Here is a 52,929-nt window from a genome sequence, read left to right on the forward strand (position 1 = left end):
GGCTTCATCCAAGATCAGGATCGGCGCGTTCTTCAGAAAGGCGCGGGCGATGCCGATGCGCTGACGCTGACCTCCGGACAGTTTCACGCCGCGCTCTCCGACCAGCGTGTGGTATCCCTCCGGTAACGCGCGGATGAAAGCATCGCAAAAGGCCTGACGGGCCGCGGCGTAGACCTCCTCGTCGCTGGCCTCGGAGCGGCCGTAGCGGATGTTGTCCAGGATCGAACGGTGGAACAGCGAAATATCCTGCGGCACCACGGCAATAGCCGCACGCAGAGCATCCTGCGGAATTTCGGTCACGCACCGACCGTCGATCAGAATGCGGCCTGTATGAACATCGTCGAGCCGTTGCACCAGGCTCACCAGCGTCGACTTGCCGGCGCCGGATGGGCCGATGATGCCTAGCCTCTGGCCGGCCGGAATGTCGAGGCCTAGATCGCGGAAAAGGAGATCGCCGTTTGCATAGCCGAAGCAGACGTTCTCGAACTTGATGGCTCCGCCTTGTGGCACGAACGGTTTCGCCCGTGGACAATCGGTTACCGAGTGCGGCTTGCCGATGTCCCTCAGGGTCTCCGCGATAAGCCCGAGCTGCTGAGTGGTGCCGAACAAGGCAAAGGCGAGGTCGCGGGAGCCGTGTAGTATGCGGAATGTCAACGTGCTGACCAGCACCACCTCGCCGGGCGTAATCCGATTCTCAGCCCAGAGTTGGAGCGCCCAAGCCAGTATGGTTCCCGCCATCAACCATAGCAGCAGGTCGTGAAGCACCCTGGTTTTCTCCTGATACATCCAGCTCCGCCGCTGGCTTTCGGCTTCCAATCCCAAATGCTCGGCCAAGCGTTCCCGTTCGCGTTGCCGGGCGGAAAATGCCTTCACCGCCCAGATGTTTCCCACCACGTCAACCAGTTCGCCATTCGCGCGCGAACACTGTTCAGCATAATGGCGATGTATGGGTTGGCCGCGCCGCCCGAACAGAATCATGCCCCCACCGACGATCGCGACAAAGACGCACAGGAGCGCAGCCATGTCACCGTGGACAGTTCCCAGCACGATCATAGCGCCCAGGAAATCGGTGCAAGGCGGCACCATATTCCAGGCGAGTACGCTGAACAGCGTCCCCGTGGCGGCAGCGGTTTCGCTGATGCGGTTGCCCAGGGAGCCGGCCATACGATCATTGAAATAGCACATGGAGTGGCCGGAGAGGTGCTGGAACAAATCGAGCCGCACATCCACGCCGGTGCTCACCATGGTCCGGCAGCCGAGCCAGCCGCTCAATCGCCACAGCCCATGCTCGACACCCACGAGAGTGATAAACAGTGCCAGGGGACCCCAGACGGCCAGCCGATTCCTCTCCGGAGCGGACATGGCGTCTACCAGAAACTTCATGCCCACCTGCACACCGATGGCGCAGGCGGCGGCGCCGATCACCAACAGGAACAAACCGGCGAAATGGAACGGCCGGCGCCGAACATAGTGCAGGAGAAAGAATAAGGGACGTCTCAGAAAACGAGGTGTCGCTTCGGACGTATTCGAATTTTTGGTGTCTGGCATCTGTCCCTGATCCCTAAACCGCAAAGCTCATGCGCAATTGCAACGGCAAGGCTTGGCATCATGCTTATGACGTGTCCGCTCTAACCGCCAGTTATCCGACCCGATGCTAAGCGGATCGAAACCTCGGGTGAATAGGGGCTGTCCCGTATATCAGGAGGATATGTAGGCGTTGAACATGCCGACAAACAAGGATTTAGCGCTTGATTCGATGTTGGAGCGGGTTTCGCGTTCTCCGTACTTCGGAACCGCGAACAAACGGACCCGGTCTCATTGGATAGTCTATTTTTCGCGATGCAGCAGAAAAATCCATTTCCAAGGAGGGCTCATGGAAAAAACACCCAAGATGACCGTATTTTCCCACCTACGTTGGAATTGGGTCTGGCAACGCCCTCAACATCTGCTGTCTCGCCTGGCCAAGCATTTTTCCACTGTCTTTATCGAGGAGCCGCTACACTCTGAAGCCGCGCATTGGGAGTTTCATCGCCCGGTTCCGGGGGTGCTTGTTGCCACCCCTTTCACGCCTATTCTCGACCCGGGCTTCAACCATCGCCAGTTCACGGAACTGGAGCCGCTCATGGACGACTTGAGCGAGCGCGAGGAACTGCGCAATGGCCTGGTTTGGCTCTACACACCCATGGCGCTGCCTTTGGCCCGTCGGCTCAAGCCCACGGCGATGGTCTACGACGTCATGGATGAGCTGTCCGCTTTCAAGGGCGCCTCTCCCGATCTATTGGAGTTCGAAGCGGAGGCCTATCGCGCAGTTGACCTGGTATTCACCGGAGGCCCCAGCCTGTATCGCGCCAAGGCGCACCGCCATCCCAACGTACACTGCTTTCCGAGCAGCGTTGATGCGGCCCACTTCGGCAAGGCTCGCGAAGCCGGCCTGGATCATCCCGAGCAAGCGGATCTGCCCCGGCCGCGGCTCGGCTTCTTCGGTGTTATCGACGAGCGCATCGACCTGCCGTTACTGGACGCCATGGCACGGACAAGGCCGGACTGGCAATTGATGATGGTCGGACCCGTCGCCAAGATCGATCCCGCGGAGTTGCCACGGCACCCCAACCTCCATTACTTCGGTCAGCGTTCCTATGAGGAGCTGCCCGCATTCTTGGCTGGATGGGACCTTTGCCTGTTGCCCTTTGCCCGGAACGATTCGACCCGCTTCATCAGTCCGACCAAAACCTTGGAATACATGGCGGCGGAAAAACCGATCGTCGGCACGCCCATCGCCGACGTGGCGGGGCCCTATGGGGAGATCGTCCACCTTGGGGATAGCGTCGACCAATTCGTCACGGCCTGCGACCGGGTGCTGACGGAAGGGGGCGATCGCACCCGGCGCATCGAGGCGATGCGCAAGGTATTGCGGAATACGTCCTGGGATGCTACCGCACGGTCCATGGCCAACGAGATCGGCAAAGTGCTGCACGGACGCCGGCGGGGCTCCGGTCCCGCTTCCCGCCGCTCGATGCGATCGCAGAACGAGCAGTGGGACATTGCCATCATCGGAGCCGGACCGACCGGCCTATCCGCCGCTTATCATGCCCCCGGCGCACTGCTGCTGGAAGCCAACGACAGCATAGGCGGCTGGTGCCGCTCCATCGAGGAGAACGGTTTCACCTTCGATTATGCCGGGCATATCATGTTTTCCAATGATGCGTATGTGCACGAGCTATACCGAAAGCTTTTGGGCGACAACGTGCACTGGCAGGATCGGGAAGCCTGGATCTACAGCAAGGGCGTGTACACCCGCTATCCGTTCCAGGGCGGTCTGTACGGCCTGCCGCCCGAAGTCATCAAGGAGTGTCTCGTCGGTGCCATCGAAGCCCGTTTTGGCCCCCTGAAGGAACGGAAAACTCAGGGCGGTAACCGCAGGGAATCGCTCCGTGACTGGGATTGCCAGGGCGGGGACGTGAAGGATTGCTGCGGCGACGGCATCCTGGAAAGTACCGTCCGCTGGGGTGCTGCGAACACTCGGAAAGGACTGCCGGAAGGCTTCGCAAATTTCGAGGAATTCATCTATAAGGTGTGGGGCGCCGGCATCGCCAAGCATTTCGCTATCCCCTACAACCGCAAGTTATGGGCGGTGGATCTCAAGGCGATGGAAACCTCCTGGCTGGGCGGACGGGTACCGCTGCCTGATCTGGAGGACATGATCGAGGGCGCCTTGAGGCCGGTGCCCAAGCCCATGGGACCGAACGCCCGGTTCGGCTATCCCCTGCGGGGCGGGTTTCAGGCGCTGATGAACGGCTTTATTCCCCACGTGTGCGATCGGCTCCGCCTCAATGCCGGGGTGGTCGCGATCTCTCCTCACCGGCATACCGCAACCTTGACCGATGGCATGCAGATCGAGTACGGCCACTTGATCAGCACGATGCCGCTGCCGGTACTGGTCCGTAGCCTCGGCGAGGAAGCGCCGGTCCATATCCGCCGGGCGAGCGAGGGTTTACGCCACGTCTCGGTACGTTGCGTAAATCTCGGGATCGGCCGGCCCCATCTCACCGAGAAGCATTGGATCTATTACCCAGAGGACACGGTATTTCACCGCATTTTCGTGCAGGGCAACGCCAGCCCCCATTGCAATGCGCCGGGCGGTTTCGGCCTCACCTGCGAGATCACCTATTCGCCCGCGAAACCGCTGCCCTGCGACGGTGACGCCTTGATCGAGCGCTGCATTCGAGACTGTCAGAGGGTTGGCATGTTCACCCCCGACGACCCGATTTGGGCTGCCCACCAAGTGGACCTGCCGCATGCTTACGTCATTTACGATCATGTCCGTGCCGAAAACGTGAAGCTGATCCGGGACTGGCTTGCCGAACACGACATCCTTTTGGCCGGGCGCTACAGCGAATGGGAGTATTACAATTCCGATCACGCCTTCCTCGCCGGAAAGCGGGCCGCCGAGGCGGTGCGGGAGCGGCAGACTAAGCGCGCGCAACACAAGATGAGTTCATCTTCCGAGTCGGTGCTCCTGGCTGCAGCGGCGGCCGCGGAGGGCGCGCTGAAATTCTAGAGCGGCGCGATGACATGTAGAAGGATCGGTATGGATAGCCGCTATCCAAGACCCCAACTGCGGCGCCCCGACTGGATATCGCTGGATGGTCCGTGGCGCTTCCGGTTCGACGATGAACTGGCGTTCCGGATACCGCGCGACGTGCCCGACTGGCCTTTGACCATCGAGGTGCCGTTCGCCCCTGAAAGCCAGCGGAGCGGCATCGCCGACACGGGTTTTCACCGGGCGTGCTGGTATCAGCGGGAGTTCGATCTTCCGGAAAATCGCAGCGGCAGGGTTCTGCTGCACTTCGGCGCGGTCGACTGGCAGGCTCGGGTCTGGGTCAACGACGTCAAGGTGGCCGAACACCAGGGCGGGCATACGCCCTTCGGCGCCGACATCAGCTTCGCACTGGCGCCCGGTCGCAGGCAGCGCATCACGGTGTGGGCCGAGGATGACCCTCATGATCTCGAAAAGCCGCGCGGCAAGCAGGACTGGCGGCTGGAGCCCCACAGCATCTGGTATCCACGTACCACCGGCATCTGGCAGACCGTGTGGCTGGAATTCGTGGGCGACAACTACATCGAAAAAATCCGCTGGACGCCCAGCGTGGAGCGCTGGGACATCACCTTCGATGCTTACGTCACCGGGAGGCACCCCGATGAGACTTATGTCTCCGTATGTCTCCGCTGCGGTGCGCAAATTCTCGCGAACGACACCTATCACGTCATCGGCGGCGAGGTGCATCGACGGATCGGGTTGTCCGATCCCGGCATCGACGACTTCCGCAACGAACTGCTCTGGTCTCCTGAATGGCCTACGCTGATCGATGCCGAAATAAAGCTGCTCTGCGAAGGGCAAGTGGTCGATCAAGTGTATTCCTACACCGCTCTGCGGTCTGTGGGCGCACAGCGGGAGCGCATTTTGCTGAACGGCCGGCCTTATGTTCTGCGCCTGGCCTTGGACCAGGGCTACTGGCCGGATTCGCTGATGACCGCACCCACGAGCGATGCGTTGAAGCGCGATGTGGAGCTGGCCAAGGCCATGGGCTTCAACGGGGTGCGCAAGCATCAGAAGATCGAGGATCCGCGCTACCTGTATTGGGCCGATGTGCTGGGCCTCCTGGTTTTCACCGAAATGCCCAGTGCCTATCGATTTACCCACAAGGCCTTGAATCGGCTGCTGAGAGAATGGACCGAGGTCATCGAGCGCGACATCAGCCATCCCTGCGTGGTGATTTGGGTGCCTTTCAACGAATCCTGGGGCGTTCCCGATCTGCCCGCGTTGCCGGCGCCGCAGGATGCGGTTCAGTCCTTCTATCACCTCACCCGGTCTCTGGATCCGACCCGTCTCGTCATCGGCAATGACGGTTGGGAAAGTTCCGCCACCGACATTATCGGCGTACACGATTACGACGGTAACCCGGACCATATCCGCGCCCGTTACGGACCCGAGGTCAAATTGCAGGAAGTGGTCGACCGGCGCTGGGCCGGAGGGCGCATTCTGACCCTGGATGGGCACCCTCACCGCGGCCAGCCGGTGCTGCTTTCCGAGTTCGGCGGCGTGGCTTACATTCGGCCCGGAGACGAACGCTACGACCGTGGCTGGGGCTATCAACGCTACGACGATCTCGAGGAATACAAGCAGCGCACCTGCGCCATCATCGAGGCGGTGCGCTCAACCGCAATGTTCAGCGGCTTCTGCTACACGCAGTTCGCGGACACATTCCAGGAGGCCAACGGCCTCTTATTCGACGATCGCACTCCGAAGATGCCGGTGGAAGACATAGCCCGCGCGGTGCGCGGAAACAATTATGTACACCCGTGATCTCATGAAAGCGGACGGCCGCACGCTGAGCCTGTACAGCCGTCGGCCCATCGCCTGGAATATCCAGCCCTCGCTGCTGTCCGCCCCGGAAGGGCTCAATCCCCACCTCCGCTGGCATCCCCTGCGAGGCGAATGGGTGGCCTATGCTGCCTATCGGCAAGGGCGCACCTTTCATCCGCCGCCGGAGTACAACCCTTTTGCACCCTCGGACGATCCGGACAATCCCACCGAACTGCCCTGCGGCGACTATGACATCGCCGTGTTCGATAACCGCTTTCCGGCACTGACCGGGAAGGCTCACGATCCGCCCGAAAGCCTGGTCAGCACCCTTCCGGCCAAAGGCCACTGCGAAGTCGTCGTGTTCACCCAGGACCCACAGAGTAGCCTAGGCCGATTGCCCTTGGATCACATCGAGTTGCTTCTGGAAGTCTGGGGGCGCCGCACGGAAGTCCTCGCCATGCGCCGGGATGTGCGTTATGTGTTGCCTTTCGAGAATCGCGGGGCCGAGGTAGGCGTGACCCTGCATCATCCTCACGGTCAGATCTATGCCTATCCCTTCGTGCCGCCGTTTCCCGAGCGCATTCACCAGAACGAAGCCGAGCATTTCGAGAAGACCGGCGGTTCGTTGCTCCAGGAATTGATCGCAGCGGAGGCTAAGAGCGGCGAGCGGGTGCTGTATCTCGGCGAGCACGCGATCGCATTCGTGCCGGCATGGGCGCGCTATCCGTACGAAGTGTGGGTGGCCCCCATTGTCGCGGTTCCGTCGTTCTTGGCTTTGAATTCCGAGCAGCGGGCCGATCTGGCCGCCGCCCTGAAAACGGTTCTGCTCAAATACGACGGGCTTTGGCAGCGGCCATTCCCTTATCTCATGGCTTGGTACCAGGCTCCGGTCGATCGGCGCCAGCATCCGGAGTGCCATCTCCATGCCGAGTTCTATCCGCCCTACCGTACCGCAGACCGGCTGAAATATCTGGCCGGCACCGAGCTCGCCGCCGGCATGTTCGCGAATGACGCATTGCCGGAAGAAAAGGCAAGGGAACTCAAGGCGATAGCGGTGGCTTGGTGAGTAATGAATGATGGGAGCAGACCACCTCAAGTTCTCCGAACTGTACGGTTCCGAACCCGAGCTCGAAGCCGGCGCGCCGGGCCGGGTGAATCTGCTCGGGGAACACACCGATTATAACGACGGCTATGTTCTTCCCACCGCGATTCCGCAGAGGACCCAGGTCGAAATGGCACGGAGCCAAGACGAATGGTGCCGATTTTATTCGGCGAATTTCGACGAACTGGTTCGCTACCGCGCGGGCGGCGCCATTGCCCATGGGTTCACCGGCTATGTCGCAGGTTGCCTTGAAGTACTTCGGGAAGCGGGCTGCGCCATAGCTCCGGTGAACCTCCTGATCCGCTCGGAGGTTCCGATCGGGGCAGGGCTATCCAGCAGCGCGGCCCTGGAAGTCGCGGTGCTGAGGGGATTACGCGGTTTGTTTCAGCTCGATATAGACGACCTCGCCATCGCTCTCCTGGCCCAGCAAGCCGAAATCCGGTTCGCCGGGGTCCGTTGCGGCATCATGGATCAGATGGCGGCGAGCTTCGGCGATGTCTTGCACATGCTGTTTCTGGACACCCGGACGCTGGAGCGCCGCTTGCTGCCCCTGCCGGAGCACGCCGAACTGATCGTGCTGGACAGCGGCGTGCCGCGCCGCCTGGCCGCTAGCGCCTACAACCAGCGGCGCCAGGAATGCGAGGAAGCCGCTCGCCGATTGGGTGTCATGGCCCTCAGGGATATCGGCGACCTTGCGATTACGGAGAGCCTGCCGGAACCTTTGAACCGTCGCGCGCGTCACGTCTTCAGCGAAAATCAGCGCGTGCTCGTGGCGGTGTCCGGCGTATCGGCCGAGGAGTTCGGCGAGCTGATGAATGCGTCCCATGCAAGCCTCCGTGATGACTACGAGGTGTCTGTTCCGGCCCTCGATCTTCTCGTGGAGCTATTGCAAAAACAGCCGGCCGTCTACGGCGCCCGGCTCACCGGCGCAGGTTTCGGCGGTGCCTGCGTGGCGCTGGCGAAGGCGGGGCAAGCCGCCGCGGTGAAGGCGACGGCCCTTGCCGCCTACCGCGCTCAAGGGCATGACGGCCGCGTGCTGGTGTAATCCCGTGCCCCCCGTAGCTCTTAATCGACCGCAATTCATACAACGAGGCTGCTGAATGACGACCGATCACATCGCTCCGGCACTTCTCAAGTCCTTTTGGATGGCAGGATTCGAGGGAGCCAGCCATATCAATTCATCCGGCAAGCGTCTGGACATGGTGCATTCCACGCACCATGACCTCCTGGTGGACAGCGACTATGCCATGCTGCGCGAAGTCGGGATTCAGGTCGTTCGGGAAAGCGTACGCTGGCATCTGATCGAGCGCGGCGGGCGATTCGATTTTTCCTCGCTCGCTCCCATGTTGCGCGCGGCCAACGAGCACGGCGTCCAGGTCAACTGGACCCTTTGCCATTATGGCTGGCCGGACGACCTGGACCTGTTTTCGCCGGCTTTCGTGCATCGCTTTGCCCGCTTTTCCGCCGAAGCTGCGCGCTTCATCGCCGATCACAGCAATGCGGAACCCGTATATTCGCCCATCAATGAAATATCCTTCATCTGCTGGGCGGTTTGTCATAGCGATTTGATGTACCCGTACGCGGTTCACAGCAAGGGCCGGGACAACGAACTGAAGCGCCAGCTCGTTCGGGCCGCCATCGAAGCGATTGAAGCGGTGTGGGAAGTGGATCCTCGTGCGCGCATCATCCATATCGATCCTATCATCCACATCATCGCGCCGCCCGGCCGCCCCGATTTGGAAGACGCGGCGCGGGCGCAGCGCGCTTCCATGTTCGAGGCTTGGGACATGTTGCGCGGCTCCCGCGACGAGGATTTGGGCGGGGACCCGAAGTACCTGGACATCATCGGCGTCAACTATTATCACTCCAATCAGTGGGAGTATCTAACGAATGACCGTCTCCACTGGCACCTCGGCGATCCAAGGCGGATGCCGCTGCACCGCTTGTTGCAAGAGGTGTACGAGCGTTATCAGGTCCCCATGATCATCGGCGAGACCAGCCATGTCGGCGCCGGTCGGGGGCAATGGATACGGGAAATTGCCGAAGAGGTGTGCAGGGCGCGCCAGTTGGGTGTACCGGTGGAAGGCGTCTGTCTGTACCCGATAGTCGACCGCACCGACTGGGAAAACGACCATCACTGGCACAATAGCGGACTATGGGACGTGGAACCCGACGAAGAAGGCGTTTTGCGGCGGGTGATCAATCAGGCGTATCTGGACGATTTTCTGGAGGCGCAACGCCATCTCAACCGGGAAGAATGCAAGTTGCAGCATCCGGAGGCGCAAGCCGGCCTTCGGTGAATGAAGCCGATTCGGCCTGCCGTCTGCGGACGGTTACAGCGGGTATTTTTGCGTATGAGGAGGACGGTTTTTGCCCGTTGCAAGGCTCTTCCAGGCTGAGTGAGGCGCCTCGCAACGGGAGTGTGGCCTGGCTTACTTCTTGAAGCGGCGGTATAAGGAGATTGCTAAATGGACGGCTTGATCAAACAGGCTCTTGCCGAGGTTGGCTCCATAGATGACGACGTCTTTCGAGCTCATGCCTTTGAAGCGCTGCTTGAAATTGCTCACGGCAAATGGTGTCGCGAACAAGCCGAGGGCTAGGCCGATAATGAATGTGCCGGTATTGGACGAAGATTGAGGCGCCGGCAGCGGTTGAGCCGCTGTAGGTTGAGTAACTGCAGGCTGCGCCGACGTAGTAGCCGCTATTTGCGTTGGGCCGTAATTGTCGGGAATGGCGAAGTCGGTCAGACCGGGGATACTGGGAAACGTGCCGCCGCCTTTCCCAACGACCAGCTGTCCTTTCATTCCCTTTTCCATGTGCTGGGCGATGTCGCAGTGCACCAGATAGGTCTTGTCTTCCTTGGGCACGATCAGCGTACCGCTTATTTTGGCTGGGCCGGTTACCTCCAAGTGGAACATGCCCTTGTCGTACAAATACTTGGGCAATCCATGCATCATCCATTGATGGCGAATATTGTCCTCGTTGATGAAGTGCACCGTGAGGCGCGTACAGGGCTTAATGCGCCACTCCTGCTTGTCGAACGCGAACATGGTGCCGGGAAATTTCTTTGAATACTTGTGCCCGGCCCGTACGGTGATCTCTTCGTCCCCGCTGATCTTGTCGCAGCCACCGGGCAGCTTATCCTTGTTTTGGCCCATGACCATGCCGCCATCCATATCCATGAGGTGGCCATCACCGTGATCCATCAATAACTTATGTTCTACGATTTCCTGCTGTTTCGCGGCATGGGCCGACGAAGCGGTCAGAAAAGCGCCGAAGATTATGAGATGCGTAAACTTTGACATGACGTTCGACTGCCTCAATGCTTGCCTTTGGCCTGGGACGCGAGTTGGCTGATTACAGCGAGTACGCGTTCCCGGTACAGATAGAGCACATAACCCGCAATACCGAACAGCAGTCCATTGAAAAGGCTGCCCAGCGGATTGGATGACGTATCGGTGGCGACCACGTCTGGCGCAGATTTAACTCCGGTCGTTCCGGTCACGCTTGCCGCAGCCGCTGTTTGAATGCCTGCAGGCTCAGCCAAGCTGCCCCAGTCATCTGCCCAGTCTTGCCATACGGGTATTTTTCTCTCCCAAAATTCCTTGGTGAAATACGGAGTCAAATCCATGCCGTGAGTTTTCGGCGTGCCGTTTTCCTCTAGATAAGACTTGTACACGATGAGACTGATGCTGCCGCCTTCGCCCATGCCGTCGGTGGTGAAGGATCTTTCGACATGGTCGTGGAACATCCATATACCGGACCCGAAGCTGTGCAAGCCGTCATCCGTCGTATTGATCGACAGGTCCAGCCGCTGGGCCGGCGCCATCATGTAAACATCACGGGTCACCTGAGCGCTGGGGTTCTGTTCGACCCCGTCATAATGAGTTTCGGTCGCCTTGTGGCCATGCGTATGAAGCGCAAGCGTCTCGGTATGGCCGTTCAAAATGCGCAGCTTGATCTTCTCGTTCGGGTTAACCGTAATGAGCGACTCCCGAAGCGTGTACGGGAAGGAGCGTCCGTTCAGTAGAAAATAGTCGTCAGTCGCGTCCGTGATGTCATACTCCTGGTTCATCGCTCTCGCGATCAGGCGGGGATCGTTGGCTGCCTGCGGAAGTTTATGCAGATCTTTGTCGACCGACTGATAGTGCAGGTCGTATTCCTGGCTGAATTTTTCCAATACCGCTACGGAGGGATGGCGAACTTGGCCGGCGCCCACGTTAAAGGTTTGAACCCAGTTGTTCGGCCGGTTCTCTTCCACTATAAACATGCCCGCGAGCCCCATCGGAATATGCGTATGAGGTTGGACGTGGCAGTGATAATACATAGTGCCGGGCTGACGTGGCCGGATCACGTAGGTCTTGCTTTGGCCCGGCATGATATCCATTTGGCTGGTTTGGCCAACGCCATCGTTGCCTTCGCCGCCGTGGTCCATGAAGGGGTGGTCGACGCCGTGAAGGTGTATCGAGTGAGGGAAGTAGTGGGTATTCTCAACGACCAGCCAGACCACGTCGCCCTGCTCGACGCGTATCGGCGTGGAGGGCATGCGCAGCATCGGATTTGCTTCCACGCTTGCGAAGCTACGCGTCGACATATCGCGGGTTTTCGGAGCGAAGACCCAGAAGCTGGGTTGTATGCCGGGTGCGATATCGAAGGTGGGTACTACGCCGGCGAAATCCGGCGAGTGCCCGTTTACTTCCATGATTTCGACTTTAATGATGATATGGTCGGGGTCACCGTCGCCATCCATGTCATTGGTTTTCGTGATCGCATCCGCAGCTAAGCTGGACGTATCCATGATCGTTTGCATGGATATGTTGTTGGTTCCCTTCACGAACGCCGCGATGTCTGCCGGATTATCCGCGTTGCAGACCCTCGATTCTTGAATGTTTACGCCTTCGATGACTTGAGCTTTGCGCCATTCGCTAGGAACCCCGCTGTTGCAGAAAGGTTCTGCTTGGCCGAGTTGGACTTTGGCGCTGGGCGGTGGAGAAGTAACGGCTCCGGCACCGGTGGATAAGCTCAACAGGGCCGAACCAAACAAGAATACGAGGGAGCGTGTCTGCATTTTGAGTACCGTTGGGAACAGAGATTCGAAGACTTGACTAAGACTGGCGACGGATGGCGCTTAGTCAATCGATCCGACCTAAAAGTTCCTAAGAGGTCTTTTTCAACATCCGATCTACGGCGCCTTTGAACGACGCATTGGAAAGATAAAAGATATAGCCGGCCGCAATCAAAATGACGGCAATGACCAAGTAAGTGCTGGTCGAAGGCCCGGATGCGGAGGCTCCGACACTAAAGGGTACGTGGGCGTCCACCTTTTGCCCTTCATTGACCAGGGTCACATGGGCCAAGTACTTACCAGGCTCGGTGAAGTTGATTGTGGTGTTGGCGGTGCCGGTCGGATAGGTCGACGGCTCCTTGTAAAAGACGCGGGTTCCTTGCGGTTCCTTGGTGATTTCAAATTCAACCGTCATGTTTCGCAACGCCTTCCCTTCGTAATCGAATACCAGGGTGGCTGAACCAACTTCGGGAATGGAATCGCAGTATTCGGTTGTTCCAGTCAACTGCGGTTGGTAAGCGGTGAAATGGACCCAGTGCGGGCCGACCGGAATGCGGCAAGCATCCAAATCGACGCCGGAGGCTCCTCCGTGCGCCCAGCTCGATACGGGGATCACGGCGGAAACGAGCAGGCTCAGAGCGAGCAAGCACTCTTTGAAGCAAATTAGTTTACGCATATCTCTTCCCTCACTTGATGGATTATCGGATTTTTGTATTACGTTGTTGAAGCGGGCCTAATGGAAGGCTCGTAGTTTCTCGACTTCCCCTCGCCTCCGAATGAGCTAAAGGAATAGGTAAATATACATAAGCAGGGTGCCATGCACAATGTTTCGGTCCAACGCACGCCGCGTTGTCTGCTTCTTACCGTTTGGATTGGCGCTAATCCGGTACAGCAGAACGAATTGGTATTAAAGACAGATATTCGCGAATTTAGTTTTGAGACAAGTCAATAATTCACCGCTGGAAAACCTTTCAACCGCTTTTCGATACGGAACGATTCTTAGTTGAAAGCTAAGCCAGAGCGAGGGGAGTTTCTAATCGTTGCCATGCCCTCGAGCATTGGCCAGCAAGAGATCAAGCTGGCCGACACGCTCCAGGGCAGCGAGGTCGTCATAACCCCCTACATGAGTTTCGCCGATGTAAATCTGGGGTACCGTGCGGCGTTTTGTCCTTTCCATCATTTCGATGCGGAGTTCCGGCTCCAGGTCGACCCTGATCTTTTGGATATTCTCGACGCCTTTTTTCAAAAGCAAGCGCTCCGCCATGACACAATAGGGGCAGAAGGCTGAGCTGTACATGATTACATTAGCCATCCAATATTTTCCTCGAATGTGCGGCCAGCGTTCAGAGCCGTCCCATATTCCATCGATGTTCGAAATTTGGTTTCTTCGTCATCAAGGCAGCCGAGTTCACCAAAAAAACCCGGTTGATACTATCCGCGACAGGACCGTTTTCTGCTCGCTTTTCCGAATGAGTCTTGCAGATCATGCGCCGACGTGCGTCACACTCGATTCATCGGCGAACTCGTACTTTATCGCGGGCTCGAGTTTGATATATTAGAGAATTCTAACATGAGGCTGCTATGACTACACATCGTTTAGTAAGAATTTTCGCAGGATTTTTTGTTTTGCTATCGTTGGCGCTTGGCGCGGAAGCCAGCCCGATATTCGTAAACAAGAACTGGCTTTGGTTTACAGCATTTGTCGGAGCCAACTTGTTTCAGAGCGGATTTACCAAAATATGTCCTTTGGAAACCATTTTAAAGAGACTTGGATTCAAAGAGTCCTGAAAACGGGGAACCCTTCCTCCTAGCGGAGCTGTCTAATTTTATTCGAGGACGTCGACTTCCAGGCGATGCGGTCGTGTGATCGCGTGGGACGCTCCATGACGAGGGGAACCGTAGCCGACGCCGTGAAGTTGCTTTATGAAGGGGCATCTGTGCGGGAATCGCATCGGAGGCATCGATTATCGGCGTTGGTCGGGCTGCAATTTCAGCTCGGATGTTTGTTCGGATTGTCATGGACGGAGCGTCGCGATGGACAGCATCTGGTTTTCGATCGCTCGGAGAGTGCTCAACAGTGTCATTCTGGCTGCTCTGGCGGCGTGCGCCGCTCAAGAGCCGAAACAGCTTTACGCAAATGCCAAACAAACCACCGCAACGGTCAAAGAGATCGATTTGCAAAGCCGTCAGGTCTTTTTGACGGACGCAAACGGAAACGGATTCGCCGTACACATCGACCCGAAAGTTGAAAATCTCGCCAAAATGAAAGTCGGCGATCAGGTGACCATCGGTTATTACGAGGCGCTTGCGGCCGAGATCAAAGATCCCGGCGAGGGTGCAAAGGATGTCAAAGTTGGAGAAGGAAGCTCGATAACACAGTCCGGAGAGCGTCCGGGCGGATCGGTAGGGCGCTCGGTCAGGGCGACGGTGAAAGTCTTGTCCGTCGATCACGATGCGAACAGAGTGACGATTTCGAGCCCGAGCGGTCGCGTGCACACGGTTGAGGTGCGAAATCCTCAGCTCCGAAAGTACATAAAGAACCTAGGGGCAGGGGATGAAGTGGAACTCACCTACACTGAAGCGGTCACGATAACCGTGGAGCCCGTTGAAGACTGATTTTCACAACCCCGCCCTCAAACCCGATCGATCTTTTTCGACGCTCCAAAACTGACATCGTCCTAATTACGCTTTATTCTGTAGAGCATATTCTTCGGTCCGGGAGCAGGCCGACGGAGATATCGCTCGTCGATGCCGTTTTTCTCGAATTGCAAATTTCGTCACCAAAGTTGCTGGTAATAAAATGAAAAAGACATTACAGAAATTCTTTGGCTATTTTCTTATCGGTGTATTGGGTGTACTTCCCATCGTTATCATCCTACAGATCGTAATCGCGGTCGAAGGATTGCTTCGAGACTTCGTGTTGAGCATCTTCGGGCGTTACGAGAACTTCTTTATCCCCATAGGCTTGTTTACGACGGCCATTTTGGTCCTGACGTATTTCGGTTATTTGCTCAAGCAGGATAAAGCGCATGTGTGGTACTACCTGGAGGGTCTGCTTAACCGTATTCCGCTGCTCGGCACGATATACCGGGTTACCAAAAAAATACTGAACCTGTTTCGGGGCGATGAGAAGGAAAAGCTGCGCGACGTGGTTTACATCGAATATCCTAAGGAAGGCATTTGGGTGCCGGCCTATGTAACCAACCGGGTCGACGATTACCTGGTGCTGTATGTTCCGACCTCGCCGAATCCGACCTCGGGCTTTACCGTAATCGTCCACGAATCGAAGGTCAGAGTGTCCGAGATGAGCATCGAGGAGGCGTCGAGTTTCGTCATCAGTCTCGGCGTGGACATTCCCAGACCCAACGAAGCATCCCGCCTCGAACTGAACGCCGATAAGGCGTCGCAATGATCGCCGTTTCCGGTTGATCGGGTATTCGATTCATGGCCGACTTCCGAGGAGAAAAACGTATGGCTTCCGCTACCGCCCGTTTGAAAGAGCTTCTTGCCTCGCCTGGTATCCGCATTATGCCGGGCTGCCACGATGCCATATCGGCCAAATTGATCCAGGAGTCCGGTTTCGAGATGGGCTTTATGAGTGGTTTTGCCGTGTCCGGGGCGCGCCTCGGTCTGCCCGATACCGGCTTGATTTCCTACGGGGAACTGGTGGAACAGGGCCGGAATATTTGTGCCGCCGTCTCTATTCCGATGTTCGGCGATGGGGATACTGGCTTCGGCAATGCACTCAACGTAAAGCGCACCGTGCAAGGCTACGCTCGGGCGGGATTTGCTTGCATCATGATCGAGGATCAGCTGGCTCCGAAACGTTGCGGTCACACCCAGGGAAAGGCGGTGGTGAGCCGGGACGAAGCCGCAATGCGAATCCGTGCGGCGGTTGACGCACGCAATGCCGGCGACGACATACTCATCATGGCGCGAACCGACGCGCGGGCCGTGTTAGGTTTGGAGGAAGCCATCGCACGCTGTCGATTATTCCGGGAGTTGGGCGCCGATATCACTTTTCTGGAAGCTCCGGAAAGCGTCGAGGAAATGCATCGCTACTGCGCCGAAGTTGACGGGCCCAAGATGGCCAACATGATCGAATACGGCAAGACTCCGGTCTTGCCGCCCCAACAGCTGGAGGCGATCGGCTATAAGATCGCGGTATATCCTCTAACCTTGCTGAATGCCGGCATCCGCGCCATGCGTGAGGCTTTGAGCAGCCTCAGGCAGGGGCGGATGCCGGAGAACATCATGGAATTCGAGGAGTTGAAAGCGGCTGTCGGATTTCCTCAGTATTACGAGGAGGAGCACCGTTATCAGTATTGAAGCGAAGTTCAGGCACGCCGCTCGATGCGATACGCCGGTCAAGACCGGATTTCCAGCAATCATCTTCGGATGGTGAGCGCGCTCGGATGTCGGACGAAGATCGAATAATCGCCGCGTCGACGCGATAGCCAACCCCGTGCTTCAACGTTCCGGCGCAGATAGGTCTCCAAGGGAGGGAATAGGTTGAGGTTTTCTCTCGGGATGCGGACTTCGAATCGATCGGAAAATTTCAAGCGGAAATAACGCTTGCTTTCGACGATAGCGGACGGTGCGCCTGTCAAACGCTGCCAGCCGCGTAGCGTCGGCCGCACAATCAGCGCTTCCACTGGCTTCGGCCGGTAATCCGGCATTCCCCAAATGCCGCGTTTAGCCAGTTCTGCTCCACTCTCGGCCTGAGTCAAGGCTTCGGCATATTTGAGATTGGGCGGATGAATGTCTACAAAAGCCAAGCCCGCTTCTATCAACGCCAGGTTGATGTGTTCGCCGTTGTCGGCGAAGACATGGGCCAATAGCCGCCGGTACTTGTCCCTAAGCTCCATATCATGCTCCAGGCGCACCGTTCGGCCCGTCAAGCGCCGTTGGAGCCAGAGCTTTGCCTCTTCGCCTCCCGCTTCACCGATCTTCCTGGGGCTGTCCACTTCCGGTGTATTGATTCCAAGCAGCCGGACTTTCTCCCCATTGTCGAGCAAGACGGTGTCGCCGTCGAATACCGCTTTTACCGCGTGAACCGCTGGTGCCGCCTCGATATTTGTAGGTTCGGCACCTTCGGCGGCATGATCGGAGTAATGAACGCGCCCTTTCTCGTCCTTCCAGCGGAAAACTTCATCGCTTTGCGCCGGGCCGCAGAGAATCGGCAAAAAGGCCGCGATGATCAGGAAGAGCGATCGAAGGCGGATCGGTGGTGATTTTTTCATCGGTATGACGATCGGATCCATGGCCGCATTTGAGCGACAAGCCTTGAATGGTCGGAAAATGAGATCGACTTGCTTGTGTGTATTGCCAGAGCGGGGATATTCTCCACGTCAGGATCGTTGGCGGCGCGAGTGTAACATCCTGAGAATCGGTCCAGGAAGTATGGGGCATCAAGGCTATTACGACCATGCAGCGGCGATTTTCCGATCTTAAGAACAAGACCTTCGATTTGCTGGTCGTCGGTGGCGGCATTTATGGCGCCTGGACGGCTTATGATGCCGCCTTGCGCGGATTGTCAACGGCTTTGATCGACCGGGGGGATTGGGCCGGAGGTACGTCTTCGGCATCGACCAAGCTGATCCACGGCGGGCTGCGTTACGTCGCGCAGGGGCATTTCGGACTGGTTCGGAAATCGTTGAACGAGCGGCAGCGGCTGATGCGGCTTTGTCCGCACGGGGTCGAAGCGCTACGTTTCGGTATCCCGGTTTATCGCAAAGATCGCTTGGCATCCTGGCGGCTTCGTCTGGGGCTGTCGATCTACGATCTGCTGGGCAGTATCGCCGGCTCGGAAGCACGCCACGAGCGTTTGAGCGCCGAGGCATTTGCACGTCGTTTCCCGTGGCTCCGGGTTACTGATTTGGATAGCGGGTGGGTTTACGGAGATGCGCAGACGGACGATGCCCGTTTCGTGCTGGAATTGGTGGATGGAGCCTTGGCAGCCGGTGCCGTGGCGGTCAACTATTGCGGTGCCATAGCTTACGAAGAGCGGCACGGGCGAGTGACGGGCGTCATCGTCAAGGATCAAGTGACAGGGGAGCAGACGCCGGTGCATGCCCGCTGTGTGGTCAACGCCACCGGTGCATGGGTGAAAGATGCGCCCGGTTTTTCGCCCAAGGCCTGTCGTCTGTGTAAAGGCGTTCATCTTATCTTGCCTCGTTTGCCCGGTAGGGATGCCTTGCTGTTCTTTTCGGAAACGGACGGCCGTGTGATCTTTTTGGTGCCGTGGTATGGCCTAACGCTGCTAGGCACTACCGATACGGATTATGCGGGCAATCCCGAGGATGTCGACGTGGAGCGGGAGGATGTCGATTATTTGCTGCGATCGGCAAACCGTGTGCTCGGCTCCGTGCAGTGGCGCGAAGAGGATATACTCGGCGGCTTTGCCGGTCTCCGGGTGCTGAAGGGCAAACAGGGGCTCGCGCCATCGGCGCTGAGTCGCAAGTGGACTTTGAGAGAGTTGAATAATGGCGTGCTGGTCTCGGTGGGCGGCAAGTTTACCTCGGCGCGTTACGACGCCGCGGCGATCGTCGATAAAGTTTGCCGAAAGCTGGGTGTTCGACGCCCTTGCATGACAGCGGGTCTGGCTTTCCCTTGGGCTCCCGACCAAAACTATTCGGAATGGCTTCGGAACTCGGTGGAGCGGGGCCGGAATTTAGGGCTCGGAGCCGAAGAGATTCGCTGGTTGGGTTTCCGCCATGGCACGCGGATCGAGGAGATTTTCCAATCTATCGAGCGGAACAACGCCCTGGGTTCGCGTGCTCTGTCGGACTTGCCATTCATTGTCGCCGATCTTTTTCATTGCGCCCGTAATGAAATGATCGTTCACTTGGACGATCTCCTGCGGCGTCGTTCGCCCTTGCTCGTTCTACATCGCTTTTCTCCCGACGAGATGGAAGCCATTGCAGCCGACATCGCTCCGATCCTGGAATGGGACAAAGCACGTCAAAGACTTGAAATCGGGAAATGCCTGGATAGTTTTCCTAGATTCCGGAAGCGGGTTTAACACCGAAATCCGTTGCGCACGCATCCGGCCGGTACGGAGCAGTCCACTCTCCGGCGACTTGCCCGGCCGATCTCCGGTTACGCTCCTTTTGTAACAATCAACCGATCTGGAGGCGAATTTCCGTGGCCGGGCGGAATCCTCCCGCCGGGAGGCTCTATTTTTTCAACTCTCCGAACGCATTCCATGTCCCGGCCAAGCGGGCCGGCGCGCCTTCGCGGATGTTGCCGCATGACCTGCCGCCGTGGGAAGCCGTTTATCAACAGACCCAGCGTTGGCTCGCGGCGGGCTGCTTCGAGGCGATCGTGCACGATCGCCTCGAAATTTTGCGTCTGGCGCAGGGGCGAAAATCGCAGCCGAAAGCCGCGATTTTGGATGGGCGAACGCTGCGACCCAATTGTGAGAGTGGGTCGCGTGCCGGTTACGATGACTATAAACGCAAGAAGGGCAGCAAGGTCCACATGGCCGTCGATACCTTGGGCCATCTGTTGGCGCTCCTGGTGACTCCGGCCAATGAGCCGGAACGGGCGCAGGTGGCGGAACTGGCGCGCTCTGTTCAACAAGTCACGGGACAAGGTGTGGAAGTGGCGTTTGTCGACCAGGGCGACGCCGGTGACGAGGCAGCCGAGGTCGCCCGCCAGCACGGCATTCGGCTGGAAGTGGTCAAGCTGCCTGAGGTCAAAAGAGGCTTTGTGCTGTTGCCCCGGCGCTGGGTGGTGGAGCGGAGTTTCGGTTGGATCGCCCGTTTTCGGCGTTTGGCTCGCGATTACGAGCGGTTAGCCGAAACCTTGGCGGGCCTGCACTTCGTGGTGTTCGCCATCCTCATGCTCGTCAAGGCCTCGCTACTCCTGCAAAGTGCATAACACGCTCTAATAAAGCGTGAACCGTCAATCGAATCCCTGCTCCGACCGACCGCCATCCTCGATCTGATCGAAGCGCAGACCGGCCGATCCTTCCCCGGTGCCGACTTCGCTGCGGAACGCGGTCCATACCCAGGTCGACCCATCGATCCAACGCGTCATATGGCGCCGACGCGTAATATGCACGCCTTCACGGGGGACCTCCTCGTCGTAGAGCCATTGCGTGCTCAACGCCTTGAGCACCTCGCTACGGGCGAACTGTGGTTTTGCCGTGGAATTCGGCTGAAGTACGGCCCCGGGCCGGAGTTGCGAAACCGCGTTGTCGGTGTTATTCGGTTGCACGGGCAGCAGCGGTATCCAGTTGTCCGGCACGGTCGTCGACAGCCGATAGCGCGGCAGTGCGGTGGAGGGGGGCGGAGCGCTGTTGGCCTGCGCCGGATCGCTTGCCAGCTTGAGCGGCGTTTCGATGGCGCTTTCGATGCTACGCTCGATGCCCCACCCCATGTTGGCCATTTCGTCGCGCATGAACAGCACGTCTTCCAGGGGCGCGCCGTCGATGGTCCGGCCAAGCGTGGGCGGAAGAAAGAACAGATTGGGGACGGGAGCGCCGATCCGCTCGCCGGTCGGTAACTCAGCCCCGAGGCTTTCGCCCGCACGGCGCAGGATCGACACCTGCCACAGGGAAAAGAAGGGCTGCGGCAGTTCCGGATCGCCGATGGGACGCAGCAGGCTGCGGACGCCGAAGGTGTCGGTCACCACCAGCGAGTCGATGCGGGTGACGCTGCCCACCGGCAAGTTCAGCGGCACGACAAACCAATCATTGCCGTAGGTGCTGGCATACTCGATCATGAGCATTTGCGCCACATCCGCCGGTCCGGCCGACACCAGACCGTAGGCGATTTTCGCGTCCTCCAGTTCCCAGAAACGCGGAGCGGGCGCGCCGTGAAAGCTCACCGGCGCGGGCATCGTGGTTTCCGTGAGCGCGATCGGATACACGTCGCCGGTGGTGTCGACACCGGCTGTTTTATTGATGTCGAAGCTGCTCCAGTCGAGTCGGCCGCCATCGAATTCGCTGGCGGAGAAGGTCAGCGCGTCCTGCGGATCGGCGGACAAACGGGTGGCGACCGACACGGCATACTCGAGGCGCGACGGCATCCAGGCGTCCTGGGACGGTGCCCCAGGCTCGGTGAAAAGCCCGTCGTACCAGGCCAGCCAAGCCGATGCGACCTGCTGCACCGGGGCACGGTCGGCTGCCGCGATGTTAAGCGCCGCATCGAAAACGATCTGGGACGAGTCCGGCTGGCGGAACGCGGACGCGAGCCGGCGCGCGTCGGGCGCTCGTCCGACCATGGTCTGGACGAAGCGCCGGCCGGCGTCGTCGGCCGACAGCGTGAGAGGCGGTTGCAGTACGTAGTGGGCGAGGAATGCCGGGCGGTATTTCTTCGCCGTCGCGTTGCGTTCCAGCATGCGCAGGAAGTGGAGCCCGGCTTCCACAGCCAGCGTGAGCATGCGGGAGTCGTCGGCGCCGGCGGGACGCATGCGCCGGCGTTCCACCACGGCCTCGAGCGGTTCGAGCGTCGGGTCGTACGGAGGCGCCTTGTTATTCTCGGGCAACTCCCCGAAATAGCACCGCGTGAGCAGCGCGCCCGTTGCCCGCACCCGCGCCTGCACCGGCGACCCGGTATCCTCGCCCTGGAATTCGCCGATCTGCCATTGCCGCGTCATGAGCCATAGCGGATCGAACAGGCGGGCGTTGGAACTGGAACCGATGTCCGCGTTGGAACACTGCGGTTCGAGCCGCGTCCAGCTGGTAATCGAGGACGTCGTCGGCACGCCGGCCAGCGTTGTTTTTACGTTCGGATCGACTTCGGTCGGCATCGGATACTCGAGCACCGTCAAGGTTTTCTGGACGGTCGTGACCGACCCGAAATTGTCGGACGCCTGCACGGTGATGACGGTGTCCCCTTTGGTCGCCACGGAAACCCCCGCGGTCCAGCGAGCCGCATTGCCAATGACGGGACTCGCGGCCACGAACGCGCCGTTTCCGATCCGATACTGGACTTGGGGGACGCCGTAGATCTCGGGTTTAGCCTCCGATGCGGATCCTTCGAGCTGGAAAACATAGGGGAACTGCGTCACCACGACGGGCGACTGGAACGAATCGACCGTCAGTTCCGGCACCACGTTTTCGAGCACGACGTTGAGGACGGCTTGTCCGTCGACCGTCTCGTATTCCGGTTCCGGCCAACCCTTGGTCTGTATCACTCCGCTGGCAGTGACGATGATCTGAAACGCCTGGCCCGGGCGGATGTTGTTTGGGATCAGTCCCTGCCAACTCCAATTCTCGCGACCGTTGGGCTTCACTGTAGGTCCCCCGGCGCCGAGCTGGATACTAACCCAGGAGACGGAACCGCTACCGGCGCCTCCAACCGAACCGGACAACTGTATGCTCCGTCCGACCGTGCTGTACTGGGCCGGGCTGGCTACGAAAACGAAAAGTCCTGCCATTACGTCGTTTCCTCTATCTATTTCGTTGGTGGCGGCGGTTGAATTAGGCCGTGAGCGGCGCGAAGTCGGTCGAGACCGCGTCGTCCGCGACATTGAAGGGCACGTAGATGCCCGGCAGATACTGCGCGGCCGCGCCGAGCAGGCGCGTGTCGACGGCGCGCAGCTTGGCCAGATCGAGCGTCTCGGCGAGCACGCAGCGCAAGGTTTCGGTGGTCCAGTCCTGGCCCGGAACCGGGGGCACGGCGATCAGCACGTTCTGCGGCGGGAAGGCATTGGGCGGATCGAACTGAAAGGTGAGGGCGGTCGTTTCCTCCTTGTTCGGCACCACCTCCACCCATTCGTCGATGAACAGGCCGGACAAGGGCAGGGCGGCATCGATTGCCGTCATGGGTTGCACCACCAGCGACAGCTTGCTCGGAGGCAGTTCTTTCCCGGCCCCCGGCAGGCCTACCCAGCGCTCTTCCGCGTTGAAAGGCAATTGCGCGACATTAAGGTTCAGGCGGGCGCCGGTCGCGAAGACTTCCGCCGTCTGCAGGCACAGGCCGAGAGGCGCCAGGGCGTCGCGCACCCGCGAGGCGCGCATGAACCAGCCGTGGACGGCGAGCGGATCGCCGCCTTGTTGCTGGGTGCCGGCCGCGAGTGCGGCATTGAGTTCGGCGGCGCCGGCAGCGTCGCAGGTAAAGCTTGGGAGCGACACGAACTCGGCGCCATAGACGGCGCGTCCGCGTTCGAGCAGTTGGTCGCAGCGCGCGCGGGGGTCGGTTGCTGCAACCCGGGTTCGAAGCGCGGCGCCCTGTTCCAAGCGCGGTCCGCTGACCTTCAGCATCGCGGCCGCCTGCCGGGCCAAGGCGCTGCGAATCTCGGGCGTGTCGCCGACCGCGACGCCGGGGACGGCCGGCTCGACGCTGAAATGGCCGAGGTTCAGTATCGCCGTCCGGAAATCCTCGGCGAGGGTCTCCGCGCCCTTGGACACCAGGCTTGCGAGCGTCTTGTGGGCGGCATTCAGGCCGTTCTCGTATCGCACGACACGTGCTTCCAGGTCCGCCAGATCGAGCGTGGACTGATGCGGGCGGTCGGGCGGGCTCAGGTCCTCGGGACGCAGTCCGCGTGCGCCCTGGAGCAAGCGCCGAATGGCGCGTGCCTGCTCCAGCACGTCGAACAGCGTCGTCTCTCCGGCGGCGAGATCGGCCGGCCGCTCGTGCTGCAGCCGCACCCCGGCGTCGTTGCCGAAGCCGTTCGCCAGGCGTCTTGCATGATAAAGCACGCGCTGCTCGGCGAGGCAGGGCGACGCGTCGGCCGTGGCCGACTGGCCCCCGGGCTGTACGCTGTACACGAAGTCTAGGGTAGACATCGGCACATCGCTCAACGGGAAAACGGCGGTTTCCGTCACCGCGCCGGTGGTGTCGTCGAGCCGCTCGACGGTGCACCGCACCTTGCGCGCATCGCCCAGCAACAGCCTGATCCAGGCATTGAGCCAGCGCTCGTTGACAGTGCGTGTGGTCGAGTTGGTCCAGCCGCCGCCGGCATTCGACACGCCGCTGAACAGCACCAGCACGCGATGGGTCAGCGAGGTGCCGGTGCGAGGGATGCGGGCCACTTCCAGTTCCGGTACCGGCGCATCCCCCAGGGCGATGGCCGACAGCGTGCTGGCCAGGCGCGGGGTGTTGCCGCGAGCGATCTGGTACGCCGCCTCGGCGACGAGTGCATCGCCAAGACCGTCGATCGCATCGCCGAGCGCTTCGATCTCACGTTCGACCCGGAACCTTTCGTCGTCGCTCCCCACGTTCCTGATCTCAAAGGCGATGCTATTCCGGTATGCCTTCCATGCTCGGAACAGCTCTAGTCCGTCCACCACGTTGTTGGCCGCGTTGGCTTTGAAGATCTCGTTCGGCCAGGCGTCGGTTTCCCGCTTGCGGACTGCCAACGGTGAGATTTTTCGCAGCGGCGCGATGAAATGATCGAGCCCGGCTTCATGCAGGCGACGTTCGAGCCGATAGCCCAGGAGCGCGCCCAGCGGCTGTCCCTGGCGCACGCCTTCGAGCAGCCGCGAGGCATCGCGCACCCGCCGCGACGACAGATCGATGGCAAACGATCCATCCGGCTGCGGGACTCCGTCGGGGCCGAGATGCGCATTGCGCAGCAAGGCCGCCGCGGACGCGTGGGTTAGCGAGGGGGCATGAATGAAGCCGCTGTCATTGGCCAGCGGATACAGCGGCGCCTGCTCCTCCGGTGCCTGCTCCCCCGGCGGCAACAGCTCGGCGGGAATCGGCTCCGCCCGATGCGCCGGCCGGAGATTTTCCACCCAGCCGTAGGCGCCCACGTAAACACCCGGCGATCCGCCGGGGGTCATCGCTTTCAGGCGCTTGGTGGCGAACGAGGTGATCCAGGCGTCGAGCCGATGCGAGGAGAGATCGAGCGTGGACTGCATCAGATAGTGTAGCGACTCGGTGTCCAGCATCTGCAGATGGGCCAGGCCGGCGCGGAATTCGCCGAGCGCCGCGACGGCCGGATGGTTGCCGCCGGCGCGCGCCTGCAGCCAGTCTTCGAGATACCGGCCGATCGTCTGGTCGGCGGGAAGGCCCGGAACGCCATGGATTTCGAGCTGGCGCTTCCAGTGCAGCGTGTCCGCCGGCTTCTGCACCGTGTAGCCGATGATGGACCCGTCGACCAGATCGACCAGTTCGGAATCGCGCAGCAGGTCGAGCGTCGCGTATTGTTTGTCCGGCACGGTTGCCGCCATGCGCGCGGCGGCTTCCGCGATTTCGCGGAGCAGTGCGTGACGCAGCAGCGCATACAAAAGACTCGGACTCGGCGGCGGATCGAGCGTGATCAATGCCTCGATGCTCGTGGTTTCGAGCAGCGCCCTGATGTAATTGGGCTCGAGGCGCTGCCACGGCGAAATTTCTCCCGCGTGCACCAGGGGAGCGGTCACCGGCGCGGGTGCCGTGTCCAGGAAACAGCGCGCGAGGCGGGGAAGCTTCTGCACCGTCAGCTTCAAGCGATCGATCAGCTTGGCCGAAATCTCGCCTTGCGCTACCGCAAGCGGGCTGAAGTCCCGACCGGCCAGCGCGTACAGGTGCTCGAGATAATGCCGGCCGAGCACTCTGCGGGTGAGATGTCCGTGCGAAACGCCATCGGTTCGCATGACGTCGGCGAGGTCGCTGTCCGGATCGGCCTTCCCGGGCGTTTCCTGCCGGAGTCCGATGCGTGCGACCAGGTGCACGACGGGGCGCCATACTTCGTTGCGCATGGCGAGCAGCAGCTCTTTGAGCCGGGATTCCAGGGCGGCGGAAGCTTCGCCCGCCTCCGGCGTCCATAAGTCCAGCGACGTCACCGGCAGGATGCCATAGGGCTGGGTTCCGCAGCGCAGGGACGGGAAGGGACCGCCGCTGCGCACGTAGTTCAGGAAGTGGTTGCGCGCCCAATCGAGCGCTTCGGCCGTGAAGCCGGTTTCCGCGCCCATCATGTTGCTGAGGAAATAGCCCCAGCCGACCTGCCATAGCGCGGCATTCATGCTGCGCAGGTCGCGTTCGTGGTCCTGGCCGGCCTGGCCCACGCGTCCCAGGGTGGTTGCGATCCGTTCCGACGGCAGCCCGAGTACCGTCCCGACGAGCCGCGCGTTCGGCGTGTTTTCGGGATTCGCGACGACCTCGTTGGCGAAGCTTCGGCGGTGGCCGGGATCATCCGTGCTGTAGCCGGCGCGCCTATCGTCGGTGTTGTTCGTGGGGGTTCCGAAGCGCAGGAACTCGAGCCCGTCGGTGTAATGGTGCGCATCGAGAAGATCGGCCAGCCGGTTGGCCGTATCGGCTGTGTCCGGCGAGTCGGCGACGCCGAATACCATGAGACTGTCGATGCCGGTTTCCAGAACGGCCGCCGGCACGGTCATGGTGAGCGCCATTCCGGCCGACTGGGCCTTGTCGAAGTCCACCAGCCACATCATGTCCTCATCCAGGGCGAGCGTGTCGCCGGCACCGGCCGACATGTCGGTTTTATCGTCGGACACATTCGGGTTAAGGCCGACCGCGAGCTCTCGCTGAATGTCGTTTCCGGTGGCCGTCAACGCGACCGTTCCTCCCGAGTGCAGTACGGCGGTCCAGCGGTCCGGCAGCAGCCGGGCCACCGGCGCATGCTCGCCCCGTACCGGGGGCAGGGGCGGGAATACCGGCGGCTCCTTGGGGCGCTGGGCGAGGTTGGTGGGCTGCAGTACCCGGGCTATCCACGCGGCGCGCTCCGCATCGACGCGGCTGGCCAGGGTATGCCAGGCGTCGGCGCGGGCGGTTTCGTCTCCCGCCGCCCAATCCTGCTGCCAATACTGCATTCCCAAGGCCTGTTCTTCCGCCGTGAGGTCCGGCTGGTGGGTGTCGATATGAATCTTGTCGGGATAGACGCGCACCCGCAGTGTGGCTGAGCCGTCGGGCAGTTCGAAGAAACGCGTCTCCAGTCGCACCGGCAGCAGCACCAGGGGAACATTGCCGGGACAGAGCCTTTGGGGCGTAATCTCGGGGTTTACCGAGGGAAGCGCGAAACTGGTATCGAATAGCGGTTTATTCATCGGTGTGAGTCCGTGGGTCAGGCCGGCATGATGAGCCGTTTGGCGTGAATGGCGATGCGTACCGGAAGCCGGCGCGTGGCGGCGGCGGTTTGCGCGGCGTGCGCGGGCGGAGCGGCATCGAGGCCGAGATCGCCGAGGCTGAGATGGCTGCTGTCTCGCGTTCGATCCGCATCGATGCCGAAGCGCGGTTCGGTGGGATGCTCCTGAATGACTACGTAGTAGCCTGGATCGCCGCCGGCCTCGTCCGGAGAGACATCAAAACCTAAAATGAACACATCCGGCTGCGTGAAGCCGCTGAAGATGGGCAGCAGCTCGGGCGCCGCCGGGTCGGGCTGGAACGCCAGGGGGTCGGGGGGCGACCCCGGATGCATCGCGCGAACCATGAAGACCGACGCGTTGGGATAGCGCTGCAGCAGGCTGCTGCGCAGCAGCATGACGAACGGATTGGCGTCTGGAGGCGCGCCGAAGGCGAGATCGCCCAGCGGCCTCATTTTCCCGGTCGCCGAATCGATGACGCTCCAGGTGTGCAGGGCGGTGATATCCGGGTGCCCGATGCTCCAGAACCGGTCGAAATAGGTGCCGCGCTGATCGGTCGGGTAACCCCGCCACAGCAGCTCGCGGGCCATTTCATGATTGAGCCCGACCAGATAGGCCTCGATGAACCGCCGATTCGTCTCCAGGCCGACAACCGTCTCCGGCCTGACCTTGTCGATTCCCGGCAGCAGCAGTTCCTGCGACAGGTCGCGCAGCGTTTCGTACATGGGCTGCGGGAAGTGCGGCGCCATCATGACTGTATCCACCCCGTCGGTCTCCGCCGGCGCGAGCACGTTGTCTCCGGTCGACATGATCGCCTTGACCAGGGCCGGCAGCGTTTCCCGCGGGATGGTCTGTGCGAGCACCGGGATAGTGATGGCCTGCATCGGGAGCCGTAGTTCGGCAGAGGCGGTGCGTGGGGCGGGGAAGCGATTCAGATGTTCCTGCGCCGCCTTGCGGAAAAAGCCGGGAACCTCGGTCCGGTCCTGCTTCAGCAGCGGCGTGCCCGGCGACAGCACGGGGGTGTTTTCGGGCGAGACGAAGAATGCGCCGAAGTACGATCCGTTCTTCTGGGGTTGGGCCCCCTCGAGCCCGAGATACTCGACCGGCAGGCTCCCCGGTATCGGGCAAAAGTCCTGCTGCGGCGGCTGCGGCGGCTGGATCGGAGGGGTGTCCCCCGGCATATTGTTGAGGCGGGCCACCCAGGTGTCTTTGGCGTTGCGCTGGTAATTCTGGGCAGCGACGCGGCGGGTCAGCGGGCCGCGCTGGCGTCCGATGCGGCGCATCGCCGGGCGGTTTGCCGCTACCGGCAATGCGGAACGGGCCTGTTCGGCGAGCAGCGACGGTTCCGCCGTCGCGGCCGCGCTTGCGGCCAGCCCCGAAACATCCTGTTGCCGGGAGACTCGCAAGCGGGCGAAGGCGGGCGCCGTGATGCGCAGCATTCTTTCCTCGGTGAACTTGGAGAGATGGCGAGCGTGCAGGCTCTCGCCCACGGCGAGGCTCAGCTGGATCTGGCGCAAACGCTGGTTGGCGACCGCCGATTCGGCGGCCTGTTCCCACGCCGAGGCCATCAGCGCTTCCTGGTGCTCCTGAACGACGCGGGTTCCGAAGGCGGCGGCGATACGCCAGCGCGGATCGACATTGAGCTGATCGAGCCAGGTTGCGCCCGCTGGATCGACCGTTGCGTCCTTGGTGTACCAGCGGCCGTAGATGGGGGGGGCGAGCACGGGGTCGGAGTCCGGTCCGGTGATGCTGCCGTTGACGGTCTTGGCGAGATTGTCCCTGAACGGCTGCGGAACGGGGGCCGGGGCCGGCGAGCCGCCGGGCGGCGAGATCGGCAGCAGCGCGCCTTCGAGTTCCACCTCCGTCGCGCCCGACTCGGGAAAGGGCTGGCTGATGTCGATCCTGCGCTTGCCGAGACCGTCCGGCACATCGGCCTTCAGATTCCTGGCGATCGACTCGAAATCGCCCGGCTGGCCCGAACGGAATTCCCAATGGTAATAAACGGGCAGCCGGGTCGGTCCGTACTCGGTCGGCGGTTCGGGCGGTATCGACCAGGCCGGCGCCGGCGTCTCGTATTCCGTTTTCTCGATGGGTATGCCTAGCCCGGCTTTCCGGCCCAGTTCGAAAGCGGGAACCACGCAGGCGATGTAGTCGTTGTCGGGCGCCAGGATGCGCGGACACAGCAGCCTCGAAAGCGACAGCTCCGGCGAACCTTGCAAGGCCCCCCGAATGGCATCTTTGCTGCCGTCGTCCGCGGCCACCTGGGCATGCGCCCAGGCCCAGGATTCGTTCAGGTCCGGGAGTTCGACCCATGGCCGCGCCGGTGCGGCGATCGTCAAAACGGGCAGCGGCGCGTCGGCCGCACTGTTCAAACTCACGCCGGCTTGTTTCCGTACCACCACGAGGCACAGCCATGGCCGCAGCCGGTTGTCGGCGAGGGCTTTTGCCGGCGTGAACAGCCATGGAAAGTCCGGGCGGTCGAACTCGATCGACGGAAAGCAGTTCGGCTCGAAGTCGTTCGAACCCGGCCGGGGGTCGGTGCGAACGACCTGGTTGGCGTCGATCCCGATCACGTCCGCCGGGCCGCGCAACTTTACCGAAACCGGAACCGTCTTGGCATCCAGCGTGAGCATCACATTGACACTGGCGATCCCGGTTTTCTGTTCGGCGTCGATGGCGGAGGCGGCGCCCTGCCGCACCCAGGGCAGGAAATACAGGTTTGCGTTGGACACGGTGACTTGGCTCCTTTACAAGGCTTCGAGTTCGTGGGCGGGGACCATCAGCCAGCGGACGCCGCCGCGGTTCAGGTCGGCGAGCGCGGCGCGGCAGTCGCTCCAGGAATTCACCCCGGGATCCAAGGGCGCCGGCGCGCCGTCGCTCGCCCGGATGATCCGCCAGCGGGGAGCGGAGAGAGTGGCCGCGGGCGTCACGGCGGTATTGCGGAACCGCGCGCGGCCGACATGCCGCACCGGCGCCCGCGCTGCGGCCCCGCTCGAGCGCTGGGCCTGGAATGCGGCCAGCGGCATCGTATAGAGCTGCGTGGCCGGGAGTGCGGCAAAGGAAGCCGCAATGCCGGCGGTTTCCGCTGCCGACGATGGATTCACGGTGATCGGTTCGTAATTCAGTCCCGATGCCGCGACGGCGTTCTCATCGAACGTCGCATCGGTGTCGCCTACCACGAATCCCGCGTCCATCTCCTCGAACGAAGGTGCGGCCAGCTTCTCGTCGTCGCTCATCGTGAAATAGCGCGCCGGCGCGAACGCCCCGGTCACCGGTGTGCCGGCCTTTCCGTTCAGCGAGGCGGCGGCCGTGAACCGGCGGCGCCCGGCGATCGGCGCGCCGCCGTAGGTATCGATGTCCCGATGGGTGTTCAGCGGCACGACCTGCTGCTGTACGACCAGTTGGCCCAAGGGGTCGAGCACCAGGCCCGCATTCGCCGGCAGGCTGCGCAGGGCCACGCCGTGGACGACGCCGGGTGCCCGCCGCGTGCTCCAGTTCGCCGGGTCGGTGAGCGCCTTCTCCAGTTCGGTCTCCAGAGATATTGCCGCTATCGACCGCGAGGCCGAGCCGTCGGCGAGGGTGAACGCGAAGCGCACCGTAAAGCTGAACCACAGGATCTTGAACTTCGCCTTGGCGGCAATCCGCAACGGCAGCGGGCCTTCCAGGGTGCCGTCGAGCGCGACCTTGAACAGATTGCGCGACTTGTACTTCAACTGCACCAGGGCATGGAAATCCACGATGAAGTGCGGCGGGACGATCGTCACCAGGGCGTCGAAGCCGAGGTCCCCTGTGACGGTGAAACCGGCACCTTTGGCATAAAGCGAGGCGCGCGCGCCGAATTGCACGGTATTGGGGGTGATCGCGAAATAAGCATCGCAGATCAGCCGGGGATTCTCCCCCGAGGACAAGGCGATGGCGACCCGGTCTAGCGTCGGGAAGCCGGCCGGCGCGGCAAACCGGGGATTCAGCCCACCCACCGCCAGCACGAAATGGGACCCCGCCAGCCCGCCGGCCAGCGCGCCCGCAGCGCGGCCGAGCCGGTGATCGGGAACTTGTGCACCAGCCTGGAATCGACCAGCACCGCGTCGGCTTCCAGCGTGCCGGCGTCGAAGTCCAGCACGCCCAGCGCGTCCATGTTCAGACGGATCAGGTCGTTGTCGGCCGACGGCAGCAATGCGCTGGCGCGCCCGAGCACCAGCAGCCGCTCGCGCGCGCCGAGCTCCCGGATCAGCGCCAGGTCCATCTGTACCAGGGCGGGCGTGAACCAGGTGATGCGCGCCATCAGGCCGAGCAGGTAACTGCCCGGTTTGGCCGGGAACGCGGCCGACAGGGCCTGGATCAGCGCCGGCGCATTGGCCACGGGATCGCGCGGGAACAGCAGCGTGCGCAGCATATCGGTTTTCAGCCCGGCCCTGAGCACCTCGTGATCGAAGGTGCGGTTGATGCCCACCATGCCGCCGATGCTTTGCAGCACGAAGCCGAAGCCCAGGGGAACCGGCTTGAAGCCGTCGGCGGTGATGAAGATGAGCATCGAGTAGCCGGGGCGGCCGTCGGGCAGCCGGGTCGCGATGAGCCCGAAGGCGTTCAGCGTGATTTCATCGTGCAGCGAGAGCTGCATGGCGCCGGCGTAGAGTTGCCGCGCGGGGTCGTGGAACAGGAAGCCGCCGCCGGTGAGGACGCCTTGGGCGTCGATCGAGAGGCCTACGCCCGAGGGCGGCTTGAAGCCCAGCTCGAGATCCGCCACGCCGAGATTGCCGCCGGCCTCCGGGAAGCGCAGGGCGCTCCCGATGCCGACGCGGTCCAGCACCGCTTTCACCGGGCCGATCGAAGCCGCGATGCTGGCCGAGACCTCGGCGCTCACGCCATCGTCGTTCGCCCGGAGGCCGAGGTTGACGGTGGTCAGCGTCACGCCGGCCACCGACAGCCCTACCGGGATGGCGGCCTCCAGCCCGGCGCTGCCGCGCAGGGTGAGGCCCTTGTCGCTGGACCAGGCCAGGCCGAGGTCGAATTCGGCGCGCAGGCCGTCGGACGGCAGAAGCTCTGCGAGGAAACCGTCGCCGTCGCCGGGTGAAATCACCAAGGCAGATTTGGTTACATCTGCCGACAGTGCCAGAGTCCGACGCGCCTCCGACAGCGAGGTTTCGACGGCGAGCCGCGCGCCTCCGACTTCGAGCCGCGAGCCCGTGGGTGACCCGAAGACGAATCCGGGAGCCTCCGCCGTTTCCAAGACGGCGCTCACACTGCCAACAACTTCAGTCGTCGACGCGTCCGCGAGCAGCGTGAAGCCGTGGCGGCCAACGGCGAAAACGTCGATGCCGGCCGTGATATCCAGCTCGACGATGAACGGGCCGATGGATCTCGTTGCCGTCAGAGTGCCGAAAGGACTGACGACGAACCCCAGATCACCGCGATCGGCCGACGAGATCGAGAGGACGACGCCGGTTTCCGACTCGAGGCCTTTCAACAATGGGTCGTTCAGGTATGCGATGAGTGCATGACTGATATATGGCGCTGAATCCGCCAACAGCGTGTCGTCGCCGGGATTGACGCCGTATCGGCATGAAACTCCCAATTGGCTCAACAGACCGACGACTTTTGGAAACAGCGCATCGGCCATCGCGTCCGCGTCCGCCCCCGTCAACAAGGGAGTCCCATACTCCGCGCGCAATACCCCAACGGGGTCGCGAAGCAACGAAGCGATCCGGCTCGGATGCAAGCGTTCGATTCGATACGGATTCCGAATCACTTCCGTACCTTCCATTTGAGCGGCGCTAAAAGCTTGGTCAACCTCGAGCTCGATCAATGTGAGCAGCGCGGCGATTTCGTGAATGACCGGATGGCGCGTCTTCAACCATGTCGATACAAGCCACTCGATCAGATCGCCGCTGACTCCGGGGAGCTGGGACAGCGGTCCGCCTGTCGCATCGAGCTGCCGCAGCGCTTGAAAAGCGCGTCCGGAAGACTGGAGTACGCCGAGGATGTCGTCCAGAGAAGGCGCCTCTTGGGACGCGAGTGCCTCGATCTGTTTCTTGACATCAACGATGGCGCTAACGGCCGCGCTCACCGCGGTGTTATCGTCGCCAGGCGGAACACCGAGTATGGCGAACAACTCGTTGAGTGCGCCCGGAACTTCTACGGCGCGTTGCAGCGGGCTCAGGATGTTGCCGGTTTCCTCGGCGAGGAGTCGAAACAGGTCGGCACTCATGGAGTCACCTGTAAATAGTTGGGGTCGGCAGGATGAGCGCTATCGATAGTTTCCATGTTGACCGCGTAGTCGACGAACAACTGTTCTCCCCCGGGGCTACGGAATCGCACCCGATGATTCACGATGAATGGCCCGGTTTGCGGGGCGGGCGGGATGGGAAAGCTCAGATCCCCCATGTTGTTCACGCCGATGATATGCCGGATGACGGCCGGATCGAGGTTGTGTTGGCGGTAATTGTCTCGTGCGAGACGGAAGACATGTGCCGTTTCCTTGAGCTCGTCCTTCGTCGGTGCCCCCGGTTTTTGCCACGGCGGTGGCGGCGGGAGCGGTTGAAGGGTCTTCGGCACTCCGCCGTTGGTCATGGTGAGATAGTCGAACTGATAGCTGAAGTCCGGCGATTGTATGAACCAATCCTCTTGAGGGGGACCGCTTGGATTCGGCCATGCGGGATTCGCAGGTATGAGTCTCACCGAGCTTGCTCTATCAAGATAGAGTCGGCGGCCATACCACTCTCCCATTTTCTGGCCGGAAGCCGGTACGTTCCAGCCTATGTAATACTCCGTGACGTGCGGAGGAACCATCACGGGCCCCAGGTGGTACGGGGCGTACTGGTATCCTCCACGCTGCTGCCCGATGGTGTCTCCAGTTTGCTTCTTGAATGAGCTGGCAACCAACTGGGCAATTACGACATTCGCGTGTTGTGTGCCCGTGTCTTCGAATCGCTTGGTTGCCTTGTAGTGCAGGCGGGAGGCGAAGGCGGTGTGCACGTCGCCCGATAGCAGAACGACTTTTGCGCTGGCCCCCTGACTGAATCCGACCTTGTCGGACAAGGCCTTGGCCAGTCGATCGAACGCGACCGACGGGAGGTCCCACGCCTCATGGATATCGGGGAAGTGCTTAATATTGTTGGAAACCTCATGTAAATCAGTCGCTGCGCGGATGGGCTGGACTGGCGGCGCATTGGTCGTTAGAACGACGATCAGCATGCGTCCATCCAGAGCTGGCGTTTTTACAATCTGCGCTGCGAATTGCGCGGGCGCCAGGAGATCGGGGGCTTCGCCGCCTCCCCAGGGATAGGTTCTGAAGGTTCGCGTGTCCGTGACGATGATCTGATGAGCAGTACCCTCGATGGTGTAGTTGTAGCTCAGCGAACCGGGATGATGATCGACTCGGTGATTCTTTTCGACTTCTGTGCCGGTCGGCACGTTGACCAGGGAACAGATAGCATCCGATTTTTCTTTGCTTACGTAGTCTGCTGGCGTCGTGGGCGAGTTCAGCAGGGCCAAGAGCCTGGTGCCCGGAAGGCTTGCGTCGGTTTCCAGGAATTGCTCCGGCACATTTCCCCAATGCTGGCACAGAGAGTACGCCACAAGCGCGTTCTGAACGATGCGTCTACCTATGTCCGTGGCGTATAGATGGTACGCCGTGTACTCGGTCATGTTCCAATCGTCGGTTACTTCATGATCGTCGAAGATCATGTAGCTGGGGATATTCGCGAGGACGCGACGGACATTGGGCAAGGTGGCCCGGAACTTGATCAATTGTTGAATGTCGTTTTCGATACCACGCTTAAACCCACGGTAATCGTTTTTATTGTCCAAAGTTACAAAGGCGGAGCTGATCTTGACCACGTCGTCTTTGGTGGGCATCACGTCCTGAGGGGGCCAGAGCACATCGGACCACGCAAACAGGTACATGCATAGATATTCGCCCAGCGACATCAGGTGGCAGCTGAGGTCTTCCGATGAGAACTTCGCCTTTCCGTCTTCCATCTCAAGTATGCCGCGCCTCGAGAAAGGGGGGAGTCCGGACGCCAGCATCGGCGTCTGTATCGGCACCAGCGGCAGCAGTTCATCCCACATCAGGAACTTGGCGGCGTCGGTCAGCATCATCAGCAGGCTGGCCGCAACGTCGTCGGCGTAGATTTGATCGCCGGTCATCAGGAGTTGTTGCGGGCGCTGTAAAGGTGAATTCACCTTCTCCTCGATCAGCGTATCCGCGATCGCCAAGGCATCCAGCCCGTCGCCGGACGGTTTTCGGCATGAGCCGTGGAGGATGCGCAGCGAGTAGATATTGGCCGGCGGCAGGCAGAACGACGGCCTGTCGTACGGGGTGTTCGGGTAGGTCAGCAGTGCCTTGTGCGTCCCGGTAGCGGTCGTGAAAGTGGTCGCGGCAGCGATCGAGTCATCGATTAGCGATGGGGTATTGGTGTCTGTGGGATACTCGAATACCGCGTCATACATGTAGACGGCATTCTCCACCAGCTCGCTTTCCCCAGCCTTACGCCGAGCGGTGACGGCGACGATGTGCAGGTTTGGACCAACGGCGATCGTTTCTCGCTTTCCGTCGAAGACACGTTTGCCGGTACTGTCCAGTACCATGAGGGTCACCGTCGCCTTCTTCTGAAGCGAGAACCAGACCGTAACGGAGTCCGGCGTGACCTTTCGCAGGATTGGCCCCGCAAGGACGTTTGGTTTTTCCGACAACGTTTTCGAGTTCAGATACTGCCAAGTCATGATCCGATTTCCCGTGATCCCGTTGAACTGTCGATAAAGCAAGGTGTGGTGCTGACTACAGCGCGCACGTATTCAGAACGCTCTGAATTTCGAGCAGTGGAAACGACATGGCGAATGTTTGCCCAAGCCACAAGCATCCCGTCCGCGAACGACACCTTGCGCAAAAAGCGTGCAAATCCATCGTGAGCACTGTCCGATGATTCGAAAACCTTGTCGTGGTGCATCATTTCGATAGCCTTGTTCGCTTATCCCGGCGACCGTCTCAGTACCGGTACTCATCGGGTTTGTAGAAGAAGTACTCCGCCTTGTAGGGCACCAGCGCCTTCTGCCCCACGTCCGTCGGTTCGGCACACCCGGTCGAGGGTGCCACGCCTCCAACGGTGTTCAGCCGCTGGATGAAAGTTGTCGGCGTGAGCGCGTGGCCTCCGGTGGGGCCGTCCTGGGCGCCGACCACCTGGACCAGAAGCCAGGGAATTGCATCGGGCGCGACGAAGGCAGGGTCGGAAGAGGAGGCGATTCCCTGGCCCCAGACGGTGCTCGTGTCCCGCGAGTGTTGCCAAGTGACGCGAGAGGTCTCTTTCTCGAACGGGTTGGGGCTGAGGAAGTGGGTGATGACCTGCTGGTTATAGCGGTTGAACAGGGTGGCCTGCGGCCCGAAGAAAGTCCAGGCGAAGCCGGAATCCGAAGGGAGGCAGATGTAGTTCTGGGTGCCGGAGGCGTGCGCTTTGAGGAAAGGCTCGTTGCCTTCCGGCACCTGAATGTCGGCAGGCACGGATGGCGGCGTGACAAAATCGGCGTAGGCTGATGCCGGTAGCGAAACCGGACCGGCCAGAGCAGAGGCACAGGCGATGGGCAAGATACGACGCGCGGTCTGATTCCGTGCAGTATTTCCGATTTTCATGGCATTCCCCTGTCGCGCTTCGGGCGCGGGTTATAGAGTGATCGTTTCTATGGCAGTTTTCAGAATCGAAAACCGCCGTTTTCAGGTTTCTTATCCTTGCACCGGCTTATCGCGGCCGAAACCGGTGTCATCCATGCACCGTCCGGATCTCAGGCTTGAACGGCGAGTCCTCAAAGCAAAAGAGATCAATCCGATCGTTCTGTGAACTATTGCCGCGAATACCGCCGCGCGGCGTGATAGCATCGCTTACGGCACTTTCTGGTTCCGCGCAGTCTGGAGCATCGTTGCCGGGCCGGGACAAGGCGGCAAACACAATAGCTTTCAGCCTCATACACTGCTCTTCGACGGGTCCCTCTAGGGTAAGCGGCGAGAGCTTTCGACGGTTCTGGCGATTGCATCTTGCACGTCGAAAGCATATCAGCGGCTAAATCCGGGTGCCGTTTAGGCACCGTGGAATTCTCGTGCAATTTCCGTAAACATCGCGCAACACTCCACAGATTTTGTTTTGGGTAACGGACCGCAATGACGCGCCAACATCACCTTTTCTTTCCTCCGTTTCAGCTGGATTTGGTCAATGAGAAACTGTTTTGCGGCGCGCAACACATACCCTTGCGACCGAAGGCGCTCGCCGTGCTGCGTTATCTGGCGGAACACGCGCAAAGCTTGGTCACCAAGGAAGAGTTGCTCGAAGCCGTGTGGCGTCGATCCTATGTGAGTGAAGGACTGTTGCGGGGGTATATTCGCGAGCTCCGCGCCGTGCTCGGGGATGAGGCTCAGGCGCCGCGCTTCATCGAGACGGCCAGCCGGCGAGGCTATCGGTTCATCGCCCCGGTCACCAGTGCTTCAGCGGTCTCCTCGGGAGGGGATCAGCGTGAGCCCGCCTTTCGCGCAACCTCGGACGGGCAACTATGGGTGGGGCGGGAGGCGCAACTGAGGCGTTTGCAGGAGTTATGGCTGACGGCCCAAGGCGGCCGGCGGCAGATCGTTTTCCTGACCGGGGAGGCAGGCTCGGGCAAAACGACTTTCATTGAAATGTTTCTTGAGACGCTGGCGCGGGATGAGCACAGGCTAATGTGGGGGCAGTGCATTGAGCACTATGGGGCGGGAGAGGCATTTCTGCCGCTGCTGGAGGCCTTGGGCCGTGAGGGCGATGCAAGTCGCTTAAAAGCCGCGTTGAGTGCCTGCGCCCCCACCTGGCTGTCGCAGTTGCCGAGGCTGCTCGCTGCGGAGGAACGAGAGGAGGTGCAGCGGCAAGTGCTGGGGGCGACGCGGGAGCGTATGCTGCGGGAGGGTTGCGAACTGCTGGAGGCCCTGTCGGCGGAAGCGCCGCTCGTGCTGGTTCTGGAAGACATGCACTGGAGCGATTATGCCACCCTGGATCTGCTCGCCGCGCTGGGACGACGCCGGGAGCGGGCGGCGCTGTTGGTGATCGTCAGCTACAGGGCAAGCGATGCGGCGCTTCGCGACCATCCCTTGCAACGGGTGCGGCAGGAGTTACAGGCGCGTCGGCTGTGTGCCGAACTGCCGATCGACGCCTTCTCCCGGAAAGAACTGCGCGCTTATCTCGTCCGGCGGTTTTCGCAAGCCCCGTTTCTCGAAGAGATCGCCCGAATCATTCATCGACGTACCGGCGGCCACCCTTTGTTCGTGGTGAATCTTATCGATTACCTGCTCGCCGACGGACGTCTTCGGCAAGCCGAGGGAGAATGGAGCATCGAAGGCGGTGTTGAGGACCTAGAGCGCGGCGTACCGGATGACATCCGAGAGCTAATCGAGCATCAGCTGGAACGACTGTCCACCCGAGAGCAGCAGGCGCTCGGTGTAGCGAGTGCGGCCGGAATGGAATGCTCGGCGGCCCTTCTTGCGGCGGCATTGGAAGAAGATCCGCTGGCTGTCGAGGCCTGCTGCGAAGCGTTGGTGCGGCGTAGTCCGATGTGGGCGGCGAGCGGAATAGCCGAGTGGCCGGATGGAACTGTGGCGGGAAACTACGCGTTTCGCCATGCTTTGTTTGCGGAAGTGCTGTACCAGCGGCTGACTCCGGCTTACCGGATTGCATTGCATCGGTGCCTGGGGAAACGACTGGAACTTGCCTTCGGGGAACGGTCGGGAGAAATCGCGGCCGAGTTGGCCAGGCACTTCGAGGAGGGGAGGGATTTTTCGAAGGCTCTGGGTTATCTTCGCCTCGCCGCCGAACAGTCCTCGCGGCGTTTCGCCAACCGCGAAGCCTTGAATTACCTCGGCCGTGCATTGGCGCTAGTGGACCGGCAACCGGCCGAAGCCCGGATCGACAGCCGTCTGTCACTCATGGAGCAGCGCGCCCTGGTCCATCGCGTGCTCTCCGATTGGCCTTGCATGGTGGAAGACCTGGAGGGGCTGGTGGCGCTGGCCGGCGCCGAAGGTCGGCGGGAGCAGGAGGTCGGGGGCTTGATAGCATTGACCTTGGCGCTGTTTCATTCCGATCCCTTGCGCTGTATCGCCACGGCTGATCTGGCGGTCGAGCGGAGTCGCGATCTTGCCGCCGACCGGCTAAGAACCTACGCGGTAGCCAACCAGGCGCTTTTTCGCCTCGCGTTTGGCTTATGCCGAGAGGAAGACAGGGTGGCGGTCGTCCATGGCGCGGAAGTCGCCCGCTCGGCGCAGGATGCCATGCCCTTAGCTTTATATTGCACGCTGCAAACCGTCATGGATCTCGATCAGGCCGATTACCCCGGTGCCCTGAGGTCCGCGCAAGAGGTCCTGCGCCTGGGCAGCGCAATGGGCGACGGCTTCAATTACATGTCCGGCCAGTACTATTCCGCCTGGGCGTTGCTCCATCTCGGAAGATGGGGCGAAGTGAGGCGCATCCAGGCGGCAGGGCTGACGGCGGCGGAGCAAAACGACAGTCCAATGCCGCGGTCGCTATTCCACCTGGTTGCAGCGGCCTTGTCTCTGGAGGCGCTGGACTATCGCAGCGCTCTGACGTTGTGCCGAAGTGCCACCCCGCGCCCTTCGGACGCTTATGCCGTGCCGCTCTTTGTGCTTTTGAGGAGCCGTGCGCATCTCGCCCTGGGCCGGTATCACGAAGCGATTTGTTGTCTTGAGTACCTTGCCCAAATGACCGAAGCTGGCGAGTTGCTCAGTTTGCGCAATCGGATGATGCTCCGTGAGAGCCTGGGCGAATACTGGCTGGCCATGGGGAAGCCCGCGCAGGCCTACACCGAGGCGGAGCGATTGCTCGAACTTGCCGCCACCCCCGGCGATCGCCACTTTTTGGCTCTGGGGCACCGGCTTTTGGCTCGGATCGCGATCGCGGAGCAGGATCGGAATGAGGCGGAATGCCAGCTATCGCAAGCCCTAGCCGTCATCGAAGGCGCCGTGGTTCCGTTGGCGGCCTGGCGGGTCTATTTCACGGCGGCGGAGCTAAATGAAGGGCAAGAGCGGACGGCCGAGGCTAGCGTGTACTGGAACCGCGGCGCGGCGGTCGTCCGTGCACTGGCCGATTCTCTCGAAGAAACGGATCCCCTGCGCCGGTCGTTGCTGACCGCCTTGCCCGTTCAAGAAGGGGCATAATCCGGCCGGCTTCATTTGTCCGATCAGGTATCTGTCTTCACGCGGTCAGTTGCCGGTGGTCGGAACTTTGCGCCGTTTGATGTGTGAGCCTAGCCAAGGATTGTCCCATGCGGACGATACTGTCGGGCACGAGCGATTCTTCCCATTCGACCACGTTATCGCCGAATAGAACGATTATCGTAGATCCCATATTGAAGCGCCCCATTTCCTGGCCGCGGGAAAGGACCGGCGGGTTCTCCGGATAATGCCAGGTTCGTACGGTCGTGCTAGTCGGCGGGGTAACGACGCCATGCCAAACCGTTTCGATGCTGGCGACAAAGATGGCTCCTACGAGGACCAATGCCATAGGCCCGACCTCGGTGTCGAACAGCGCGATAACGCGTTCGTTGCGCGCGAACAGATTCGGGACATTGGCCGTGGTGGCCGCGTTGACGCTGAACAGTTTTCCGGGAACATGGGTCATCTCCTTGAGCGTCCCGTCGAGGGGCATGTGCAGGCGATGATAGTCCCGCGGCGAGAGGTAGATTGTCGCAAACCGGCCGTTGGCGAACAACTCTGCTTGTTCCGCGTGTCCGCCGAGCAACTCGGCCACACTGAAATCTTTTTCCTTGGCCTGGATGATGCGTCCCTCGGTAATCGCTCCGATTTGGCTGACGGTGCCGTCCGCCGGACAGACTACGGCGTCGGGTTCGGGCGCGATGGGGCGGGTCTCCGGTTTGAGCGCGCGGGTGAAGAACTCGTTGAAGCAGCCGTAAGCAGTCGGATCCGGCTCGGCAGCTTGCGCCATATCGACGCCGTACAGCTTGATGAATGAGCGAATCATTGCATCTTTGAAGGCGCTGTTCCGGCACCGGGTTATCGAACCCATCAGCCGCGACAGCATGTGCTGGGGCAGCACATGCTGGCCGAGCGCGAAGAGTTTTTCCGAGGTAGACATAGTGGGATCAATTGGTGCTTGGGGCGAAGGAATCAATAACCCCGCTCGGCAAAAACCTTTTGAGCAGCGGTTACGGCCACTCCGGCGGTAATCGGGGCTTTGGTTTCGGCAAGCACGGCTTCGAGCGCACTCAGGCAAACCAAAACATTCTTCGGCGATGCGCTGAACCCCATGAGTCCGATGCGCCAAATCTTGCCCGCCAGCGCTCCAAGTCCCGCTCCGATTTCGAGGCCGTAACGGTTGAGCAGGGTCGAGCGGACATAAACATCATCGGCACCTTCCGGAATCGTGACCGCGTTGAGCTGGGGCAAGCGAGCCGCTGTCGGCACGATGAAGCGCAGTCCCATCGCCTCGAGACCGGCCTTCAGCGCGGTATGCATGTCCTGGTGCCGTTGCCAGGCATTCTCTAACCCTTCCTCCTGCAGAAGCACCAGAGCTTCATGCAGGCCGTACAGCGCATTGATCGGCGCGGTGTGGTGATAGGCGCGCTTCGTGCCGCCGCCCCAGTAATTCATCACCAGGCTGAGATCCAGGAACCAGCTTTGCACTTTGGTCTTGCGATTCTTGATGACCTCGATCGCCCGTTGATTGAAACTGACCGGCGAAAGACCAGGCGTGCAGGATAGGCACTTCTGCGAGCCGGAGTAGATGGCGTCGACGTTCCATTCGTCCACTTTTAGCGGAGAACCGCCGAGCGAGGTCACGGCATCCACGATGACCAGGCAGCCATGCTCATGGGCGAGCCGGGCAAGCGTCTCCACGTCCGAGCACGCGCCGGTGGACGTTTCGGCCTGAACGAAGGCTACGATCTTGGCTTCCGGGTGGGCCTTGAGGGCATCGGCTACTTTGTTCGGGTCGACGGGCATGCCCCATTCGTCCTCGACTAGGACGGCCTTGCCGCCGCAACGTTCCACGTTTTCCTTCATCCGACCGCCGAAAACGCCATTTTGGCATACGATCACCGTATCGCCCGGTTCCACGAGGTTGACGAAGCAGGTTTCCATGCCGGCCGAGCCGGGGGCGGAAACCGGCAGAGTCAATTCGCTACTGGTCTTGAAGGCGTAGTGCAGCAAGGCCTTCATTTCATCCATCATGTCGATGAAGCGGGGGTCCAGGTGGCCGATCGTCGGTCGCGCCATGGCCTCCAAAATTCTCGGGTGGACGTCGGACGGGCCAGGGCCCATAAGGGTGCGGACGGGAGGGTGGAAAGATCGGATGCTCATTTTTCGATGTTTTATTTTATATGTACGTGAGTGAATTGATGATGCTCGTCGAGATAAAGAGTGAGGTCGGCGCGGTTCGGCATTTCATCCAGCGTATGCCGCGTGAGACGCTCGTAATGCATGATGAAGCGCCGTAACGCGGCGACGTCCATCAAACGGTGCCGGTTGCTGGGATCGGTATTTTCGGCCAGTTTTTTCTCTTGCAGGCTGCGCCATTCGAAGACGCTGTCCATTCCGGGGACTTTGAGCATGACCAGCCTGTTTAATTCCCCAAAGAGAATCGCGTAGGCGCCTTTGAGCTGATCGTTGACGTAGCGGCGCCACGCGCCATCGGAGTCTTCGCTTTTCTCCAGCTCGTTTACCGGCGAGTCGAGCGCATCGTCCGATTGTGGCCGCGTGCCTACACACCAGCCTTCGAAAATAACGATATCGGGTCGGCCTCGGACAACCGGCCATTCAACCACCGGTTTGCGGTCGTCGCGTGCCTTGTCGAAAGCGGGCAGGGGAGTCAGCGTATCCGCTCCGGCCGTTTTCAAGGCGCGAAGAGTTTGGAGCCCGAGGTCGACGTCATGAGTGCCGGGTACGCCGCGGGTCAGCAAGAGCGGATGAACTTCGCGGGCCAAGCGCTCGCGCTCGGCCCGCGTTTTATAGATGTCGTCTATGGAGAATCCGGCGACGCGGAAACCGTAGGTTTCGGTCAAGATCAGCTGGAGAAAGTCGCATAGTGTGGATTTTCCAGATCCCTGGGCTCCGTTGACGCCCAGTACCAGCGTGTCCGTCGATTTTTGCCGGCGCACCCACGCTCCAAGCGGAAGATAAACCGAGGCGAGTCTTGCAGTCAGGCTCTCGTCGATACGGTGAGCGCGCACCCGCTCGGTAAAGACCGGCCGGATGCGCTCCCAAAGTTCGTCGTACTCGGCTGGCGCGAGTATTCCGGCAGGCCAGAACGAGTTCGTTTCGGCGGCGGACACGACGTTCAGGCCACCTTGTCCCGCGGCGTTTGTCCGGCAAAGAAGGCCGTGACGTTGTCGATGACCCGCATGCCCATGGCCTCGCGGGTTTCAAGCGTGGCGCTGCCCAAGTGCGGCAACAAGGCGACGTTGTCCAGCTCGAGGAACCCTTTGTTCAAATTCGGCTCTCCTTCGAACACGTCCAGGCCGGCGCCCTTGATGGTTTTTTTCTTCAAGGCATCGATCAAAGCTGCGTTGTCGACCACGTCGCCGCGAGCGGTGTTAATGAGGTAAGCCGCGGGCTTCATCAATGCGAGGCGTTCGGCGTTGATGAGGTGGCGGTTTTCCTTGCTTCCGGGGCAATGCAGGGCAACGAAATCGGCCCGGCGCAGCACCTCTTCGATGGTGCTGCATTGTTCGGCGTCAAAAGACTTGACGACTTCAGGGGCGGGCGGATAAGGATCGAAAAAGATGATCGGCATGTCGAAACCGAAATGCGCTTTCTTCGCCATCGCTCGGGCAATGCGCCCGAAACCGATCAGGCCGAGGGTCTTGCCGGTGACCTTGGTGCCCATCATGTGCGTGGGGTGCCAGCCGGTCCATTCGCCGCTGCGCACATGGCGCTCGCCCTCGCCGCCGCGCCGGGCGGCCATCAGCATCAGCAACATGGCGATGTCGGCGGTGCAGTCGGTGAGGACGTCGGGGGTGTTGGTGACGGTGATGCCGCGCACCTTGGCCGCCTCAATGTCGATATGGTTGAAACCCACGCCGAAGTTGCCGAGGATCTTGCAACGCAAAGGTTCGGCACTCAACACATCGGCCGTGATCGGGTCGGTCACCGTCGGCATGACCACATCGTAATTGCGCAGGGCATCTTTCAATTCCTCCGCGGTCATCGGATGGTTGTCGGTGTTGAAAGTGACGTCGAACAGTTCTTGAAGCTTGGTTTCGCAAGCTTCGGGCCAGCGGCGGGTGACTAAGGCTTTGGGTTTGCTCATGGTGCAGGCTCCAAATTACGTAAGGTGGGCAATACCCACCTTACTCGGATTTCGTGCCCTCTGCCCTGGAAGACGTTGCGCGAGTCAGCCGGATCATTCCGGCCTGTCTCAAGCTGTTGCGGCTCCCCCAGGGCGAGCGAGGTTGAGGCGAAGGCCCGATCAGCGCGGCTTGACGGCCGGCGCCGTTTCGCGCCAGTACTCGCAGGCCGCTGCGATACCGCTGCCCGGCGTCACTTGGATGCCGGTGTCGCGCATGGCCATTTCGGCGCCCGCGATTGCGCTGCACAGCATCAGTTCGTTGAGATCGCCCAGGTGACCGATGCGGAACACTTTGCCCATGACCTCGCTCAAGCCGGCGCCGAGGGAAAGATTGTAGCGGTGATACGCATAATGCATGACGTCGCGGGCATCGTAGCCTTGCGGAACGACGATGGCGGAAACGGTGTTCGAGTACCATTTCGGATCACGGGCACACAACTCCAGTCCCCAGGCTTTAACCGCGCGACGCACCCCTTCGGCAAGCCGGTGGTGGCGGGCAAAGACGTTTTGGAGCCCTTCTTCGAGCAGCAGGTCGATGGATTTGCGCAGACCGTAGAGCAATGGGATCGACGGTGTATACGGGAAATAACCGCCGGCGTTGTGCGTCATCTGATCCTGAATGTCCAAAAAACAGCGACGGCTCTTGGCGCTTTGGCGCGCATCCAGGGCTTTCTGGCTGAAGCATAGCAAGGCCAGACCAGCGGGCAGCATGAAGCCTTTCTGTGAACCGGCAAGACCGATATCTATGCCCCATTCGTCCATACGGAAGTCGATGCTGGCGATCGAACTGACCCCGTCCACGAAAAACATGGCCGAATGCCCGGCCGCATCCAAGGCTTTGCGTACGCCCGCCAGATCGTTGGTGACGCCAGTGGCGGTTTCGTTATGGCAAATCAGGAGGGCCTTAATGTCCTGATTTGTATCCGCTTTGAGCCGCGCTTCCAAGCGATCCAAAGGTATGCCTTCACCCCAGGGGATTTCCTCATGCTCTACATCGAAGCCGAGGCGGCGTGCCATATCGATCCACAAGTGGCTGAACTGGCCGAAGCGATAAGCCAGAACTTTATCGCCGGGAGATAAGGTGTTGGTCAGGGCGATTTCCCAGCCGGCCGTACCGGTGGCGGGAAAAATGAAGCATTGGCCTTTTTCGGTTTGGAAGATTTTTTTGAGATCTTCCAATAATGGCTTAACCAGCTCCGGAAAATCGGGGCGCCGGTGATCTTCCATCGGCACATGCATGGCGCTCAGGATAGAGTCCGGAATATTGGTGGGACCGGGAACGTAAAGATGAGTTCGACCTGGCATTAATTTCACCTTATGGAACGTGGTTACCTTGGAACGGCGCGAAAACGCGCTGGAGCTCAAAACCGGCTATGGACTGCAGAAGACCGCCCAAAAACAGCCCGTAATCATGCCACAGGGGAGAAGCTGTCTTCAAGGTAAGCCCCGTTTGCCGAGATGGGGGCTATGGTGCTCGGCTCATTCAATAACGATTAGTGATTCGAGTGGACTTGCGGAAAACCCTTCTTCACACCGGAATAGAAGTGAGGGTTGAACCAGGATCGAGTGAGCCGGGGACTCGGTTCGTCTCGGGGACTGATCGCGATCCAATCGGACCCGAATGCCGGAGCGGGAAAAGGCCCGCTCCGAGCGTTTTCGACGAGAATCGGACCTTATTCGTCGCCGCTAAAAACACCTAGCAGGTGCAGGAGACTGGTAAACAGATTGAAGATCGACACATACAGGGTCACTGTGGCGAGAATGTAGTTACGCTCGCCGCCGTGCACGATTTCGCTGGTCTGGTAAAGAATGAGACCGGCCATCAAAACAATGAACATTGCCGACACGGCGATCTGGAGTCCCGGCATATGAAAGAAGAGCGCAGCCAGTGCGGCGAGGAACGCGACCAGGATGCCGGCGGTAAGCATGCCGCCCAGGAAACTGAAGTCCTTCCTCGTGGTCAGGGCGTAGGCCGACAGCCCAAGGAAAATCGCTCCGGTGCCCCCAAGGGCGGTCATCACCAGTTGCGGGCCATTACCGATCTGGGTCAGATATATATTGAGAATCGGCCCGAGGGTCAGCCCCATGAAGCCGGTAAGGGCAAATACGAAGACAAGCCCGAGGGCGCTGTTCTGAAACTTGGAAACCAGGAACAGCAAGCCGAAGTATCCGATTAACGTCACAATCACTCCGGGGTGGGGTAGCTCCAGAGCCATCGACAAGCCCGCCGTGAATGCGCTGAAGGTCAGCGTCATGGCCAGCAAAGCATAAGTGTTGCGTAGGACTTTGTTGGTTTCCAATACGCCGGCGGAAGCGCGAGCGTAGGCCGGATTGATTTGATTCATAATGATCTCCTTTGCTTAGGACATAATCGGGCAATTGGACCAGGAAATGGTACAGTAGTTTTTCTTGCGCGTGTAATGGTTTGAGCTAGACGGGGTTTTTCATGCGGGAGCCATTTCGAGACCGACTTTTCCGCCTCATCTCAGATCTCGTTCTTTGTCATTCGCCAAGCGGCAAGGAACAGGAAATAGACGCGTTCATCCTATCGTGGCTCGAGTCTATCGGCGTCGAGGCGAGCCAAGATGATGCCGGCAATATCATCGCGAGCGTTCGGGGAACGAACTCTGCTCGCGTCCTCGCCATTACCGCACACAAGGACGAGATCGGCGGCATCGTGAAGCGTGTGAGAGAAGACGGCAAGGTGGAGGTCCGGAAGCTCGGCGGTACTTTCCCATGGGTCTATGGGGAAGGGGTTGTGGATTTACTCGGCGACAGCTTAACGATTCCGGCGATCCTGAGTTTCGGTTCCCGGCATGTATGCCATGAATCGCCTCAAAAGGCATACGAGGAAGACAAGCCGCCGAAATGGGATACCGTTTGGCTGGATGCCAAACTGAGCAAATCGGAACTCACAGAAGCGGGGGTGCGTCCGGGAACGCGGATGGTTATCGGCAAACATCGGAAAGCGCCATTCCGGATGGGGGATTATGTCGCCAGTTACGCCTTGGACAACAAGGCCGCCGTTGCAATTCTTTTACTGCTGGCCGAGACCGTGAAGAGCCCAGTATCGGATTTGGATCTGGTTTTTTCCGCGCAGGAGGAGGTGGGAGCCATCGGAGCGCTCTATTACACCCGGCAGAAACGAGTCGACGAGCTGATTGCCGTCGAGATTGCCCCGAAATCGGCGGAGTATCCCATCGAAAGCGACGAAGAGCCCGTACTTTTGTCTCAGGATGGCTATGGCATGTATGATGAGACGTTGAATCGACGTCTTGCTGAGGCCGCGCGTAAGACGGGCGTGTCCGTGCAATACGCGGTGTTGAGCCAATTCGGCAGCGATGCGTCGGTGGCGATGAAAACTGGGCACGTGGCGAAAGGCGCATGCCTCGGGTTTCCCGCAGATAACACTCATGGATACGAAATCGCTCATTTAGGAGCGCTGGAAGCCTGTTATCAATTATTGCAAACCTACTTATCCTGAGATTGTCTAATGCCCACCTTGGGTTCAAAGGTTGATTTTTGAATATTCGTTGCCATATAACAGGCATATCCGATTCTTGACTACAGACGTGGGTTATCGATGAAGAAACGTACTGGATTGGTTTTGAGCGTATTGATCGGGCTGTCCTTGGCGCTGTCCGGAATGGGCGACGCTTACGCCAAGCGCATGGGCGGCGGTAAGTCGTTCGGCAGCCGGCCGTCCTACAGCACGCCCTATAAACGCTCTACCGATATGACGCAATCCGCTTCTCCGGCTCAGCAACAAGCTTACCAATCGCCGGCCCAAAAGAACCAGGCGGCGCGCGAAGCGATGTCGCGACGGGGCGGGCTCATGGGAATGCTGGGCGGCCTGGCCTTGGGCGGTTTATTGGGCGCTCTCCTGTTCGGCGGGGCTTTCGAGCATCTCAACTTCCTGGACATTCTGGTGTTTGCGCTGATCGCATTCATGCTGTTCAAGTTTTTCGCCGCTCGGAGGCGAACCGAATCGAGCGAACCGGCAGCGGCAGGAGGATATTATTCGGGGACGGACTCGGCTCGGAATCCGGAATCCGATCACGCTTACCGGCGTCAGGCCGATTCCGGACAGGCGAGCAATTCGGGGTTCGATACGGACGTTCTGTTCGGAAAAGGGCGAGGTGCTTCGTCTTCAGGGCAAACTGCCGGCACGGCCGGACAACCCAATTCGGTTCCGACGGATTTCGATTCGGCCGGTTTTCTTTCCGGCGCAAGAGCGGCCTACGAGACGATGCAGAAAGCGTGGGACGAGGGAGACTTGGCGCAGTTAAGGGCTTTGACCACCGACAAGGTATTCGGCGAGCTTCAGGATCAATTGAGAGCTCGCGGAACCGAGAGCAACAGGACGGAACTGCTCAAGGTCGACGTGGAACTTCTCGAGGTGCGTGACCTCGGCTCAGACCGCGAGGCAACCGTACTGTTTGATGTGATCATACGTGAGTCTCCCGAGGAAAGACCTACGCAAGTGCGCGAAGTTTGGCACTTCGTACGTCCGAAACACAGCCGTCAACCGACCTGGTTTCTGGATGGAATTCAGCAGTTGGAAGACTGAGCAGAGTTGGGTTAAAGCGGGGGGAAGATAAAGCTTTGTCTTCCCTCCGGTCAGCTCATGAATAAAGCCAAATTTTGGCTCATGGCGTTCGCCATCGTAACGATGGCAAGCCTCGGCCTGTATCGATGGGGTTTCGAACGAACCGCCCCGGATGCGGAGTTCGTCACGATCAAGGGCGAGCACATTCAGATGCGGGAGCTCCGCGGTCATCCGGTGTTGGTGACATTCTGGGCCAGCGACTGCCGGGCGTGCATCGAGGAAATGCCCGAACTGGCCGAGTTATATCAACAGCTTTCCGCGCGAGGTTTCAAATTGATCTCGGTCGCTATGCCTTATGACGTTCCAAGCCGGGTTTTAAGCTTGGCCGAGGCGAAACAGCTGCCTTATCCCGTGGCCCTTGATCCACTCGGGCATCTGGCGGAAACATTCGATCAGGTCCGATTGGTTCCCAATAGCTTCTTGATTTCTCCTGACGGCCGGATTGTTATGCACCAACTGGGACGAATCGATGCCCGGAATCTCCGTGAGCGAGTCGAGCGGATGCTTGGAGAAGTGTAAACGATGTGGCTGAAAGCCTTTCATCTCATCTTCATGGTGACTTGGTTCGCCGGTTTGTTTTATCTTCCCCGGTTGTTCGTCTACCACACGATGAGTGCCGATGCCGTCAGCGTCGAGCGGTTCAAGATCATGGAACGTAAACTCTACTTTGGGATCATGACTCCCGGAATGATTTTGACGCTCGTGTTCGGCTTATGGATGCTCCACGACTATGCTTGGGAAGACTACGGTGACAGCGGCTGGCTTCGCGTTAAACTGTTCCTGATCGGATTGTTGGTGGGTTATCACGCTTTGTGCGGAAAATGGCTGCGTGATCTGAAATATGACCGTAATGGTCACAGCCATATTTTTTTCCGCTGGATGAATGAAGTGCCGGTCTTGTTCTTATTCGCGATCGTGCTTCTGGCGACGCTCAAGCCGTTCTGATCTCCCCTGTCCGCTTGTCGAAACAACTATTTTGCCGATTCTTGTCGAGGATAATTACATGCCAACTTACGACTATCAGTGCGAAGCCTGCAAACATGAGTTCACCGCCATGCACAAAATCAGCGAGGCACCACCGAAGTGCCCTGATTGCGGCGGCGACGTCCGGAAAAAATTATCGGCTCCCGCGGTACACGGCAGTGGTGCTCGGAAAGAGTCTGCCATCAGTCCGGGACATGGTTGTGGGGCAGGGGCATGTGGATGTAAACACTAATGGGAGAGCAAAACCGGATTGCACGCCTTTCCAGGGACGGAAAGCGAAGCTTGCTACTCAATTGCTTCCGTACGGAAACCTTCCTGACTCCAGCATAAGACCGTTTCGCCATTTCCCCACTCGGGCAGGACGAAGCGCCGACATCGCTTATTCTCGATCTCGAACTCATGAACAGCGGGGCGGTGGGTGTGGCCGTGAATCAATCGATCCACGCCATAACGGCTCATGGTTTCTCTCACTGCTTCCGGGTTGACGTCCATGATCTCCGCCGTTTTGCCGCGCTTATCAAGCCCGCTCTTGAAGCGGTACCAGCGCGCATACATGCGGCGCAGCCAAAGCGGCTTCGATAGCGCCGCTTGTTTCCATGCGTCGGTGCGGATGCGTTCTCGAGCCCTCTGATACTGAACATCGTCGGTGCACAGGAGATCTCCGTGGGTAATCAACGTGGACACCCCGAAGAGATCGATGACCTCGTAATCGGCAAGCAAGCGGATGCCGGTTTCCCGAGCGAAGCTTTCGCCGAGCAGAAAATCGCGGTTACCGTGCTGGAAGTACACTTTGATGCCGGAGTCCGTAAGCTGCCTGAACGCGGACTTGACCTCCCGGTTAGGGGAGAAGTTGTCGTCGTCACCGAGATAGGCGTCGAAAAGGTCTCCGAGGACGTACAGCCGCTCGGCATCTGATGCGCGGCGTTTCAGAAACCGCAAGAAACGCTGTGTAATTTCCGGTCGTGTAACGCTGAGATGCAGATCGGAGATGAACAGCGTTTCGTTTTTCAAGGAAGATGGCTTCGTCTGTCTATTGACCGACGATGGTCGCTTTCTCGATGATGATGGGTGTTTGCGGCACATCCGATGCCATCGGGCCGCCGGAGCCCGTCGGAATTTTTGCCATCTTGTCGACGACGTCCATGCCTTCGGTGACCTCACCGAATACGGAATAACCCCATCCTTGCGGTGTGGCGCTCTTGTAATCCAAGAACGCATTGTCGACAAAATTGATGAAGAATTGAGACGTGGCGGAATGGGGATCCGGAGTACGGGCCATGGCTATCGTTCCGCGCTTGTTTTTAAGTCCATTATCGGCCTCGTTCTTGATTGCCGGGCGCGTGGGTTTCTGCTTGAAATCCTCGGTGTAACCACCGCCTTGAGCCATGAAGTTCGGTATGACTCTGTGGAAGATGGTACCGTCATAATGCCCCTCTTTGACATACGTCAAAAAGTTCTCGACCGTGGCGGGGGCTTTAGCTGAATCCAGCGTTAGAACGACATCCCCGAGATTGGTCTCCAACCGGACTTGAGGGGCGGGTTGATTCATTTTTGGTTTCTCCGCTGCAATGGATGATAAGGCAAAGCCGAAAAGACAAACGAAAACGATCTTGGCGAGCTTCATAGTATATCGCGTTGATGGTTAGGGTTCTTTCGCGGCGCTAATTTCCGGGTCTTGTTTATAAATTGGATCGAGCGAGCTGTCAGCCTCAAGGGAGGCGATTTCCTTAATGATACCGTCATTCAACCCGTAAACCCATCCGTGGAGATCCGGACGATCGCCGGCTCGCCACGCTCGCTGAATGACCGAGGTCTGCGCCAGGTTGTGAACCTGTTCGATGACATTGAGTTCGACCAGTCGGTTGTGACGCGCGTCCTCCGAATTTTCAGCATCGATGTTCTCTCGGTGCAGACGATGGATGTCCTTGATGTATTTGAGCCACTTGTTCATGAACAAGTGGTCGGGATGCGGTTTTCCCATCGCTGCTTTGATGCTGCCACAGCCGTAATGCCCGCAAACGATGATGTGCTTCACCTTTAGAAAATCGACGGCATATTCGAGCGCGGCCAGGAAATTCATATCCATGATCGCCACTTGGTTGGCTATGTTCCGATGAACGAAAATTTCACCGGGCTCGGTTTGTGTCACCTGGTCGGCATGCACGCGGCTGTCGGAACACCCGATCCAGAACACGTCCGGATTCCGTGGCTGCCGTAGTTTGTCGAAAAATTCCGGATCGTGAGCGGCTTTCTCCTGAGCCCAAGCCTTATTTTCAAGCAGCAGCCTTTCGAGCGGTTTCATAATTTTCTCCGGTTACAGTTTGCTGTTTATCGGTGGTAGAGGCGCGCTGCGTCGCGATGCCGTGCGTGCCGTTGAGGTTTTTCAATTCCACGGTGATATTGTCGTCCGAGGCGGCGGCCACGAAGTCGTGGATGGTTTCGAGGATGTCCTGATCGATGAATTGCGCCCGCGTGGCATCGATGATGACATACCCGTTTTCGCCCACCCG

Annotated in this window: 39 protein-coding genes and 2 pseudogenes (1 of these 41 running past the window's edge); 17 read left to right on the forward strand and 24 right to left on the reverse strand. The window is 60.1% G+C overall.

The features are described 5' to 3' along the window. A protein-coding gene (locus JOD69_RS09740) for an ABC transporter ATP-binding protein (protein ID WP_086135537.1) crosses the window boundary here: on the reverse strand, positions 1 to 1,548 show its 5' portion. Its footprint begins 270 nt before the window's first position; the window shows 1,548 of its 1,818 coding nt (coding positions 1-1,548); the start codon lies at positions 1,546 to 1,548; its stop codon lies off the left edge, out of view. Between the two features lie 325 nt (positions 1,549 to 1,873). Between JOD69_RS09740 and JOD69_RS09745 the strand changes: the two genes are divergently transcribed. The 5 genes from JOD69_RS09745 to JOD69_RS09765 are packed head-to-tail and all read left to right on the forward strand — an operon-like array spanning position 1,874 to position 9,766. After that, positions 1,874 to 4,558 carry an FAD-dependent oxidoreductase gene (locus tag JOD69_RS09745; protein WP_086135536.1) on the forward strand — a complete coding sequence of 895 codons (2,685 nt, stop codon included), beginning with the start codon at positions 1,874 to 1,876 and terminating at the stop codon, positions 4,556 to 4,558. A 9-nt stretch (positions 4,559 to 4,567) separates the two neighbouring features. Further along, positions 4,568 to 6,364: a glycoside hydrolase family 2 TIM barrel-domain containing protein gene (locus JOD69_RS09750; RefSeq protein WP_245245535.1), complete on the forward strand. Its 1,797-nt coding sequence runs from the start codon at positions 4,568 to 4,570 to the stop codon at positions 6,362 to 6,364. After that, positions 6,351 to 7,430 carry a galactose-1-phosphate uridylyltransferase gene (gene galT, locus JOD69_RS09755; RefSeq protein ID WP_077731590.1) on the forward strand — a complete coding sequence of 360 codons (1,080 nt, stop codon included), beginning with the start codon at positions 6,351 to 6,353 and terminating at the stop codon, positions 7,428 to 7,430. Before JOD69_RS09750 ends, galT begins: the two co-directional genes overlap by 14 nt. Positions 7,431 to 7,437: 7 nt before the next feature. Next, positions 7,438 to 8,511, forward strand: coding sequence for a galactokinase (galK, locus tag JOD69_RS09760; protein WP_240502590.1), 1,074 nt, complete (start codon positions 7,438 to 7,440; stop codon positions 8,509 to 8,511). Positions 8,512 to 8,566: 55 nt separating this feature from the next. Beyond that, positions 8,567 to 9,766, forward strand: a complete 1,200-nt coding sequence (locus JOD69_RS09765) for a hypothetical protein (protein ID WP_077731589.1) — start codon at positions 8,567 to 8,569, stop codon at positions 9,764 to 9,766. Between the two features lie 132 nt (positions 9,767 to 9,898). On the opposite strand, the gene JOD69_RS09770 is transcribed toward JOD69_RS09765, so the two are convergent. The 4 genes from JOD69_RS09770 to grxC all read right to left on the reverse strand — a co-directional run bounded on the left by JOD69_RS09770 (position 9,899) and on the right by grxC (position 13,843). Then, on the reverse strand, positions 9,899 to 10,771 hold the full coding sequence (locus JOD69_RS09770) for a cupredoxin domain-containing protein (RefSeq protein ID WP_240502589.1): 873 nt from the start codon (positions 10,769 to 10,771) through the stop codon (positions 9,899 to 9,901). Between the two features lie 14 nt (positions 10,772 to 10,785). Next, complete coding sequence (locus tag JOD69_RS09775) at positions 10,786 to 12,534, reverse strand: multicopper oxidase domain-containing protein (protein ID WP_086135534.1); 1,749 nt, start codon at positions 12,532 to 12,534, stop codon at positions 10,786 to 10,788. Between the two features lie 88 nt (positions 12,535 to 12,622). Continuing rightward, complete coding sequence (locus tag JOD69_RS09780; protein WP_077731587.1) at positions 12,623 to 13,207, reverse strand: hypothetical protein; 585 nt, start codon at positions 13,205 to 13,207, stop codon at positions 12,623 to 12,625. 357 nt (positions 13,208 to 13,564) lie between these two features. Beyond that, entirely contained in the window at positions 13,565 to 13,843 is a 279-nt protein-coding gene (grxC, locus tag JOD69_RS09785; RefSeq protein ID WP_077731586.1) for a glutaredoxin 3, read from the reverse strand. 269 nt (positions 13,844 to 14,112) lie between these two features. Here grxC and JOD69_RS09790 point away from each other — a divergent pair, with 269 nt between their 5' ends. The 4 genes from JOD69_RS09790 (at position 14,113) to JOD69_RS09805 (ending at position 16,860) form a co-directional block, all read left to right on the forward strand. Next, positions 14,113 to 14,319: a DUF2892 domain-containing protein gene (locus tag JOD69_RS09790; RefSeq protein WP_077731585.1), complete on the forward strand. Its 207-nt coding sequence runs from the start codon at positions 14,113 to 14,115 to the stop codon at positions 14,317 to 14,319. Positions 14,320 to 14,565: 246 nt separating this feature from the next. Beyond that, entirely contained in the window at positions 14,566 to 15,147 is a 582-nt protein-coding gene (locus JOD69_RS09795; protein WP_139841169.1) for a hypothetical protein, read from the forward strand. A 184-nt stretch (positions 15,148 to 15,331) separates the two neighbouring features. Continuing rightward, a complete protein-coding gene (locus JOD69_RS09800; RefSeq protein WP_077731583.1) occupies positions 15,332 to 15,943 on the forward strand; it encodes a DUF502 domain-containing protein in 612 nt (203 codons plus the stop codon). 59 nt (positions 15,944 to 16,002) lie between these two features. Next, positions 16,003 to 16,860 carry an isocitrate lyase/PEP mutase family protein gene (locus JOD69_RS09805; RefSeq protein ID WP_077731582.1) on the forward strand — a complete coding sequence of 286 codons (858 nt, stop codon included), beginning with the start codon at positions 16,003 to 16,005 and terminating at the stop codon, positions 16,858 to 16,860. A gap of 59 nt (positions 16,861 to 16,919) precedes the next feature. Here the strand turns inward: JOD69_RS09805 and JOD69_RS09810 are convergent, their stop codons facing one another. Continuing rightward, a complete protein-coding gene (locus JOD69_RS09810; protein WP_168183910.1) occupies positions 16,920 to 17,774 on the reverse strand; it encodes a thermonuclease family protein in 855 nt (284 codons plus the stop codon). Between the two features lie 185 nt (positions 17,775 to 17,959). Here JOD69_RS09810 and JOD69_RS09815 point away from each other — a divergent pair, with 185 nt between their 5' ends. After that, the gene (locus JOD69_RS09815) at positions 17,960 to 19,555 is read left to right on the forward strand and encodes a glycerol-3-phosphate dehydrogenase/oxidase (RefSeq protein WP_086135531.1); all 1,596 of its coding nucleotides are present in this window, start codon (positions 17,960 to 17,962) and stop codon (positions 19,553 to 19,555) included. Between the two features lie 203 nt (positions 19,556 to 19,758). After that, a pseudogene (locus JOD69_RS09820) lies at positions 19,759 to 20,415 on the forward strand (IS5 family transposase); the annotation flags it as partial. A gap of 24 nt (positions 20,416 to 20,439) precedes the next feature. Here JOD69_RS09820 and JOD69_RS09825 read toward each other — a convergent pair. The 8 genes from JOD69_RS09825 to JOD69_RS09860 all read right to left on the reverse strand — a co-directional run bounded on the left by JOD69_RS09825 (position 20,440) and on the right by JOD69_RS09860 (position 37,461). Next, the gene (locus tag JOD69_RS09825) at positions 20,440 to 22,920 is read right to left on the reverse strand and encodes a hypothetical protein (RefSeq protein ID WP_086135530.1); all 2,481 of its coding nucleotides are present in this window, start codon (positions 22,918 to 22,920) and stop codon (positions 20,440 to 20,442) included. 43 nt (positions 22,921 to 22,963) lie between these two features. Further along, a complete protein-coding gene (locus tag JOD69_RS09830; protein ID WP_086135529.1) occupies positions 22,964 to 27,472 on the reverse strand; it encodes a hypothetical protein in 4,509 nt (1,502 codons plus the stop codon). A 17-nt stretch (positions 27,473 to 27,489) separates the two neighbouring features. Beyond that, complete coding sequence (locus JOD69_RS09835; protein WP_086135528.1) at positions 27,490 to 30,240, reverse strand: hypothetical protein; 2,751 nt, start codon at positions 30,238 to 30,240, stop codon at positions 27,490 to 27,492. A 15-nt stretch (positions 30,241 to 30,255) separates the two neighbouring features. Continuing rightward, positions 30,256 to 31,494 (reverse strand): DUF6603 domain-containing protein, encoded by a 1,239-nt coding sequence (locus tag JOD69_RS09840; RefSeq protein ID WP_210023911.1) that lies wholly within the window; start codon positions 31,492 to 31,494, stop codon positions 30,256 to 30,258. Further along, positions 31,473 to 33,713 carry a DUF6603 domain-containing protein gene (locus JOD69_RS09845; RefSeq protein WP_210023912.1) on the reverse strand — a complete coding sequence of 747 codons (2,241 nt, stop codon included), beginning with the start codon at positions 33,711 to 33,713 and terminating at the stop codon, positions 31,473 to 31,475. Before JOD69_RS09845 ends, JOD69_RS09840 begins: the two co-directional genes overlap by 22 nt. Further along, entirely contained in the window at positions 33,710 to 36,229 is a 2,520-nt protein-coding gene (locus JOD69_RS09850) for a hypothetical protein (protein WP_086135526.1), read from the reverse strand. The genes JOD69_RS09845 and JOD69_RS09850 overlap by 4 nt, the downstream gene beginning before the upstream one ends. Before the next feature lie 262 nt (positions 36,230 to 36,491). Continuing rightward, the gene (locus JOD69_RS09855; RefSeq protein WP_086135525.1) at positions 36,492 to 37,130 is read right to left on the reverse strand and encodes a DUF3455 domain-containing protein; all 639 of its coding nucleotides are present in this window, start codon (positions 37,128 to 37,130) and stop codon (positions 36,492 to 36,494) included. A 127-nt stretch (positions 37,131 to 37,257) separates the two neighbouring features. After that, entirely contained in the window at positions 37,258 to 37,461 is a 204-nt protein-coding gene (locus JOD69_RS09860; protein WP_133718519.1) for a hypothetical protein, read from the reverse strand. Between the two features lie 191 nt (positions 37,462 to 37,652). Here JOD69_RS09860 and JOD69_RS09865 point away from each other — a divergent pair, with 191 nt between their 5' ends. Next, a complete protein-coding gene (locus JOD69_RS09865) occupies positions 37,653 to 40,679 on the forward strand; it encodes an AAA family ATPase (RefSeq protein WP_077731573.1) in 3,027 nt (1,008 codons plus the stop codon). A gap of 37 nt (positions 40,680 to 40,716) precedes the next feature. Here the strand turns inward: JOD69_RS09865 and asd are convergent, their stop codons facing one another. The 6 genes from asd to JOD69_RS09895 form a co-directional block, all read right to left on the reverse strand. After that, positions 40,717 to 41,616, reverse strand: a complete 900-nt coding sequence (gene asd / locus JOD69_RS09870) for an archaetidylserine decarboxylase (protein ID WP_077731572.1) — start codon at positions 41,614 to 41,616, stop codon at positions 40,717 to 40,719. Between the two features lie 32 nt (positions 41,617 to 41,648). Beyond that, entirely contained in the window at positions 41,649 to 42,755 is a 1,107-nt protein-coding gene (locus JOD69_RS09875; RefSeq protein WP_240502586.1) for an alanine--glyoxylate aminotransferase family protein, read from the reverse strand. Between the two features lie 95 nt (positions 42,756 to 42,850). Next, positions 42,851 to 43,810 (reverse strand): hypothetical protein, encoded by a 960-nt coding sequence (locus JOD69_RS09880; RefSeq protein WP_240507128.1) that lies wholly within the window; start codon positions 43,808 to 43,810, stop codon positions 42,851 to 42,853. Between the two features lie 5 nt (positions 43,811 to 43,815). Next, the gene (locus tag JOD69_RS09885; RefSeq protein ID WP_086135524.1) at positions 43,816 to 44,787 is read right to left on the reverse strand and encodes a D-glycerate dehydrogenase; all 972 of its coding nucleotides are present in this window, start codon (positions 44,785 to 44,787) and stop codon (positions 43,816 to 43,818) included. 159 nt (positions 44,788 to 44,946) lie between these two features. Further along, positions 44,947 to 46,131 (reverse strand): aminotransferase class V-fold PLP-dependent enzyme, encoded by a 1,185-nt coding sequence (locus JOD69_RS09890; protein ID WP_077731569.1) that lies wholly within the window; start codon positions 46,129 to 46,131, stop codon positions 44,947 to 44,949. A 368-nt stretch (positions 46,132 to 46,499) separates the two neighbouring features. After that, positions 46,500 to 47,171, reverse strand: a complete 672-nt coding sequence (locus JOD69_RS09895) for a Bax inhibitor-1/YccA family protein (protein WP_077731568.1) — start codon at positions 47,169 to 47,171, stop codon at positions 46,500 to 46,502. A gap of 101 nt (positions 47,172 to 47,272) precedes the next feature. Between JOD69_RS09895 and JOD69_RS09900 the strand changes: the two genes are divergently transcribed. The 5 genes from JOD69_RS09900 (at position 47,273) to JOD69_RS09920 (ending at position 50,651) form a co-directional block, all read left to right on the forward strand. After that, positions 47,273 to 48,310 carry a peptidase M42 gene (locus JOD69_RS09900; RefSeq protein ID WP_086135523.1) on the forward strand — a complete coding sequence of 346 codons (1,038 nt, stop codon included), beginning with the start codon at positions 47,273 to 47,275 and terminating at the stop codon, positions 48,308 to 48,310. Positions 48,311 to 48,409: 99 nt separating this feature from the next. Beyond that, on the forward strand, positions 48,410 to 49,396 hold the full coding sequence (locus JOD69_RS09905; RefSeq protein ID WP_086135522.1) for a TIM44-like domain-containing protein: 987 nt from the start codon (positions 48,410 to 48,412) through the stop codon (positions 49,394 to 49,396). Between the two features lie 57 nt (positions 49,397 to 49,453). Next, the gene (locus JOD69_RS09910; protein ID WP_086135521.1) at positions 49,454 to 49,954 is read left to right on the forward strand and encodes a TlpA disulfide reductase family protein; all 501 of its coding nucleotides are present in this window, start codon (positions 49,454 to 49,456) and stop codon (positions 49,952 to 49,954) included. A 3-nt stretch (positions 49,955 to 49,957) separates the two neighbouring features. After that, on the forward strand, positions 49,958 to 50,380 hold the full coding sequence (hemJ, locus tag JOD69_RS09915; RefSeq protein WP_077731564.1) for a protoporphyrinogen oxidase HemJ: 423 nt from the start codon (positions 49,958 to 49,960) through the stop codon (positions 50,378 to 50,380). 58 nt (positions 50,381 to 50,438) lie between these two features. After that, positions 50,439 to 50,651 (forward strand): zinc ribbon domain-containing protein, encoded by a 213-nt coding sequence (locus JOD69_RS09920; protein WP_077731563.1) that lies wholly within the window; start codon positions 50,439 to 50,441, stop codon positions 50,649 to 50,651. A gap of 53 nt (positions 50,652 to 50,704) precedes the next feature. Here JOD69_RS09920 and lpxH read toward each other — a convergent pair whose 3' ends face one another. The 4 genes and pseudogenes from lpxH to JOD69_RS09940 all read right to left on the reverse strand — a co-directional run. Then, entirely contained in the window at positions 50,705 to 51,430 is a 726-nt protein-coding gene (gene lpxH / locus JOD69_RS09925; RefSeq protein WP_086135520.1) for a UDP-2,3-diacylglucosamine diphosphatase, read from the reverse strand. 19 nt (positions 51,431 to 51,449) lie between these two features. Next, positions 51,450 to 51,968: a peptidylprolyl isomerase gene (locus tag JOD69_RS09930; RefSeq protein WP_205780830.1), complete on the reverse strand. Its 519-nt coding sequence runs from the start codon at positions 51,966 to 51,968 to the stop codon at positions 51,450 to 51,452. Positions 51,969 to 52,061: 93 nt separating this feature from the next. Continuing rightward, positions 52,062 to 52,721 (reverse strand): carbonic anhydrase, encoded by a 660-nt coding sequence (locus JOD69_RS09935; RefSeq protein WP_077731560.1) that lies wholly within the window; start codon positions 52,719 to 52,721, stop codon positions 52,062 to 52,064. Further along, positions 52,693 to 52,929: pseudogene (locus JOD69_RS09940) on the reverse strand (hypothetical protein); the annotation flags it as partial. The gene JOD69_RS09935 and the pseudogene JOD69_RS09940, both read right to left, overlap by 29 nt.

It is taken from the genome of Methylocaldum sp. RMAD-M, assembly GCF_017832375.1.
Classification (GTDB): Bacteria; Pseudomonadota; Gammaproteobacteria; order Methylococcales; family Methylococcaceae; genus Methylocaldum.

Excerpts from the sequence above, each read along its gene's own strand:
- JOD69_RS09745 (WP_086135536.1), top strand. The coding sequence starts at position 1,874 with ATGGAAAAAACACCCAAGATGACCGTATTTTCCCACCTACGTTGGAAT.
- JOD69_RS09750 (WP_245245535.1), top strand. The coding sequence starts at position 4,568 with ATGACATGTAGAAGGATCGGTATGGATAGCCGCTATCCAAGACCCCAA.
- galT (WP_077731590.1), top strand. The coding sequence starts at position 6,351 with ATGTACACCCGTGATCTCATGAAAGCGGACGGCCGCACGCTGAGCCTG.
- galK (WP_240502590.1), top strand. The coding sequence starts at position 7,438 with ATGATGGGAGCAGACCACCTCAAGTTCTCCGAACTGTACGGTTCCGAA.
- JOD69_RS09765 (WP_077731589.1), top strand. The coding sequence starts at position 8,567 with ATGACGACCGATCACATCGCTCCGGCACTTCTCAAGTCCTTTTGGATG.
- JOD69_RS09770 (WP_240502589.1), bottom strand. The coding sequence starts at position 10,771 with ATGTCAAAGTTTACGCATCTCATAATCTTCGGCGCTTTTCTGACCGCT.
- JOD69_RS09775 (WP_086135534.1), bottom strand. The coding sequence starts at position 12,534 with ATGCAGACACGCTCCCTCGTATTCTTGTTTGGTTCGGCCCTGTTGAGC.
- JOD69_RS09780 (WP_077731587.1), bottom strand. The coding sequence starts at position 13,207 with ATGCGTAAACTAATTTGCTTCAAAGAGTGCTTGCTCGCTCTGAGCCTG.
- grxC (WP_077731586.1), bottom strand. The coding sequence starts at position 13,843 with ATGGCTAATGTAATCATGTACAGCTCAGCCTTCTGCCCCTATTGTGTC.
- JOD69_RS09790 (WP_077731585.1), top strand. The coding sequence starts at position 14,113 with ATGACTACACATCGTTTAGTAAGAATTTTCGCAGGATTTTTTGTTTTG.
- JOD69_RS09795 (WP_139841169.1), top strand. The coding sequence starts at position 14,566 with ATGGACAGCATCTGGTTTTCGATCGCTCGGAGAGTGCTCAACAGTGTC.
- JOD69_RS09800 (WP_077731583.1), top strand. The coding sequence starts at position 15,332 with ATGAAAAAGACATTACAGAAATTCTTTGGCTATTTTCTTATCGGTGTA.
- JOD69_RS09805 (WP_077731582.1), top strand. The coding sequence starts at position 16,003 with ATGGCTTCCGCTACCGCCCGTTTGAAAGAGCTTCTTGCCTCGCCTGGT.
- JOD69_RS09810 (WP_168183910.1), bottom strand. The coding sequence starts at position 17,774 with ATGAAAAAATCACCACCGATCCGCCTTCGATCGCTCTTCCTGATCATC.
- JOD69_RS09815 (WP_086135531.1), top strand. The coding sequence starts at position 17,960 with ATGCAGCGGCGATTTTCCGATCTTAAGAACAAGACCTTCGATTTGCTG.
- JOD69_RS09825 (WP_086135530.1), bottom strand. The coding sequence starts at position 22,920 with ATGGCAGGACTTTTCGTTTTCGTAGCCAGCCCGGCCCAGTACAGCACG.
- JOD69_RS09830 (WP_086135529.1), bottom strand. The coding sequence starts at position 27,472 with ATGAATAAACCGCTATTCGATACCAGTTTCGCGCTTCCCTCGGTAAAC.
- JOD69_RS09845 (WP_210023912.1), bottom strand. The coding sequence starts at position 33,713 with ATGAGTGCCGACCTGTTTCGACTCCTCGCCGAGGAAACCGGCAACATC.
- JOD69_RS09850 (WP_086135526.1), bottom strand. The coding sequence starts at position 36,229 with ATGACTTGGCAGTATCTGAACTCGAAAACGTTGTCGGAAAAACCAAAC.
- JOD69_RS09855 (WP_086135525.1), bottom strand. The coding sequence starts at position 37,130 with ATGAAAATCGGAAATACTGCACGGAATCAGACCGCGCGTCGTATCTTG.
- JOD69_RS09860 (WP_133718519.1), bottom strand. The coding sequence starts at position 37,461 with ATGAGGCTGAAAGCTATTGTGTTTGCCGCCTTGTCCCGGCCCGGCAAC.
- JOD69_RS09865 (WP_077731573.1), top strand. The coding sequence starts at position 37,653 with ATGACGCGCCAACATCACCTTTTCTTTCCTCCGTTTCAGCTGGATTTG.
- asd (WP_077731572.1), bottom strand. The coding sequence starts at position 41,616 with ATGTCTACCTCGGAAAAACTCTTCGCGCTCGGCCAGCATGTGCTGCCC.
- JOD69_RS09875 (WP_240502586.1), bottom strand. The coding sequence starts at position 42,755 with ATGGCGCGACCGACGATCGGCCACCTGGACCCCCGCTTCATCGACATG.
- JOD69_RS09885 (WP_086135524.1), bottom strand. The coding sequence starts at position 44,787 with ATGAGCAAACCCAAAGCCTTAGTCACCCGCCGCTGGCCCGAAGCTTGC.
- JOD69_RS09890 (WP_077731569.1), bottom strand. The coding sequence starts at position 46,131 with ATGCCAGGTCGAACTCATCTTTACGTTCCCGGTCCCACCAATATTCCG.
- JOD69_RS09895 (WP_077731568.1), bottom strand. The coding sequence starts at position 47,171 with ATGAATCAAATCAATCCGGCCTACGCTCGCGCTTCCGCCGGCGTATTG.
- JOD69_RS09900 (WP_086135523.1), top strand. The coding sequence starts at position 47,273 with ATGCGGGAGCCATTTCGAGACCGACTTTTCCGCCTCATCTCAGATCTC.
- JOD69_RS09905 (WP_086135522.1), top strand. The coding sequence starts at position 48,410 with ATGAAGAAACGTACTGGATTGGTTTTGAGCGTATTGATCGGGCTGTCC.
- JOD69_RS09910 (WP_086135521.1), top strand. The coding sequence starts at position 49,454 with ATGAATAAAGCCAAATTTTGGCTCATGGCGTTCGCCATCGTAACGATG.
- hemJ (WP_077731564.1), top strand. The coding sequence starts at position 49,958 with ATGTGGCTGAAAGCCTTTCATCTCATCTTCATGGTGACTTGGTTCGCC.
- JOD69_RS09920 (WP_077731563.1), top strand. The coding sequence starts at position 50,439 with ATGCCAACTTACGACTATCAGTGCGAAGCCTGCAAACATGAGTTCACC.
- JOD69_RS09930 (WP_205780830.1), bottom strand. The coding sequence starts at position 51,968 with ATGAATCAACCCGCCCCTCAAGTCCGGTTGGAGACCAATCTCGGGGAT.
- JOD69_RS09935 (WP_077731560.1), bottom strand. The coding sequence starts at position 52,721 with ATGAAACCGCTCGAAAGGCTGCTGCTTGAAAATAAGGCTTGGGCTCAG.